We start from the raw sequence: 54,349 nt of genomic DNA, 5'->3' as shown, positions 1-54,349 counted from the left end.
CCCGAGCAGCAGCAGCGCTGGCTCGGACCGCTGCTGGACGGGCGGATCCGCTCGGCGTTCTGCATGACCGAGCCGGACGTCGCGTCGTCCGACGCCACGAACATCCGCACCCGCATCCGGCGCGACGGCGACGACGTGGTGGTGTCGGGGCGCAAGTGGTGGTCGACCGGCGCGATGGACCCGGCGGCCGAGCTCCTCGTCGTGATGGGGCAGAGCGCCGACCCCGACGACGAGCACGTCGACCGGCACCGCCGGCAGTCGATGGTGCTGGTGCCGCGCGACACCCCCGGCGTCACGATCGTCCGGGGTCTGACGGCGTTCGGCTACGACGACGCGCACCACGGTGGCCACGCCGAGGTGACCTTCGACGACGTGCGGGTGCCGGCCTCGAACCTGCTGGTCGGCGAGGGCGAGGGGTTCGCGATCGCGCAGGCCCGGCTCGGCCCCGGCCGGGTGCACCACTGCATGCGGCTCATCGGCATCGCCGAGCGCGCGCTCGAGCTGATGTGCCGCCGGGCGTCGCAGCGCGTCGCGTTCGGCAAGCCGCTCGCGGCGCAGGGCGTCGTGCAGGCGCAGGTCGCGTCCGCCCGCATCGCGATCGAGCAGGCGCGGCTGCTGGTGCTGAAGGCCGCGTGGCTGATGGACACCGCCGGCAACCGCGCGGCGCACACCGAGATCCAGGCGATCAAGGTGCTGGTGCCCTCGGTCGTGCAGCAGATCGTGGACGACGCCATCCAGGTGCACGGCGGCGCCGGCGTCTCGGCCGACACCCCGCTCGCCGAGCTGTGGGTGGCCGCGCGCACGCTGCGGCTGGCCGACGGCCCCGACGAGGTGCACCGCGCCTCGCTGGCGCGCCGCGAGCTGCGCCGCTGGGCCGACGCGTGAGCGACTTCTCGCACCCCGACCCTGCCCAGCGGCCCGCACAGCCGCCGAACCCCTACGGCACACCGCCCGCGGGCCCGCCCGGCCCGGTGCACGGCGCACCGCAGCCCCCGCCGTACGCCTACCAACCGTCCTTCCAGCCGGCCCCCGACGCGCGACGCGGCCCGGGCGGCGTCGCCGTCGCCGGGCTGGTCGTCGGCGGGCTCGCCCTGCTCGGCGTCGTCGTGCTCGGGCTGGTGCTGCTCGCGTGGTGGGGCGGCGGATTCGACGAGGGCGACGACCTCGTCGGCACCGCACCGCAGGTCACGCAGCTGGCGTACCCCGGCTACCAGCTCGCCGCCGAGGTCACGCGGATGCTCGAGTTCGAGGGGTACGAGGTCTCCGGCACAACCTGCCCGGTGACGCCCGCCGTCCGCGACGGCGAGCTCACCGAGTGCACCGCCACCGTCGACGGCGACGAGTACGAGGCCGACGTCGTGTGGTCGGACGACCGCGGCCACTTCGAGCTGTACGGCTCCTGGACCGACTGAGCCCCCCACTCCTCGCACGCCGAGCTGCCACTTCCGGGGGTCGCAGGCGGCCCCGACGTGCCCCGGAAGCGGCATCTCGGCGGCATCTGGAGGGGTGCCGAGATGCGAGTAGAGGTTCACCGAGCGCAGCGATGATGAACCGCTACTCGCATCTCGGCAAGAGCGGTCAGGCGAGCGACGGGTAGAGCTGCCGGAGGTCGCCGGAGAGCAGCGACTTCACGCCGCGGCTGGTGTCGTCGGCCAGCACCTCGGGCTCACCGGCCTCGACGCCGTCGAGCGTCGCCCGGGCCACCAGCGCCGGGTCGGCCTTGGGCACGTCGAGCCCGGCGGTCATGTCGGTGTCCATGTACCCGACGTGCAGCGCGGTGAGCGACGTGCCCTGCTCGGCGAGCTCCTGGCGCAGCGCGTTGCCCATGGCCCACTCGGCCGCCTTCGCGGCGCCGTAGGCACCGGCGCCCGGCAGGTGCAGCCACGACAGCGCGGACAGCACGTCGACCACCGCTCCCCCACCGTTGCGCTCGAGCACCGGTGCGAAGGCCCGCACCACCTGCAGCACCCCGAGCACGTGCGTGTCGAGCTCGAGCCGGACGTCGGACAGCTCTCCGTGCAGCAGCGAGGCGCCGGTCGCGATGCCGGCGTTGTTCACCAGCAGGGTCACGTCGTGCGCGGTCTCGGCGGCGGCGACGATGCTGTCGGGGTCGAGCAGGTCGAGCCGCACCGGCACCACGCGCGGGTCGGTGACGTCGACCGAGCGTGGGTCGCGGGCGGCGGCGTAGACCGTGCGCGCGCCGCGGGCGAGCAGCTCGTCGACGAAGCGGCGGCCGAGGCCGCGGTTGGCGCCGGTGACGAGGGCGACGGAGTCGTGGATCGTGAAGGAGGTCATGCCCCAGCAAACCTCGGAGGCTGAGTAGGTATTTCCTACTGAGCCAGCGGGTAGGCAGCCGTCGGCACGAAGCGCGCCTCGCTCGGCGGCACCTCCCGGCCCTGCCGGTCGACGAACCCCACGTGCAGGGCGCGGGTGCCGCCCACGACGCGCCGCACCATCGTCGGCCCCTCGGCGACCGGGTCGTGCAGGTCGCCCCACTGCTGCAGCGCCCCGAGCACCACCTTGAGGTCCTCCCCGGCCGGCGTGAGCCGGTACTCGAACCGCGTGCGCGACCCGGGCTCGCGGTACGGCACCCGCTCGAGCACCCCGTGCTCGACGAGCCGGCCCAGCCGGTCGGTCAGCACGTCGGGCGCGATCTGCAGCCGGTCGCGCAGCTCGGCGAACCGGGTCACGCCCAGCGTCGCCTCCCGCAGCACCAGGAACCCCCACCGATCGGCGAGCACGTCGAGCGTGCGCGCGATCGCGCAGAGCCGGCCACCGGGTATCCCGTCCCTCGCCATCCACCGAGCCTACGTCGTCCGCACCAACCCAGCCGCTCCCCTGCTGCCGAGTTGCCACTTCCTGGGGTCGCGGAGGCCCCGAGGTGCCCCGGAAGTGGCAACTCGCGGGGTCGGCAGCGGTCAGCGGGGTGCGGAGAGCCGCTGCTGCAAGCGGTTCATGCCGTCGAGCCACCCGTCGACGTCGGCCGCCTTGGCCCGCACGTAGTCGGCCACCTCGGGGTGCGGCAGCACGAGGAACTCGCCCGTTCCCAATGCGTGCAGCACCGCGTCGCCGACCACCTCGACGTCGACCGCGTCGGGGCCGAGCAGCGCCTCGCCGAGGGCACCGGCGGAGGTCAGCATCGGCGTCCGCACGCCCTGCGGGCACAGGGCCTGCACGACGATCCCCTTGTGCGAGTAGCTGAGTCGCAACCACTCGGCGAAGGCGACGGCAGCGTGCTTGCTGACGGCGTAGGGCGCGCTGCCGAGCATGGTGAGCAGCCCGGCGGCCGACGCGGTGACGAGCAGGTGCCCGCGACCGCGCTCGAGCCAGCGCGGCAGCAGCGCCTCGGCGGCCCGCACGTGGGCCAGCACGTTCACCTCGAGCGCCTGCGACCAGGCGGCGGGCGTCGCGGCGGAGCGGCCGGTGACCCCACCCTGAGGGGCGACGCCGGCGTTGGCGCAGAACAGGTCGATCTCGCCGAGGTGGTCGCGCGCGGCCTCGACGAGCGCCCGCACGCCCGCCTCGGACGCCGCGTCGCCAGGCACCGCGAGCGCGCCCACCTCGTCGGCCACCGCCCGCGCGGAGTCGGCGTCGACGTCGTTCACCACGACCCGCGCTCCCTCGGCAGCGAACCGGCGCGCCAGGTGGGCGCCGATGCCCGACCCGCCCCCGGTCACCACGACGCCGGCTCCCTGCAGCTGCAGCGACTCAGCCACGCTCGACCACCACCCGTCCCGTCGTCCGGCCGCCTGCGAGGTCGGCGAGCGCGCCGGGCACGTCGTCGAAGCCGACCCGCCTCGACACCAGCGGCTGCGCCAGGCCGGCCGCGACGAGCTCGTCGATCTCGTGCTGCGCCTGCCGCACCAGCTCGGGCGCACGCGTCTGGTACGGCCCCCAGTGCAGGCCGAGCACCGCGTAGTTCTTCAGCAGCAGGTGGTTCGCCGGTGGCCGAGGCACCTCGCCGCTGGTGAAGCCGACGACCACGACCCGGCCCTCGAACGCGACCACCTTGGTCGACGCGGTGAACGCGTCACCACCGACCGGGTCGAAGACGACGTCGGCGCCGTCGGGGCAGGCCTCGCGCAGTGCCGCCACGAGCCCGTCGACGCCGTCGCACGCGAGCCGGTCGACCACCGCGTCGGCGCCCAGCTCGTGCGCGACGTCCACCTTCTCGGGACCACCGACCACCGCCACGACCCGCGCCCCGCCTGCCAGGCCGAGCTGCACCGCGGCGCTGCCCACGCCCCCGGCCGCCGCGTGCACCAGCAGCGTCTCGCCCGGCTGCAGCGCCGCCCGGCGGTGCAGGCCGAACCACCCGGTCTGGTAGGCGACGAAGAGCGCGGCGGCCTCCGCGTCGTCGAGCTCGGACGGCGCGGCGAACGCCTGACCCGCCGGGAGCACCGCGACGTCGGCCAGCCCACCGTGCGGCAGCTCGGGCATCCCCAGCACCCGGTCGCCGACGGCGAACCCCTCGACGCCGTCGCCCAGCGCCGTGACCGTGCCGCACACCTCGATGCCGGGCGTGAACGGCAGCTCCGGACGCACCTGGTACCGCCCGGAGGCGAGCAGGACGTCGGGGAAGTTCAGCGCGCACGCCGACACCTCGACCTGCACCTGCCCCGGCCCGGCCCGCGGCACGGGGACGTCGGTCGCCAGCTCGAGCGCGGACGCCGGGTCGCCGAGCCGCACCACCTGCCAGGCCCGCATCGTGCCGGTCACCCGAGGCCGCCCGAGCGCGTGATGCCGCCGTCGAGCACGAGCGTCTGCCCGGTGATCCAGCTCGCGTCGTCCGACAGCAGGAACGCGATGGCCGCGCCCACGTCGTCCGGCCGGCCGAGGCGCCGCAGCGGGTAGCGGCTGGCGACACCCTCCTCGTCGTGCGCGTAGAGCGCCTGCGCGAACTGGGTCTTCACCACCGCCGGGGCCACCGCGTTGACCCGCACGGCCGGGGCGAGCTCGATCGCCAGCGACTCGGTGAGCTGGATGAGCGCGGCCTTGGTGACGCCGTAGAAGGCGATGCCCGGCGCCGGTTGCAGGCCGGCGATCGACGACACGTTCACCACGGCGCCGCCGTCCGCGAGCCCCGCGCGCAGCGACGCCTGCGTCCAGGCGAGCGTCGACACGACGTTCGTCTCGGTGATCTTGCGCGCGACGTCGAGGTCGAGGTCGGCGAGCGGGCCGTAGGCGGGGTTGATGCCGGTGTTGTTCACCAGCAGGTCGAGCGGGCCGAAGGCCTCGGTGACCCGCGCCAGCACCTCGTCGCGGTGCGCGGCGTCGTCGGCCCGGCCGGCCACGCCGATCGCGACGTCCGGCCCGCCGAGCGCCTCGACGGCGGCGGCCAGCGGCTCGGCCTTGCGCGCGGTGATCGCGACCCGGGCACCCTCGGCGACCAGCCGCTCGGCGGCGGCGAAGCCGATGCCCCGCGACGCGCCGGTGACCAGCGCGACCTTGCCCTGCAGGCCCCTCACAGCCCGAGGTCCCGGCCGATGAGCTCCTTCATGATCTCGTTCGAGCCGGCCCAGATCTTCGTGACCCGGGCGTCGCGCCAGGCCCGTGCCACCCGGTACTCGTTCATGTAGCCGTAGCCGCCGTAGAGCTGCACGCACTCGTCGAGGACGTCGTTCTGCACCTGCGCGCTCCACCACTTCGCCTTCGCGGCGTCCGGCGCCGACAGCTCGCCGCGGGCGTGCGCGAGCACGCACTGGTCGACGAACGCCTGCGTGACGTCGATCGTCGTCTGCAGCTCGGCGACCTTGAACTTGTTGTGCTGGAACGACCCCACGGCCTGGCCGAACGCCGTGCGCTGCTTCACGTACTCGATGGTCTCGTCGAGGATCTGCGCCGCGTGCGCCGTGTTCGAGACGGCGGCGCCGACCCGCTCCTGCACCAGCCGCTCCATCATGTGGATGAAGCCCATGCCCTCCTCGCCGATGCGCAGCGCGTCGGGCACCCGCACGTCGGTGAAGAACAGCTCGGCGGTGTCGGACTCGGTCTGGCCGACCTTGTCGAGCTTGCGACCGCGGGTGAACCCCGGCATCCCGGTCTCGACGCCGAACAGCGTGATGCCCTTGGCGCCCCTCGAGGCGTCGGTGCGCGCCGCGACGATCACCAGGTCGGCGCCGTACCCGTTGGTGATGAACGTCTTCGAGCCGTTCAGCACCCAGTCGTCGCCGTCGCGCACGGCGGTGGTCTTCAGGGCAGCCAGGTCGGAGCCACCGCTCGGCTCGGTCATCGCGATGGCGGTCACCAGCTCGCCCGACACGAACCCGGGCAGCCAGCGCGCCTTCTGCTCGTCGGTGGTCAGCTCGACGAGGTACGGCGCGCAGACGCTGGCGTGGATGCCGATGCACGAGCTGATCGACGCCGAGACGCGGGCGATCTCCTCGGCCGCGACGGTGCCGAACAGGTAGTCCTCGCTGCCCCCGCCGCCCCACTCGTCCGGCACGTGCAGCCCGAGCAGCCCGGCCTTGCCCGCCTCGAGCCAGAACTCGCGCGGCAGCGCCCGCGCCTCGACGAACTCGTCCATCCGCGGCACCACGTGCCGCTGCAGGAACTCGCGGGTCGTGGCGCGCAGCGCCTCGTGCTCCTCGCTGTACAACGTGCGGCGCACCGTCGGGCCTCCCTCGACTGCTGGGTCGCGGCTCAGCGGTGACTGAGCGCTCGCTCACCTGCTAACTTCGCGGCTGCGTGCCCGTGCTGTCAACCACCGGAGGTCACGTCGTGCCCGCCGCCCCGCACCCCCGCCGCGCCGCCCGCGGGGTGCCGCGCGACACCGCCTCGCGCGGCCACCGGGCCGACGTCGCAGAGGCGTTCGCCGACCTGCCCGACGTCCCCGAGACGCAGCGCCGGGTGCTCGTGGCAGCGATCGAGGCGTTCGCGGCGCGCGGGTACCACGCGACCACCACGCGCGACCTCGCCGTCGGCGCGGGCCTGTCACCTGCCGGCCTCTACGTGCACTTCGCCAGCAAGCAGGCGGTGCTGGCGCGGGCCAGCCTGCTCGGGCACGAGGCCGCGGTGCGGCTGGTCGAGCAGACGCTGGCCGGCGCCGGTCCGGGCCCCGCCGCACGCGTCGGTGACCTGGTGCGCACCTTCACCGCCTGGCACGCCCGGCACGTGCTGGTCGCCCGCGTCGTGCAGTACGAGCTGGCCGCGCTGGCCCCGGCCGAGCTCGAGCAGGTGGTCGCGCTGCGCCGCCACATCGAGCAGCTGGTCGAGGCGGAGGTGCGGCGCGGCGTGGCCGACGGGTCGCTGCGCACCGAGAGCCCGCACGACGCGACCCGCGCGCTGCTGTCGCTCTGCATCGACGTCGCGCGCTGGTACGACCCGGCCGGCGAGCAGTCGCCGGACGACGTCGGCGAGCGCTACGGCAGGCTGGTGCTGCGCATGCTGGGTGCGCACGACGCGTGACGGAGGAGTCAGTGACCGACGCAGGCACGGTGGACGACGCGCAGCCGGACGACGCGCAGCACGGTGAGCAGCTGCTGCGGCAGCTGCTGACGGTGCTCGACCTGCGCCCGCAGGGGGTCGACGCGCACGGGCAGGACGTGTTCGAGGGCGAGAGCCAGTGGCAGCCGCACGGACGGGTCTTCGGCGGTCAGGTGCTGGGTCAGACGCTCGTCGCGGCCGGGCGCACCGTGCCCGCCGGGCGCACAGTGCACTCGATGCACGGGTACTTCATCCGGCCCGGCGACGCGCGCGACCCGATCCGCTTCGCCGTCGAGCGGCTGCGCGACGGCCGCTCGTTCAGCACCCGCCGGGTGCACGCGATCCAGCACGAGCAGCCGATCCTGTCGATGATCGCCTCGTTCCAGACCGCGCAGGACGGCATGGAGCACCAGGACGAGATGCCCGACGTGCCGCCGCCGGAGGACCTGCCCACCACGCGCGACCTGCTGGGCCACGTCGACCACCCGGTGGCGCAGTACTGGGCGAACGAGCGGCCGATGGACCTGCGGCACGTGCAGCAGCCGATCTACTGGGAGGCCGACCCGCACCGCGTCGCGCACCAGGCGCTGTGGATGCGCACGCCCGCGCCGATGCCGGACGACGAGCTGCTGCACCGCGCGGTGCTCGGCTACGCGAGCGACTACACGCTGCTCGAGTCGGTGCTGCGCCGGCACGGGCTCACCTGGGCGACGCCGCAGATGAAGTCCGCGAGCCTGGACCACGCGATGTGGTGGCACCGCCCGGTGCGGGTCGACGAGTGGCTGCTGTACGTGCAGGCCAGCCCCTCGGCGACCGGTGGGCGCGGGCTCGGTGTCGGGCGGGTCTTCAGCCGCGACGGGCGGCTCGTGGCCTCCGTCGCGCAGGAGGGGATGACCCGCGCGCCGGCCGGTTGGCCGGAGTGACCTTCGTCTCTCTCCACGCAGGAGTGACTTCAGGACCTCCTGGGTAGCACCGAGACTCTCTGGGAAGCCCCCGTCACGAACGGCGGGGCACCCGGTGCGCGCCGAGCCTCGCCACGGCACCGGGATCGTCGAACACGACGCGTTGGTGGCGAGGACGGAGCGCCCAGGCAGTCCGCACGACCGGCAGCACGCCGCGTCGAGCTTGGGGGTAAGGACGTCGACGACCCGCACGGGTCGGACGACGGACCGGGTGTACAGGTGCCCGACCCCGACAGGTCCCGCTTCGCAGGTGCGACCTGGAGACCCCTATGTCCGCGACCCGTCGCGTGCTCCACCATGCCCGGCTGCCCCTCCTCGCGATCCTCGTCGCCGTGGGCGTGCTCCTCCCCCAGTCCGTCTCGACCGCCCCGAAGGCCCACGCCGCCGTGAGCGCCAAGGTCGGCGCGAAGGCCCTCACGCTCGTCGCCACCCGCAAGGGCGCGAAGTACAAGATGGGCGCCGTCGGCCCCCGCGCCTTCGACTGCTCCGGTCTGACCAAGTGGACCTACGCCCGCCTCGGCAAGACCCTGCCGCACAACGCGCAGGCGCAGTGGAAGGCCACCAAGCACCTCAAGAAGTCCGACCGCCGGGTCGGCGACCTGGTCTTCTTCTTCAGCGGCAAGCACGCCTACCACGTGGCCGTGTACGCGGGGCACGGCAGGATCTGGCACGCCCCCAAGCCGGGCAGCCGCGTCAAGCTCGCCAAGCTGTGGACGTCGAAGGTCAAGTACGCCCGGGTGCGCTGAGCACCAGCAGCCCCTCCGCACCCGCGGACGACGACGGCCGCCCCACCCCCTCGGGGGTCGGGCGGCCGTCGTCGTCTGGTCCGGCTGGGCGGCTCAGTCGCGGGTGAGCTTGCGGTGCGTCAGGCGGTGCGGGCGGGCGGCGTCGACCCCCAGCCGGTCGACCTTGTTCTCCTCGTAGGAGGCGAAGTTGCCCTCGAACCAGTACCAGCGCGACGGGTTCTCCTCGGTGCCCTCGTAGGCGAGGATGTGCGTCGCCACCCGGTCGAGGAACCACCGGTCGTGGCTGATGACCACGGCGCAGCCGGGGAACTCCAGCAGCGCGTTCTCGAGCGACCCGAGCGTCTCGACGTCGAGGTCGTTCGTCGGCTCGTCGAGCAGCAGCAGGTTGCCGCCCTGCTTCAGGGTGAGCGCGAGGTTCAGCCGGTTGCGCTCACCGCCGGACAGCACCCCCGCCGCCTTCTGCTGGTCGGGGCCCTTGAAGCCGAACGTCGACACGTAGGCGCGCGACGGGATCTCGGAGTTGCCCACCTTCATGTGGTCGAGGCCGTCGCTCACGACCTCCCACACGTTCTTCTTCGGGTCGATGCCCGAGCGGTTCTGGTCGACGTACGCGATCTTGACCGTCTCGCCGACCTTCACCGAGCCGTCGTCCGGCTCCTCGAACCCGACGATCGTCTTGAACAGCGTCGTCTTGCCCACGCCGTTCGGGCCGATGACGCCGACGATGCCGTTGCGCGGCAGCGTGAACGAGAGGTCGTCGATGAGGACCCGGTCGCCGAAGCCCTTCTTCAGGTCGTGGGTCTCGATGACGATCGAACCCAGCCGCGGGCCCACCGGGATCTGGATCTCCTCGAAGTCCAGCTTCCTCGTGCGCTCGGCCTCCGACGCCATCTCCTCGTACCGCGCGAGGCGGGCCTTCGACTTGGTCTGGCGGCCCTTCGCGTTCGAGCGCACCCACTCCAGCTCGTCCTTGAGCCGCTTGGCGAGCTTGACGTCCTTCTTGCCCTGGACCGTCAGGCGCTCCTGCTTCTTCTCCAGGTACGTGGAGTAGTTGCCCTGGTACGGGTAGAGCCGGCCGCGGTCGACCTCGGCGATCCACTCGGCCACGTTGTCCAGGAAGTACCGGTCGTGGGTCACGGCCAGCACGGCACCCTCGTAGGCGGACAGGTGCTGCTCGAGCCACTGCACGCTCTCGGCGTCGAGGTGGTTGGTGGGCTCGTCGAGCAGCAGCAGGTCGGGCTTGCTGAGCAGCAGCTTGCACAGCGCCACCCGGCGGCGCTCACCACCCGACAGCACCGTCACGTCGGCGTCCGGGGGCGGGCACTGCAGGGCGTCCATCGCCTGCTCGAGCTGGCTGTCGAGGTCCCACGCGTCGGCGGCGTCGATGACCTCCTGCAGCTTGCCCATCTCCTCCATCAGCTCGTCGGAGTAGTTCTCGGCCATCTCCGCGGCGATGTCGTTGTAGCGCTGGAGGGCGGCCATGGTCTCGCCGGCGCCCTCCTGCACGTTGCCGAGCACCGTCTTCTCCTCGTTCAGCGCCGGCTCCTGCTCGAGGATGCCCACGGTGAACCCGGGGCTCAGCCGCGCCTCGCCGTTGGAGGGCTGGTCGAGCCCGGCCATGATCTTGAGGATCGTCGACTTGCCGGCGCCGTTGGGGCCGACGACGCCGATCTTGGCGCCCGGCAGGAACGACATGGTGACGTCGTCGAGGATGACCTTGTCGCCGTGCGCCTTGCGCGCCTTGGTCATGGTGTAGATGAACTCGGCCATGCCCCCGAGGCTAACGGGCGCCGGGTCGCGGCGACGAACCCGCTCCGCCGTCGCGACGCTCACGCCGCCGCCTCGGCGCCGGCGGCGGCCCCGTCCGCGAGCTCACCGGGCGCTGGGTCGCTGCCGTCGGCGGCCCCCTCCCCGGCCCGCTCGCCGGCCGACTGCCCGGCCGCGGACTGCCCGCCGCCGCTGCCGCGCGACACCTTGGCGAACTGCGACGAGCCCCGGCGCAGGTCGTGGCCGACGCTGACCGCCTCGACCTCGAGGTCGACGCCGGACTGGCCGTCGTGGTCCCAGTCGCGACGGGTGAGCGTGCCGTGCACGACCACGGGCTGCCCCTTCGTCACCGACTGCGCGACGTTCAGCGCCAGCCCGCGCCAGCAGACGACGGTGAGCCAGGTGGTGCTGGTGTCGACCCACCCCTGCAGCTCGCGGTCGAAGCGGACGGCGGTCGAGGCGACGCGGAAGCTGGTGCGGGCGACCCCCGCCGGGGTGATGGCGTGCCGGGGCTCGGTGGCGACGTTGCCGAACACGGTGGTGGTGATCTCGTTCACGGTTGCTCCTCGTCAGGGGTCGGGCGGACGAGAGGCAGCCTGCGCCGACGCGGCGACCGGGCGCAGCCGTCGGCCGACCCCTGTGGAGAACTCAGTCCCGTCGTCCACCTGTGGACGAGCGGCGAAGGGGGCTAGCGCGGTGCGCTAGCGAGCACCGCGAGCGCCTGCCGGGTCTCGCGGTGGTCGCGCAGCACGCCGGCGACCGGCTCGAGCACGCGGGCTCCTGCGACGCCGGCCACCGCGTCGTCGAGCCGTCGGCGCACTCGGGCGCCGCGGCGCCGCGCCGAGACCCGGGCCAGGGCACCGACCAGCAGGCCCAGCAGGAAGCCGAGCAACAACCCACCGACCAGCAGCAGCGTGGGCAGCGGCACGACGCCGACCTCCGGGGTCGGCAGGTCGGGCAGCCCGAGCGCACCGACGACGGCCAGCGCCACCAGCCACACCAGCCCGACGGCGGCCGCGAGCGCCAGCAGCAGCTGCCCGGCGCCGAGCACCCGCCAGCCGCCGCGGCGCGAGCGCCCGAGGTCGGGGCCCACCACGGCCTGGTCGACGGCGTCGACGAGGTCGCCGCCGCTCGGCATGGCGGCGGCCCGCACGGCCTCCTGCCAGGGGCGCGGCAGACCGTCGGCGGCGTGCGTCGCGACCTGGCGGGTGGCGAGGTCGAGGCGGGCGAGCTGGGTGGGGCCGGGCGGCGGCAGCGACGAGCGGCGCACGCTGGTGGCCAGCGCCTCGCGCGAGCTGGAGCCCGCACCGGCGTCGTCGCTGGTGCCGTGGTCGAGCCGCAGCCGGCGCAGCGGGTCGGGTCGCAGCCGGCGCACCCAGCTGGTGACCGGCCAGCCCGCCGTGCCCACCGCGGCGCGCACGGCGTCGGCCTGCACGGCCTGCACCACCGCGGGCACCCCGGCCACGTCGCCCAGCACCCGCACCAGGTCGGTGCCGGCCAGCAGGCCGGCAGCGTCGTCCGGGTCGCGCTCGCGGTCGCCGACGCCTGGGCGCAGGTCGCCGGCGGCGTGCCGCAGGTCGGCCACGAGCCGCTCGGTGCGGGCCACCCGGCGTCCGACGGCGTCGCCGAGCAGCTCGCGCAGGTGCGGCAGCCCGTCGCCCCGGACGGCGGAGGTCGGCAGCACCTCGGCGTCCCGCAGCCCGTCGGCACGCACCAGGCGCGTCAGGTCGCGCAGGCAGGCCTCGCGCGAGGCGTCGTCGAGCCGGTCGGCCTGGTTCAGCAGCACGACGGTGACGGCGTCGTGGCCGGACAGCCGCGACAGGTACCGGCGGTGCACCGCGGCGTCCGCGTACTTCTGCGGGTCGGTCACCCAGACCAGCACGTCGACCAACCCGACCAGGCGGTCGACCTCGAGCCGGTGCGCGACCTCGGTGGAGTCGTGGTCGGGCAGGTCGAGCAGCACCAGGCCGCGCAGGTCGTCGGCCTCGTCGCTCAGCTGGCTCTCGTGGCTGAGCCGGTGCCGGCTGGGCACACCGAGCCAGTCGAGCAGCTCGTCGGCGCCCTCGGCACCCCACACGCAGGCGGTCGCGGACGACGTGGTGGGACGCCGCGCGCCGGCCTCGACGAGCTCGAGCCCGGCGATCGCGTTGAACAGGCTCGACTTGCCGCTGCCGGTGGCCCCGGCGAGTGCGACGACGGTGTGCTCGCCGGAGAGCCGCATGCGCTCGCCGACCTTGCCCACGAGGGTGCGCGCGCGCCGGGCGGCGGCCTGGTCGAGCCGGTGGCCGCCGGCGTCGAGGGCGCGCTCGAGCGCCTGGACGCCGTCGCCGAGCTCGAGGCCCTCGACGGTGCGGCGGCGCCTCACGCGGGCACCCGACGGGCCCGCTCGACGTCGGACGCCGCGCGCTCGAGGGCCGCGACGTCGACCACCGCCGCGGCCTCGTCGAGCACCTCGACGTAGCGCGCGTGGTCGAGGTCGAGCAGCTCGCCGCTGCGCTGCACCAGGTCGGTGCGGGCCCGGGCGGCGAGGGTGCGCACGGCCTGGTCGCCGAACACCGCCTCGAGCACGCGCTGGGCGAGCAGCGCGGTGCCGCCGGCGATGCCGACCTCGGCCCCCGACAGCCCGGCGGTCTGGCTGAACACCACGAGCATGAGCAGCACGCCGAGGCCGTTCACGCCGTACGACAGCGCCCGGGCGGTGGCCCGCTTGTCGCCGCCCTCGTCGCGCACCAGCTCGAGCACCGCGCCCTGCCAGTCGCGCACCATGCGGCCGATGCGCTCGGGGGTCTCGGCGTCCGGCCGCTCGAGCGCGGGGTGCGCGTCGAGCAGCGCGGCGCCCCCCGGCGTCCCGCGCCAGCGTCGTGCGGCGTCCTCGTCGGCGGCCTCGGCCTGCGCGCGCACCAGCTGCTCGACGCCCGACTGCAGCGCCTGGCCGAGGTCGGGCTGGGTGTGCGGGCGGCCGCGCAGCGCGGAGGAGATGCGGTCGCGCCAGCCACCCACCCGCTCCTGCAGCGAGCGCAGCAGCTCGCCGGTGCCGACGACCTCCTGCCAGCGGGCGAGGATCTCGCCGCGCAGCAGCGAGCCGTCCGACAGCGAGCGGTCGACGTCGCGCCGGGCCCGTGAGTAGGCCTCCGCGGCCTCGACGCGCAGCCGCTCGTGCGCCAGCCGCTGCAGGCCGAGCGCGGTGACCAGCCCGTCGGTGCGGGTGCTCATGGTGTCGAGCCAGCCGTCGAGCGTGCGCCGGACGACGGCCTGCCGCGCCGAGTCGTCGCGGGCCAGCGCCGACAGCCAGCCGAGCACCGGCGCCACGACGGGCACCGGCAGCAGCCCCGCGTCGTCGACCTGGCTCTCGGGCACGACGAACAGCGGGGACGACGTCAGCCCCCGCTCGCGCAGCATCTCCGACAGGTGCGAGCGCACCTCGACGACGGCCGCCTGCGGCACGCGGTCGAGCACCACCGCGACGGCCGCGCCACGGCTGGCGGCTCCGTGCAGCAGCGTCCACGGCACGGCGTCGGCGTAGCGGGCCGCGCTGGTGACGAACAGCCAGAGGTCGGCGGCGGCCAGCAGCTGCTGCGCGAGCTCGCGGTTCGCGGCGACCACGCTGTCGATGTCGGGGGCGTCGAGCAGCGCCAGGCCCGGCGGCAGCGCGTCGCTCGGCACCAGGTGCACGGTGGTGATGCGCGCGTCGTCGTCGAGCACCCGCTTCGCGAGCGCCGGCGCCCCGGTGGTGCGGGCCAGCGACGGCAGCACCCGTGCGTCGTCGAACCAGTGCGCGTCGTCCGGGTGGTGCACGAGCACGGGCGCGCGCGTCGTCGGCCGCAGCACCCCGCCCTGGCTGACGGTGCGCCGCAGCAGCGAGTTGACCAGGGTCGACTTGCCCGCACCGGTCGAACCCCCGACCACCGCGAGCAGCGGCGCGTCGAGCGCCCGCAGCCGCGGCAGCACGTAGTCGTCGAGCTGGTCGACCAGCGCCTCGCGCTCGCGCCGGGCCGCCGTCACGCCCTCGACGCCCAGCGGCAGCGCCGTCTCACCGGCACGCTGGCGCAGCCGCTCGACGGCGTCGAGCAGGGCGTCGCGGCCCGGGGCGGTGGTCATGGCGCGCTCAGCATCGCGGGTGCGGGTTGCCCGATCAACTCGGACCGGGCCCCGATGACGCGGCACTGACCTGCGACGACGCCCCGCGAGCCCCCGCCGAGGCCCCCGCCGCCGCACCCCGCACGCCCTAGACTCGGAGCGGCCCGGCCCCGCCGAGCCCGGCGCCCGTAGCTCAACGGATAGAGCAGCGGCCTTCTAATCCGCCGGTTGCAGGTTCGAGTCCTGCCGGGCGCGCCGCCCCGTGCTCGACCAGCCCGCACCACCCCGCCACCAGGGCCGACACGACCGCGGCAAGGCACCCGAACGGCACATCGATGCCCATGCAGCCGTCTCCGGACCGTCCAGGTCGCCCAGCGGCCGAGCGGCGTCCAGACCTCTCACCCGTCGCCCCCACGGAGACGTCCCGCGTCAGCGTCCGACGCCGGCGGCCGGCTGCTGCGGATGCCGCCGAACCTCTGAGCTCGGACCGGGCGGTCAGCGCCGCACGGGCGGATCGGTCGGCGGGCCGGTGCCGGTGTGCTCGTACAGGGTCCAGAAGCGGCCCGACCACCACCGCCAGGTGCCGGACCCGGCCGACTGCTCGCACCAGCCCGCGCCGGGCAGGGTCGCGCTCCTCGGCGGGCGCTTGGACCACTGCCAGCAGAAGTACGCGGCGCCCAGCAGGACGCCCAGCCCGACCAGCCCGACGAGGCCGTTGACGAGGTAGAAGAAGACAGCCGGCGGCATGTCGCTCTCGGCCCACTCGCGCTCGGGGGCGGCACGCAGGTCGCGCGCCACGAGCCGGGCGGTCTCCGCCCCGACCACGAGCGCGAGCACCAGGAAGACCGCGGCCGCGGCCCGCCAGGCGAGGGCGCGACGGCTGGGCACGGCACGCCCCGTACCGACCCACGGCACCGCTGATGGCGGGTTCGCACCCGGCCGCGCGGCTCAGCCAGCGTGCCCGATGGCGAACGCGGTGAGGAAGCCGAGGGCGGTGATGAGGCCGGTGGCGGCGTGGGCGCGCTCGAAGGCCTCGGGGATCATCGTGTCGGCGAGCATCGCGAGGATGGCGCCGGCGGCGACGGCGGTGATGACGGCGACCGTGGTGGGCGAGGCGCCGGCGAGCAGGGCGTTGCCGAGCAGGGCGGCGAGGCCGCTGGCGACGGCGATGCCGACCCAGACGCCGAAGACGTATCGGGCGGGGCGGCCGGCGCGGCGCATGCCGGCGGCGCTCGAGAGGCCCTCGGGCACGTTGGAGATGAACACGGCGGCCAGCACGCCGACGCCGACGCCGCCCCCGCCGAGCAGCGACAGGCCCAGCACGATCGATTCGGGGACGCCGTCGAGCAGGGCGCCGATCGCGATGGCGGCGCCGCTGCCGGCGCTGTCGCCCTCGGACGGCTGCTGGTCGCCGGACCGCTTGCGGTGCCGGGCGCCGCGCCGGGCGAGCAGGGTGTTCGCCACGACGTAGACGACGGAGCCGGCGAGGAACCCGGCGACCGTCGGCGCGAGACCGCCGGCTCGCTGGGCCTCGTCGACCAGGTCGAACGCCAGCGCCGAGATGAGCACGCCCGCACCGAACGCCATGACGGTGGCCACCACGGCCTGCGGCACCCGCGCGAACCAGGCGACGAGGGCGCCCAGCACGAGCGCCCCGCCACCGACCAGCCCCCACAGACCGGCCTCGAGCCAGATCGGCACCGTCGTCCTCCCGTCCGCCGGTCGCCACTGCGGCCACCGCGCCACCCGAGTCTGGGGGCCGCGCGACGTCGCGCAACCGGACGCGCGCAGGCGGGGTGAGGGCTACGGCACCAGCAGCAGCGGCTGGCGCGACGTGCGGGCGGGCAGCACGGCGGGTGGCAGGTCGAGCACCTGCGCGGACGCCGCGTCCGACCGGTCCTCCGCCACCAGGCCCACGCCGGTGGCCCGGCCGGCGAACGCGAGCGGGAACGCGGTGAGCTGCCACAGCTCGCCGCCGGGCAGGTCGACCTGCCGCTCGAACCCCTCGTGGCGGCCGGCCGCGACGGCGGTGAGCGAGCGCAGGTGCTGGCGCCCGAGCGCCGGCAGCAGCTCGTCGACCGGGGCGCCGATCACGTCCTGCTCGCGCGCGGCGCCGACGAGGTCGAGCCAGCGCGGGTTGGCACAGGTGCACCGCAGGTCTCGGTCGAAGCCGGCCAGGGCGACGGGGAGGTACTGGACGAGGACGCCGAGCGCGTCGGCGGAGGGATGGCGCATGGCGCACTCCGAGGAGAACGAGCCGCTCGTGCCGCTGGGGTCTCACCGTCGAAGGGGCTCGTGAGGAAGATATCGGACCAATTGCGTATGCGCCAGACTCTTTGCGCGGCGGGGTTCCTGACGTCCGCCGCGCGCCGCCAGTGGCCTCAGCGCCCGACGAAACCGTACCGGTGCGCGGCCACCTGGCGCAGCAGCTCGCGCTCCACGGCCCGGCCCTCGTCCTGCACGGTGCCGCGCACCAGCCGGTCGCGGTGGAAGGCGAGGTCGGTCGAGACGTCCTGGAAGCCGCGCATGGCCCGGGCGGCGACGGGGCCGCCGGTGCGCCGCGCCCACGAGCGGGCCTGCCGCCGTCCGGCCGTGGAGCCGAGCATCTCGACCTCCGCCGGCACGAACCACCCGCTGGCCGCGTAGACGCCGAGGTGGTCGGCGACCAGTCGCACCTCGCGCCGCCGCGCCCACAGCGCGAACGACACCGCGGCCAGGAAGATCGGCACCTGCACCAGCACGTAGAGCGACAGGAACCCGCGCAGGCCGGCGACCGCGCTGAGGTTCCACAACCCGTGCAGCGTCACCGCGACGAGGTACCCCACGACGGGCGCGACCACCCTCGTGACGCGGTGCCGGCTGCGCACCGCCAGGCCGATGCCCACGCCCGTCGCCATCGTGAAGAGCGGGTGGGCGAACGGCCCGAGCACGGCGCGCAGCACGAACGTCACGGCCAGCCCCTGCGTGCCGCTCTCGGCGAGCGCCCGCCCCAGGTAGAGCACGTTCTCGGTGAACGCGAAGCCGATGCCGGCCAGGCCCGCGTAGACGATGCCGTCGACCACGCCGTCGAAGTCGCGTCGGCGCCACAGCACCACCAGCACCACGGCGGCGCCCTTGCAGGCCTCCTCGACGAAGGGGGCGACCAGCACGGACGAGGCCTGGACGTCGCCGCCGGAGTCGCGCAGCAGCACGAGCGAGTAGGTGTTCAGCACCAGGGCGATCGCCGTGGCGACCACCGCGCCCCAGGCGAACGCGAAGAGCACCAGGGACGTCGGCTCGGCCTCGAACCGGTCGAGCCACAGCAGCGCGGGCACCACGACCGACACCGGCACCAGCGCCAGCACGAAGCCCGCGACCAGGCCGGTCAGACCGGTCTCGGTGCTGATGGCGACCAGCGTGGTGAGCCCGCAGGCGAGGAACACCAGCACCACGAACGCGACGAGCAGCGCGCGCACCACCGTGGAGCGCGCGGTCCGCCGCGCCGGGGTGGACGCCGGCACCTTCGCGGCCGCGCGCGGGACGGTGGACCAACCCGGCGTCGACATGCGCCGCAGGGTATCGGCGGCCGAGCACGGACGCCGCCGGTGCGGCGGCGGGCTGTGGACGACGTCGGCGCGTAGCGTCTGCGCGATGGGGCGGCACTCGCACCGCGGGCCGGGGCGTCCGGTGCCGTGGGACCTGATCGGCTGGACGGCGTTCGCGTGCGTCGCGGGCGCGCTGGCCGTGCTGTGGGTGAGCCGCTCGTGGACGGTGGCGGTGCTGGTGGTGCTGGCCGGGGCGCTCGGGCTCGGGGTCGTCACCCTGTCCACCCTGTCCACCCGGTCCACCCGCGCCGGCCGGACCGGCGGCGCGGACCGCCGGCGCGGCTAGGCGCGCCGCGGGCACCGGCTGTCACCACGACGTCATAGGGTGACCGGGTGGAACAGTCTGCCGACCGCATCGTCTGGATCGACTGCGAGATGACCGGCCTCGACCTGCAGCGCGACGCGCTGGTCGAGGTGGCGGTGCTCGTCACCGACTCCGAGCTGAACGTGCTCGGCGAGGGCCTCGACGTCGTCATCGCCCCACCGCCCGAGACGCTCGAGACGATGCCGGACGTCGTCCGCCAGATGCACACCACGAGCGGGCTGCTCGACGAGCTCGCCGACGGCATGACGCTGGCCGAGGCGACGACCGCGGTGCTCGACTACGTGAAGGGCTACGTGCCCGACGCCCGCAAGGCGCCGCTGGCCGGCAACAGCATCGGCACCGACCGCGGGTTCCTGGCCCGCGACATGCCCGAGCTCGACGACCACCTGCACTACCGGGTGATCGACGTGTCGTCGGTCAAGGAGCTGGCCCGCCGCTGGTTCCCGCGGGCCTACTTCCACGCGCCGAAGAAGGCCGGCGGCCACCGGGCGCTCGCCGACATCCAGGAGAGCATCGACGAGCTGCGTTACTACCGCGCTGCCGTCTTCGTGCCGCAGCCCGGCCCCGACTCTGCCGCCGCCAAGCAGGCCGCGGCCTCGGTGCGCTCCCCCGGCACCCCCGGCTAGCGCGGCCCGTCCACCTGGGCGGGAACCGGGTCGGAGCACCCCGGCCGACCCGCTAGCATGGTCCGCGCACGCCGCGAGAGCGGTGCGCGATGGTGGGTGTAGCTCAGTTGGTAGAGCACCTGGTTGTGGTCCAGGTGGCCGCGGGTTCGAGTCCCGTCACTCACCCCATCGTGCCTGAGGGAGACAGCGTCAAGCGCGTCGCCGTGCGCCTGCACGCGCGACTCAGCGGGCTGCGCGTCGTCCGCAGCTCGTTCCGTCACCCGAAGGCCGCCACGGTCGACCTCGCCGGCACGACGATCCTCGAGACGGTCAGCCGCGGCAAGCACCTGCTCACCCGCTTCGACGACGGCCGCACCCTGCACACCCACCTGCGCATGGACGGCGAGTGGACGGTGCTCGGCCCCGGCAAGCACCTGCCGCGCCGCCTCGACCCGGACGTGCGCGTGCTGCTCGACACCGGTCCGGACGGCCCGACGGGCATCGGCCTGCGGCTGCCGGTGGTCGAGGTGCTACCGACCCGCGACGAGGCAGACGTCGTGGGCCACCTCGGCCCGGACCTGCTCGGTGACGACTGGGACGCCGCCGAGGCCGAGCGGCGGCTGCTGCTGCGGCCCGACCGCCCGATCAAGGCCGCGCTGCTCGACCAGCGCAACCTCGCCGGCATCGGCAACATGTGGGCCGACGAGCTGTGCTTCCTGCGCGGGCTGCACCCCGACCGGCCGGTCGGCACCGTCGACCTGCCGCGTGCGCTCGCGCTGGCTCACCGGATGCTCCGGTTCTCCGTGTCGCCCGGCGGCGCCGCCCAGGTGACCACCGGCGACACCCGCCGCGGCGAGCAGCACTGGGTGACCGGCCGCGCCAACCGGCCGTGCCGCCGCTGCGGCACGACGGTGCTGGTGGTGCCCGAGGTGCCGGGCGACCCCGAGCGACGCCGGACCTGGTGGTGCCCCAGCTGCCAGCCGGAGCTGCCCGGCCAGCCGCCCGGTCACCTCAGCGGCAGTGCCTGAGACCCGTCGCGCGTCGGCGTCACCTCGGTGTGCGGGCGCTGCTGCCACAGCGCCCACTCGGCGCTGACCTCGCCGGCCGTGCGCAGCAGCCGCGGCAGGTGCTCGTGCAGCAGGGTGTCGGTCGAGGTCTCGGCGGCGTGCACGGTGACGTTCATCGCCGCGCGCACCGTGCCGTCGCCGTCGCGCACCGGCACGGCCACCGACCGGATGCCGACCGCCAGCTCCTCGTCGGCGAGCGCCCAGCCGCGGGCGCGCACCAGGGTCAGCTCGTCGCGCAGGCGGGACGGCGTGGGGCCGAGCCGCTCGGGCAGCCCCGACCGGCTGGGCTCGGCGAGCACGGCGCGCAGCTCGTCGGCGGGCAGCGCGGCGAGCAGCACCTTGCCCTGCGAGGTGCGCACGGCGGGGAACCGGGTGCCGACGTCGACCCGCAGCGTGATGAGCTTCGGCACCGAGACCCGCGCCACGTAGACGATGTCGGACCCGTCGAGCTGCGACATCGACGACGACTCGCCGGTCTGCGCGACCAGCTGCTCGAGGTGCGGCCGGGCGACGTCCCAGAGACCGAGGGCGCTGACGTACGCCGCACCCAGGCCGAGCACGCGGGCGGTCGGCTCGAACCCGCCGTCCACCTGCCGCACGTACCCCAGCTCCTGCAGCGTCATGAGCAGCCGCCGCGCGGTGGGTCGCGCCAGCCCGGCCGAGGTCGCCACCTCGCTGAGCGACAGCCGGCGGTGGGCGGCGTCGAAGCAGGTCAGGACGTCGAGCCCGCGCGCCAGCGCCTCGACGAAGTCCGGACCCGTGCCGCGTCCCGCCATCTGCGCCTACCTCGCCTCGTGGGTGGAGCCCGTCTTGAACTCGGTGTACTGGTAGGGATTGTCCAGCACCTCCGTGCCCGGCAGGTCGGGGTTCATGCCCGCCGTCCAGGCCTCCTCCCCCAGCGTGCCGCGCAGGTGCTCGACGCTCGCGTCGACCTGCCGGCGAAGCGCCCCGAGGTCGGCGCCGACCAGGCGGCCCTCGTGCTTCACGACCCGGCCGGCGACGAGGACGGTGTGCACGTCGCCGCGCTGCGCCTGGAACGCCACGTGGCCGTAGGGGTTCAGCAGCGGGAACGACACCGGCGAGGCGTCGTTCCTCAGCAGCACGACGTCGGCCTGCTTGCCGGGCTCGAGGCTGCCGAGGTCGTCGCGGCCGAGCGCCGCCGCGCCGCCGCGGGTGGCCCACTCGACGACCTGCTCGGCGCGCAGGTGCACGTGGGTGACCGTGTCGCCGACGGCGTGCGCCTCGTGGTGCTCGCGCGAGCGGTCGGCGCCGAGCGTCGTCCGCATCGCCGAGAACAGGTCGCCGCTCCACCAGACGCTGGTGTCCATCGACAGCGACACCGGGATGCCGAACCGGCGCAGCGCCCAGGTGGGCGGGTAGCCCTGGCCGGCGCTCTGCTCCGACTCGGTCGACACCGAGACGCTGCCACCGGTGGCCGCGATGCGGTGGTAGCTGTCGTCGCTCAGGGTCGCGGCGTGCACGTAGACGGTCTCGGGCGTCATGAACCCGTTGTCGTGCATCAGCCGGATGCCGTCGTCGTTCGTGGCACCCCAGACGCCGGCGTGCGTGCTGACCGGCAGGCCGAGGTCGCGCGCCGCCTCGAACGCCGCGCGCTCGGGGAACGCGGGGTCCCCGGTGACGTCGAAGGCGAGCTGCACGCGGAACAGGTCGTCGGCGGCGTCGCGGCGGCGCTGCAGGAACGCGCGGACGTCGGGGTCGGCCGTCCACTCCCACGGGCCGGCCTGGATGTTGCCGTAGGCCAGCACGAACCGGCCGGGCACCGACTGCAGCGCGTCGGCGGCGGCCTCTGCGTGGTCGACCGACTGCAACCCGTGCGACCAGTCGACCGTCGTGGTGACCCCGGCCTCGAGCGACTCCCACGCCGACAGCAGGTTGCCTGCGTGCACGTCCTCGGGGCGGAACGCCTTGCCGTGCTCGAGGTAGTACCAGACGAAGTACTGGGTGAGCGTCCAGTCGGCGCCGTAGCCGCGCATGACCGTCTGCCACATGTGCCGGTGGGTGTCGATCATGCCGGGCATCACCACGCCGCCCGTCGCGTTGACCTCGAACGTCCCCTCGGGGACGTCGAGCCGCTGCCCGACCGCGGCGACCCGGCCGTCGACCACCAGCACGTCGGCCTGCGGCAGCACGGTGTGCGCGGCGTCCATCGTGAGCACGGTGCCGCCCCGCAGCACCACGGGCCGACCCTCTTCGAGCACGTCGTCGTGCACGGTTCCTCCAGCGCATCAGCGCGCGGACATCCGTCCGCATCGCGGCCACCTCGATCGTGCGCTCACGATCGACCTCGCTCGGAGCCGGTGTCAAGAGCCTGCACACCCGACCCTTGACAGGGTTCGAGGCCCGTCGCAGACTCCTCGGCACGGCGCGGACGCCTGTCCGCGCACCGGATGCTGGAGGCCTCGTGCCCGACGTCGCACCACCGACCGGTCCGCTGGCCGGCCTGCTGGTCGCCGACTTCTCCCGCATCCTCGCCGGGCCCTACGCGACGATGCTGCTGGCCGACCTCGGCGCCGACGTCGTCAAGGTCGAGGGCCCGCGCGGCGACGACACGCGCACCTGGTCGCCGCCCATCCGCGAGATCGACGGCGAGCCGGTGTCGACGTACTACCTGGGCGTGAACCGCGGGAAGCGCTCGATCGCCCTCGACCTGCGCGACGAGGCGGACGCCGCCGTCGCCCGCGAGCTGGCTCGGCGGGCCGACGTCGTGATCGAGAACTTCAAGCCGGGCGGGCTGGCGAAGTTCGGGCTCGACCACGAGAGCGTCGCCGCCACCAACCCCGGCTGCGTGTACGCCTCGATCAGCGGCTTCGGCTCCGGAGCGGGCAAGGACGTGCCCGGGTACGACCTGATGGTGCAGGCGATGAGCGGCCTGATGAGCCTCACCGGCGACGCCGACGGCCCGCCGTACCGCGCCGGCATCTCCGTGTTCGACGTGATGGCGGGCAACCACGCGGCGATCGGCGTGCTCGCCGCCCTGCACCACCGCGACCGCACGGGCGAGGGGCAGCACGTCGAGGTGAACCTGCTGTCGTCGGCGCTCACCGGCCTGGTGAACCACAGCTCGGCGTACGTCGCCGGCGGTGTGGTGCCGACCCGCATGGGCAACGCGCACCCGAGCCTGTTCCCGTACGAGCCGCTGCCCACCGCCGACCACGACCTCATCGTGACCGCGGGCAACGACGGGCAGTTCCGGAAGCTGTGCGAGGTGCTCGGCATCCCGGACGTCGCCGACGACGAGCGCTTCGCCCGCAACGAGCAGCGCACCGCGAACCGCGAGCAGCTGCGGCCGCTGCTCACCGAGCGGCTGCGCACCCGCGGCGCGCTGGAGTGGTTCGACCTGCTCACCGAGGCCGGCGTGCCGAGCGGCCCGATCAACACCATCGACGGCGGCTTCGCGATGGCCGAGCGGTTCGACCTCGACCCGGTCGTCGTGGTCGGCGAGGGCGCGCACGCCGTGCCCACCACCCGGCACCCGATCCGGCTGTCGCGCACACCGGCCGGCTACCGGCTGCCCCCGCCCGGCCTCGACGAGCACGGCGCCGAGCTGCGGGCCTGGCTCAGCGAGCCGGTCGACCGGGAGGCAGACGGTGAGTGAGCAGCACTCCTACCCGACGGCGCTGGGCGCCTCGACCCGCGACACCATCACGCTGCTCGGGCACGACCTCGCGCGCGACGTCATGGGCACGGTCGGGTTCGGCGAGCTGGCGTTCTGGCTGGCCACCCAGCGGCGTCCGACGTCGGGCGAGACGCGGGTGTTCGAGGCGGTGCTCGCCGCGCTGGCCGACCACGGGTTCACGCCCACCGCCATCGTCACCCGGCTCACCTACCTCTCGGCGCCCGACTCGGTGCAGGGCGCGCTCGCGGCCGGGCTGCTCGGGGGCGGGTCGCGCTTCCTCGGCGTCACCGAGGACACCGGGCGGTTCCTGCACGCGGTGCTCGACGGGCTCGACGAGCTGCCGACCGACGACGCCGGCTGGGACGAGGTGGCCCTGAGAACCGTTGCGGCCCAACGTGAGCAGCACCGGTTCGTGCCGGGCCTGGGGCACCACGTGCACAAGGACGGCGACCCGCGCACCCCGCGGCTGCTGCAGATCGCCCGCGAGGAGGGCGTGTTCGGCCCGCACCTCGCGCTGTTCGAGGCGATCGGCCGCGTGCACGAGCAGGTGCTGGGCCGACGGCTGCCGCTGAACGGCGCCGGGGTCTGCGGCGCCGCGCTGGCCGACCTCGGCCTGCCGCTCGAGCTGCTGCGCGGGTTCGCGCTGCTCGCCCGCACCGCCGGACTCATCGGGCAGCTGGCAGAGGAGCTGCGCCGTCCGGTCGCCAACGAGGTGTTCCTCTCGGTCGACCTGCACAACCGATCCGTCCCCCCAGAGCCCTACGAGCCCTGAGCCGCAACGGTTCTGTCTCATCACCTGCCGACGAGGAGGTCGCATGGCCGAGCTGGCCGCCGTGATCGCATCGACCCACCACCCCTTCTACTACAAGGCGTCGACGGCCACCGGCGAGGACCGGCCCGACTTCGCCGACGAGTGGGTGCGCAAGGTCGAGGCGTTCCGCGAGACGCTGACCCGCGCGCAGCCGGACGTGCTGCTCATGGTGGGGTCCGACCACTTCCACCAGCTGTGGCTCGACAACATGCCGCAGTTCCTCGTCGGGCACGCCGAGCACTACGACGCCAACTGGTACAACGAGGAGCGCGAGTTCTGCCTGCCACGCATGCGGATGCGGGGCGAGCGCGACCTCAGCGGGCACGTGCTGCGGCAGGGCCTCGACGCCGGGTTCGACCTGGCGTTCAGCAACGAGCTGCGCATCGACCACAGCGTGACCTGCCCGATCATCACGCTGCGCCCGCAGAACGACCTGCCGATCGTGCCGGTCTACACGAACATCTTCGCGCCGCCGCTGCCGCAGCCGAAGCGGTTCGTGCAGCTGGGGCAGACGATCCGCGAGCTCGTCGAGTCGTGGCCGAGCGACCAGAGGGTCGCGGTCATCGGCACCGGGCACCTGTCGCTCGAGCTCGGCGGACCGCGGCAGTTCGGCCCGCACGGCCCCGACCCGGAGTTCGACGCCCGCGCCGTCGAGTGGATCTCGCAGGGCGACATCGAGGGCAGCCTGTCCGAGGTGACGCTCGACAGCCTGCACGCGCCGGGCAACGCCACCCACGGCTTCATGGACTTCATGCTCATGATGGGCGTCGCCGGCGAGGGGCAGAAGGCCGACTACGTCGACACGTACGACCTGTTCCACACCATGGAGGCGTACTTCACCTGGTACCCGAACGGGACGCCGGACGGGACGCCGTCGTGAGCCGCTACCTGGTGAACAAGTTCCTCTTCACGATCGACCGCGATCCAGAGCTCGTCGAGCGCTACCGCGAGGACCCGCGCGGCACGGTCACCTGGTGGGAGTCCGAGCAGGCCGGGCGGCTGCTGAGCTGCACCGCCCCGGAGGCGACCACCTGGCTGGCGTTCACCGACGTCGAGCGCGAGGCGCTGGCGACGCACGACCACGTGACGCTCTTCGAGCTGGGCGCGCACCCGTTCCTCACGCTCACGTTGTTCATCGCGATGTTCGAGCGCGACCACCCCGAGCCGCTCGGCTACCAGCTCGCCTACGCCCGGGCGCTGTCCCACTTCACGCTGCCGTACACCGACATCAGCACGTGACCTCCGGCTCGATCACGACCTCGGTGGTGAGCGAGCTCGCCACGTAGCACTCCTCGTGCGCCTCGTGCAGCAGCCTCGTGACCAGCGCCCGGTCCGTACCGTCGCCGACGCGCACCCTGGGCCGCAGCACGATGCGGGTGATGCGCATCCGCTCGCGGCCCACCGGCATCTCCGCCTCGGCGTCGTCGGCGTACTCCAGCACGTCGACGTGCGCGCGAGCGGCGAGCGCGAGGAACGACAGCAGCTGGCACGAGGCCGCCGCGGCCAGCAGCAGCTGCTCGGGGTTCGGGTACGCCGGGTCGCCGCCGAAGGGCGCGTCGGCGGTCACCCGCAGCCGGGTGCCGGGTGGCAGCTCGACGTCGTGCTCGCGGGCGTACGAGCGGTAGCCGCCCGCCGTCGAGCCCGACCACGACAGGGTGGTGCGGTAGCGGTGCACGGTGGCCATGGCCCGACGCTACGGCGTCGACCCGTCGGCGGCCGCCGCACCGTCGCCCCACGCCTGCACGACGGCACGGGTCCGCTCCTCGTCGCCCGGCTCGACGACGAGCACCAGCCGGTGGTCGTGGTCGCTGTACTGCGCCTCCAGCTGCACCCCGGCGTCGGCGAGCGTCCGGCAGAGCGACCCCAGCTGCCCCGGCACGCCCTGCCGCAGGCGGGCGGTCACCACCTCGCGCACCCCCCGGACGTCGAACCCGGCCGACCGCAGGGCCGCAGCCGCCCGCGAGCCGCCGGCGCCGTCGTCCACCAGGAAGTGCGCGGTGCCGTGGCCGCTGGCGAGGAACGCCCCGCCACCCTCGAGGCTGACGCCCGCCGCCCCCAGCACCTCGCCGAACCGGGCCAGCTCCCCCGGCCGGTGGTCCAGTCGCACCTCGACGTCCCGCTCGCTGCTCGTCATGCGGTGAGGGTGCCGCCGCGACGTCTCGGTGACGGCCGAAGCGTGCCCGTCGTAGCGTGATCGCGTGACGCGGACGGCCGGGCAGCCGGTGGACCTCTCGGGCCTGGCTCGCGCCCTCGGGGCGCCGGCCCGGCTGCAGGTGCTCGGCCTGCTGATGGACGGCTCGGCGCGCCCGGCGGGCGAGCTGGCGGCGGCCATCGGGGTCGGCCCGTCGACGGCGAGCGAGCACCTCGCGGTGCTCGTCGAGGCCGGGCTGCTCCTCGTGCGACCCAGCGGTCGGCAGCGGCGGTACGCCCTGGCCGGCCGCGACGTGGCGCAGGCGCTGGAGGCGCTCGGCCGACTTGCGCCGGACGACGCGCAGCGGGAGGTCCGTTCGCTGCGGCAGTCGCGCGAGCAGCGCGAGCTCGCGGGCGCGCGGCTCTGCTACGACCACCTGGCCGGGCGGCTCGGCGTGGCGCTCACCGACGCGCTCGTGGCCGACCGCTGGCTGACCGGCGGCGACCTGCGGCTGACCCGGCTCGGACGCTCGGGCTTCGGCGACCTCGGTGTCGACGTCCCCGCGCTCGAGGCCGCACGCCGTCCGCTGACCCGCTCGTGCGACGACTGGACCGAGCGCCGTCCGCACCTGGCGGGCGCGCTCGGCGCCGCGCTGGCGACCACCGCCCTCGACCGCGGCTGGGTGCGTCGCCGCGCCACCGGGCGCGGCCTCGACGTCACCCCGGCCGGGCACCGGGCGCTGGTCCGGACCTGGAGCGTCGCGCTCGACTAGAAGGCGTACCGCACCCAGCAGTACGGCAGCTCGCGCTCCATGAGCTCGAGCAGCCGCGCCGTCCAGGTGGCCTTCCAGCCGGCGCGGTAGCGCACGTTCGTCTGCCCGCTGTGGCTCTGCTTGGTCTCCTGCAGGTCGGGGCGCCACAGCAGCTCCTCGCCCTTCGGGTGCCAGCCGAGGTTCACCTCGTGCAGCCCCTCGTTGTGCGTCAGGAAGATGACCTCGCAGGCCAGCTGGGCCTTCGCCGCGGGGCTGAGCACGGCGTCGACCTCGCGAAACAGCTCGGCGTACCCCTCGAGCCAGCCCTCCTGCACCACCACGGGGCTGAAGTTGAGGTGCACCTCGTAGCCGGCCCCGACGAAGTCGTTCACCGCGGCGATGCGCTCGCTGATCGGCGAGGTGCGCAGGTCGAGCTGCTTGGCGACGTCGTGCGGCATCAGGGAGAAGCGCACGCGGGTGCCGCCGCGCGGGTCGTACCCAAGCAGCTCGGGGTTCACGAACTTGGTGGCGAAGCTCGCCTTGGCGCCCGGCAGCTCGGCGAAGGTGTCGACGAGGTCGCGCACGTTGTCGCTGACCAGCGCGTCGACCGAGCAGTCGCCGTTCTCGCCGAGGTCGTAGACCCAGTCGGTCGGGTCGCACTGGTTCGGCGCCGGCTTCGGGCCCTGGCGGGCGACGTGCCGGCGCAGGTAGCCGGTGATCTTCTCGGTGTTCACGAACACGGTGATGGGGTTGGCGTACCCCTTGCGCCGGGGCACGTAGCAGTAGGCGCAGGCCATCGCGCAGCCGTTCGAGGTGGACGGCGCGATGAAGTCGGCCGACCGGCCGTTGGGTCGCGCCGCGAGGCTCTTCTTCTCGCCGAGCACGAGCGTCGTCTGCTTGGTGCGCACCCAGTCCTCGACCAGGCCGGCGTTGCCGTGCAGCCCGGGGATCGCCTGGTGCGACAGCACCTCGACCAGCTCGGCGCCGGCGAACCGGTCGAGCACCTCGCGGCCGCGTGCCCAGTCGCGGACGCCGGGCTCGTGGAAGATCGTGCGCACGTCGAGCATGCGGTCGGCGAGGGTCTTCGGCACCCCACCACGGTAGGTGGGCCCACCGACAGTCGCGGGAAGCATCCGGCTGCCACAATCGTTGACGGTTCAACTGGAGACACCAGGGCAGCAGAAGGAGCGGACATGCAGTTCGGCATCTTCACCGTCGGCGACGTGACGCCCGACCCCACCACGGGCCGGACGCCGTCCGAGGCCGAGCGGATCCAGGCGATGGTCGCCATCGCGAAGAAGGCCGAGGAGGTCGGGCTCGACGTCTTCGCGACCGGCGAGCACCACAACCCGCCCTTCGTGCCCTCCTCGCCCACCACGATGCTCGGCTTCATCGCCGCGCAGACCGAGCGGCTGCTGCTGTCGACCTCGACCACGCTGATCACCACGAACGACCCGGTGAAGATCGCCGAGGACTTCGCGATGCTGCAGCACCTGGCCGGCGGCCGCGTCGACGTCATGATGGGCCGCGGCAACACCGGCCCGGTCTACCCGTGGTTCGGCCAGGACGTCCGCGACGGCATCCCGCTGGCCATCGAGCACTACGCGCTGCTGCACCGGCTGTGGCGCGAGGACGTCGTCGACTGGCAGGGCCGCTTCCGCAGCGCGCTGCAGGGCTTCACCTCGACCCCGCGCCCGCTCGACGACGTCCCGCCGTTCGTCTGGCACGGCTCGATCCGCTCGCCCGAGATCGCCGAGCAGGCCGCGTACTACGGCGACGGGTTCTTCGCGAACCACATCTTCTGGCCCAAGGAGCACACCCAGCAGATGGTCGGGCTGTACCGCAAGCGGTTCGCGCACTACGGGCACGGCGCTCCGGAGCAGGCGATCGTCGGTCTGGGCGGTCAGGTGTTCGTGCGGCGCAGCAGCCAGGACGCCGTCCGCGAGTTCCGGCCGTACTTCGACAACGCGCCGGTCTACGGCCACGGCCCGTCGATGGAGGACTTCACCTCGCAGACGCCGCTCACCGTCGGCAGCCCGCAGCAGGTCATCGAGAAGACGCTGTCGTTCCGCGACTACGTCGGCGACTACCAGCGGCAGCTGTTCCTGGTCGACCACGCCGGGCTGCCGCTGAAGACGGTGCTCGAGCAGCTCGACCTGCTCGGCGAGGAGGTCGTGCCGGTGCTGCGCAAGGAGTTCGACGCCCTGCGCGCCCCCGGCGTGCCCGACGCGCCGACCCACGCGTCGATGCTGGCGGCCCGTGAGAGCGCGCTCACCGAGGGCGTGCCCGCGTGACCGAGCCCCGTCGCCTGGTCGTGCTGAGCGCCGGGCTGAGCCAGCCGTCGTCCACGCGGCTGCTGGCCGACCGCCTGTCGGCCGCCGTCGTCGAGCACCTCGACGGCGCGGCCGACGTGCGGGTGGTCGAGCTGCGCGACCTGGCGCACGACGTCACGAACGCGATGCTCACCGGCTTCGCCGCGCCCGCCCTGCAGGAGGTGCTCGACGCGGTGGCCGGCGCCGACGGCCTGATCGCCGTGACGCCGACGTTCAACGCCAGCTACAGCGGCCTGTTCAAGTCGTTCGCCGACCTGCTCGACGGCGAGGCGCTCGACGGCACACCGGTGCTGCTCGGCGCGACCGGGGGCACCGAGCGGCACTCGCTGGTGCTCGACCACGCGATGCGCCCGCTCTTCAGCTACCTGCACGCCGACGTCGTGGCGCGCGGCGTCTACGCGGCGTCGTCCGACTGGGGCAGCTCGGACGCCGCGCAGGCGCTGGCCGGTCGCGTCGACCGCGCCGCCGGCCAGCTGGCGCAGGCCGTGGCCGCCCGCCCGGCGCGTTCCCGACCGGACGACGACGACGGCTTCGTGCCGTTCGAGCAGCTGCTCGGCGGCTGACCGCGTCTATCCTCCGACGGTGCAGATCCGACGGGCCGTCGAAGGCGACGCCGAGGCGCTGGCCGAGGTGCACCACCGCTCGCGCGAGAGCGCCGGAGGCCTGATCCCGCCGGCGGTGCACCCGGTCGAGGCGCTGCACCGCTTCACCCGCGACGTCGTCGTGCCGCACCGCGAGGCGTACCTGGCCGAGGACCACGACGGCACCGCGCTCGGCACGCTGGTGCTCGACGGCGACGACGTCGACTGGCTGTACGTCGCACCCGAGGCACAGGGCCGCGGCGTCGGCCGTGCCCTGCTCGAGCACGCGAAGTCGTTGCGCCCGAACGGGTTGGCGCTGTGGGCGTTCGCCTCGAACCACCCGGCGCGCACGTTCTACGAGCGGCACGGGTTCGTCGCGGTGCGGGAGACGGACGGCGACAACGAGGAGGGCGCGCCCGACGTCCGGTACGTCTGGGGCGGGCACCCGGAGGCCACCGACCCCGCGACAGGCGCATCAGGACACCGGTAGGGCCCTCTGGTACGGCATGAGCTTCCTGACCAGAGCCTTCGTGACCGCCACGGTCGAGCGTGCGGTCAAGACCTTCGCGCAGTCCCTCGCCGCGCTCCTCGCGGCCTCCGGCGCCGGCCTGCTGGCGGTGCCGTGGCTCACCACCCTCTCGGTCGCCGGCACCGCCGCCGTCGTCTCGGTGCTGAGCTCGGTGGCGTCGTCCGGCGTCGGCCACCCCGGCCCGTCGCTGGCGTCCGAGGGCGTCGAGGCCGCACCCGCTGCGGTGCCCGCGGTCGCCCGCGCCGCGTGATCACAGGACCAGCCGGTGGAACCGCCACAGGTCGTTGGCGATCGGCAGCACCTCGACCGCCTCGAACCCCGCCTCGACCGCGTAGCGCTGCAGGGTCTCGAGCCGCATGACCGTGCCGGTCGCCGCAGACGGCCGGTGCGACATGCCGTCGGGCAGGCACACCATGAGCGAGAAGCCGTACATCAGCCGCTCGACGAGCAGCTCGTCGTCGCTGCCCTCGCCCGGCCGCTCCGGCACCCGCTCGTCCATCACGAGCACGAACCCGTCGGGCCGCACCAGCCGGCGCACCGCGGCCAGGAACCGCACCGGGTCGGCCAGGTCGTGCACGCACTCGAAGGCCCTCACCACGTCGTACGACCCGGCGGGCAGCGTGGCGACGTCGCGCTCGGCGAAGGTCAGCCGGTCGCTCAGCCCCTCGTCCCGCGCGTGCGCCGACGCCGCCGCCACCGAGGGCGCGTCGAGGTCGAAGCCGTCGACGACCGACTCCGGGTAGGCGCGGGCGATCCCGATGCTCGACCACCCCTCGCCGCACCCGACGTCGGCGACCCGTGCCCCGGCCCGCAGCGCCGCGTCGAGCTCGGGCAGGGCCGGCAGCCACTCGGTGCCCAGCGGACCGAGGTACCAGGGCCGGTTCAGGTCCGCCTGGCCGGTGCGCATCCCCTCGCCGTACGCCGACCACGGCACCCCGCCCCCGGTGCGGTAGGCCGTCAGCAGCGCCGGCAGCTGCACGCCCGCCGCGGCGAGCAGCCGGCTGAGCGGCGCGAGGTAGCTCGGGTCGTCCGGGTCGTCGAGCACCGGCACGTGCTCCGGCGGCAGGGCGAACGCCGCGCCGTCGCGCTCGAGGAAGCCGGCCGCCACCTGCTGCTCGAGCCACTCCCGCGCGTACCGGGCGTCGATCGGCGCCCGCCCGGCCAGCTGCTCCGGGGTGAGCGGGCCGTGCACGTGCAGCGCCCGGTACAGCCCGAGCGCGTCGCCGATCGCCGTGCTCCACACGTCGAGCGCGCCCAGCGCCGACCCGACCATCCGCTCGACCAGCTGCTCGGTGCGCATCACCTCACCGTGGCACCGCGCCGCCCGCACCGGAAGGTTCCGACGCCGCACCCGAGCACGTCGGTACGTCCTCGTAGAGTGACCGGGTGACCTCGACGGCCCTCGGCTCCGGCAGCGGCCGGCTGCTGCGTGCCGGGGCGGGGTCGCTGTGCGCCGTCGGGCTGTCGCTCGTCGCGCACCTCGCGGGCGGCGGCTCGGCGCCGGGCTGGCTGCCGCTGCTGGCGCTCGTCGCGCTGGTGACCACCGCGGCCACCCTGCTGGCCGGTCGGCGTCGCGGTCTCGTCGCCATCGCCGCGGCGCTCGGCGGGGCGCAGGTCGCCCTGCACACCGCGTTCACCCGGCTCGCCGCGACCGGCGGCTGTCCCCCGGTCGAGACCACGCACCTGCACGCCGGGGCCCTCGACGGGTGCGCGCCCGCGATGGAGTCCATGCACGGCGGCCGGGCGATGCTGCTGGCGCACGCGCTGGCCACGCTCGTCATCGCGCTCGTGCTGGCAGTCGGCGAGCGCGCACTGTGGCTGCTCGCCGCCTGGACCGTGCCGGCGCTGCCCGGCGCCCCGCGGCTGCCCGCCACCGGCGGTGCGGCCCGACGTCGCGACACCGCGGTGCTGCTCCCCCGCCGTCCGGTCGTGCACGGGGGCGCGAGCCGGCGCGGACCACCGGTGCCGCTGCCGGCGTAGCCGCCCGCCCCGAGGGGGTGGTGACGCCGGGTCCCCGACGTCACCCAGTCCCCCCAGCCGAGAGGCAGCTCAGTGCACCGTCTTGCCGTCCGTCCCGTCCTGGCCGCGTCGCTCGCGGCCGCCCTCGCCGGCGTCCCGCTCGCCGCGCAGGCGCACGTCCGCGTCAGCCCCGACAGCACCACCACGGGCTCCTACAGCGAGCTCACCTTCAGGGTGCCCACCGAGTCGGCCACCGCGTCGACCACGAAGGTCTCGGTCACCCTCCCCCAGGACCACCCGTTCCTGTCCGTCAGCGTCCGCCCGCTCGACGGCTGGACGTCGACGATCACCGAGGCGAAGCTGCCGACGCCCGTGCAGCAGGACGGCACGACCATCACGAAGGCCGCGCGCACCGTCACCTGGACCGCGCAGCCCGGGCACGCCGTCCGACCCGGGCAGTACGAGAAGCTCTCGATCGTCGCCGGGCCGCTGCCCGCCCCCGGTGAGGTGTCGCTGCCCGCGACCCAGACGTACAGCGACGGCGAGGTCGTGCGCTGGGACGAGCCGATGGAGGCCGGCAGCGCGGAGCCCGAGCACCCGGCACCAGAGTTCACCGTCACCGCGGCGGACGCGCCGGCCACGGCGTCCGCCTCGACGGCGTCGTCGGCACCAGCCGGGTCGTCGGGCACGCCGGTCACCCGTGCCGCCTCCACCAGCGACCCGGCGAGCCGCTGGCTGGGCGGCGGAGCGCTCGTCGCGGCGCTGGCCGCGCTGGTGCTCGCCGGCGGGGCCTTCGCCCGGTCGCGGCGGCGCGCGTGACCGGCCGGGGCGGGCTGCGGCGGCTGACGCTCGCGGCGATCGGGGCGCTGGCCGCGGTGCTGGTCGCCGCCGGACCGGCCGCGGCGCACGACGAGCTCGAGTCGACGAACCCCGCCGACGGCGCCACCGTCGCGGCGGTGCCGGACGCGATCGTGCTGACCTTCGGCGAGCCCGCGCTCGCCGTCGGCACCCGGCTCGTGGTGACCGGGCCGTCCGGCCAGGTGCAGCAGGGAGCGCCGCGCGTCGTCGACGAGGAGGTGCGTCAGCCGCTCGCCGCCGGCGCCCCGGCCGGCCGGTACGACGTGCAGTGGCGGGTGACGTCGGCCGACGGGCACCCGGTGTCCGGGGAGTTCCGGTTCACCGCGAAGGGCGCCGCCGCCAGCACGACCCCGAGCAGCCCCGCAGCGGCGACCGCGAGCACGACGGCGACGGCGGGCACCGCGACCGCCGCGAGCACCGCGACCACCGCGACGGGGTCGGCGGCCGAGGACCCGGCCGAGCAGACGTCGTCCACCGGGCGCGTGCTGCTGGTCGGGCTCGGGGTGCTGGTGCTGCTGGGCGCCGTCGTGCTCGTGGCCCGGCGACGGCGGCCCGGCGCGCACTGACCCGGCGAGGCTGCCGCACGCGATGGCCTAGGGTCGGCGCGTGCGGCAGCTGCTGGTCATCGGCATCGGAGCGGGCGACCCCGACCACCTGACCCTGCAGGCGATCAAGGCGATGCGCCGGGTCGACGTGTTCCTGGTGCTCGACAAGGGCGAGCAGAAGGCCGAGCTGGTCGCGCTGCGCGAGCAGATGCTGTCCGAGCACGTGCCGGACGGCGGCTACCGGGTGGTGCACCTGCCCGACCCGCCGCGCGACCGGCGTCCGCCCACCGGCGAGGCGTACGTCGCGACCGTCGAGGACTGGCACGACCGGCGGGCCGCCCTGCTGGGCGAGGCGCTGCGCGACGAGGTGCCGGACGGCGGCACCGCGGGCCTGCTGGTGTGGGGCGACCCGTCGCTCTACGACAGCACGCTGCGGGTGGTCGAGCGGATCGCGGCGTCGGTCGAGCTGGCCGTGGAGGTGGTGCCGGGCGTGACCGCGCTGCAGGCCCTGACCGCCGCCCACCGGGTACCGCTGAACCGGCTCGGCGCGCCGGTGCTGGTGACGACCGGGCGCCGGCTCGCCGACGGGCTGCCCGCGGGCGTGGACGACGCGGTGGTGGTGCTCGACCAGGGCACCGCGTTCGCCGACCTGCCGGACGCCGCCGAGCTCGAGGTGTGGTGGGGCGCCTACCTGGGCACCCCCGACGAGGTGCTGCGCAGCGGGCCGGTGCCCGAGGTGGCGGGCGAGATCGGCGAGCTGCGGCAGCGGCTGCGCGCGGAGAAGGGCTGGATCATGGACACGTACCTGCTGCGGCGCAAGGAGTCTGGCTCGTGACCCGCTACGGCGCGCAGTTCGGGCCCGACGTCACGTTCCTCGGCGTGCCCGCCTGCGACCTCGACGACGAGGCGTCGTACGCCGGCGCCGACGTCGTGGTGCTGGGTGCGCCGTTCGACGGCGGGACGTCGCACCGCCCGGGCACCCGCTTCGGGCCGCAGGCGATCCGCACCACCGACTACCTGCCGCACGACGGCAGCCGACCCTCGCTGGCGCTGCGCACCGACGCGCTGCGCGACCTGCGCGTGGTCGACGCGGGCGACGTCGAGATGTACTCCGGCGACATCGAGACCGCGCTCCCCCGGCTGGAGGCGGCCGTCGAGCGGGTCGCCCGCTCGGGCGCGATCCCCGTGGTGCTGGGCGGCGACCACTCCATCGCGTTCCCGGACGCCAAGGGCGTGGCGAACGTGCTCGGCCACGGCCGGGTGTCGATGATCCACTTCGACGCGCACGCCGACACCGGCGACGTCGAGTTCGGCTCGCTGTGGGGGCACGGGCAGCCGATGCGCCGGCTCATCGAGTCGGGTGCGCTGCGCGGCGACCGCTTCCTGCAGGTCGGGTTGCGCGGGTACTGGCCGGGACCCGAGACGCTGTCGTGGATGGCCGAGCAGCAGATGCGGTCGTACGAGATGACCGAGATCGTCGGCCGCGGCCTCGACGAGTGCCTGACCGAGGCCTTCGGCATCGCCACCGACGAGTGCGACGGGGTGTTCCTGTCGGTCGACATCGACGTGTGCGACCCGGGGCACGCGCCGGGCACGGGGACGCCGGAGCCGGGCGGCCTCTCGGCCCGCCAGCTGCTCGACGCCGTGCGCCGCATCTGCCTCGAGCTGCCGGTGGTCGGCGTCGACGTCGTCGAGGTCAGCCCGCCGTACGACCACGCCGACATCACGGCGATGCTCGCCAACCGCGTGGTGCTGGAGGCCCTGAGCGCGCTGGCCCGCCGCCGCCTCGACGCCGCGACCGGCGTGCCCTGGAACCCGTTGCAGCCGCTGCTCGACGGACGCTGATCTCCTCTCCGGACCCGGCGGCACCCTGCAGACCCGGGCGCCCTGGGGACCCGGGCGCCCTGGGGACCCGGGCGCCCCGCGGACCGGCGCGTGCAGGCGCGCGACGGCGTCACGCCGCTCGCGACAACCGGGTCGCGAGGTGCGTGATGGCCTGCCGGGCGACGGCTTCGGCGCGTGATCGGCTCGGTGGCCCCGACCCGCCGGTCGCGTGCACCCAGCGGTGGTGCCGGCCGCAGAGCAGGGTGCCGTTGCTCAGGTCGGTGCGCCCGCCGCGGCTGAACGGCGTCACGTGGTGGGCGTCGCACCACGCCGCGGGTGCGGTGCAGGTGCCGTAGGTGCAGTGCCCGTGCTCGAGGGCGAGGGCCGCGCGCTGCCGCGGGGTGAACGGGTACTGCGTGTCGCCGACGTCGATCGGCAGGTCGCGGCGGTCGAGCGCGACCGGCACGACCTCGGCGTGGCACAGCAGCTGCTGCAGCCGACGGTCGGGCACCGGCTGACCGGTCGGCAGCAGCGCGGGGCCGGCGGGCTCGCCGAGCAGCCGCCCGACGGGGACCGTGACGACCACCCGGTACGCCGTGCCGTGCGTCGAGGGCAGCACGCCGTCGGCTGCGAGCACCGTCTCGCAGAGGCGCTGCAGGGCGTCGTGGCGACGCTGCGCGGGCTCGCGGGTGTCGCGCTCGCCGTCGGCGTCCGGCCGGGGCGCCGACCACGCGTCGATCGCCGCGAGCAGCGCGGCCCCGGCGACCGGGGTGAGCAGGCCGTCGACGGCGACCAGACCGCCGCCGGTCACCGACACGTCGAGCCGGCGATCCCGGGCCTGCCGCTCCTGCCGCCGCAGCTCGTCGTCGTCGGCGGCGGGGTCGACGGTCTGCACCAGCACGGTGGCCGCGACCCGCAGCGCCTGCGGGTCGAGCGGCACGACGACGGCACCGGTCTCGCGATCGACACCCCGAGCCGCGTCGAGCAGCACCGCCTCGGCGCCGGCGACGACCGCGTCGACCCGCTCGATCGCCGTCCCCGACCCCGCGGCGCGCAGCCGCTCGACGGTGGTCGCGACGACGTCCGCCTGCTCCGGACGCACCTGTCCGGCCTCGAGCGCCTCGCGGGTGGCGACCAGGTCGTTCGCGATCACCTGGGTGTGCAGCCGGGACGCGCGCCGGGCGGTGCGCGCCGCCTCGGCCGCCGCCATGCCCGGCACCTGCTGCCGCAGCCAGGTGGTGAGGTTCGCCTGCCCCTCGCGCCCGACCTGCCCGCTGCGCTCGACCCACGCCAGCAGCCGCAGCCGCTCGGCCTGCAGCGCCAGCAGCTGCTGCTCGAGGTCGGCGAGCGCGGCGCGGCGCCCGTCGTCCGACAGCTGCCACACCTGCACCTCACCGCCGCTCGTCATACGACAAGCCTACCACTTGTCGGGCGCAAAGGCGTTCTGCGGCAACGCCTGTGGATGAGCGGCTACTCGGTGGCCGACCGCCAGCGCACGGCCACCCGGTCGTCGCTCACGGTCATCCGCACGACGGCGAGCGGCTCGACGTCGAGCCGCCAGAACGGCTCGGGCCCGACCCCGAGGGCGTGCACGAGCAGCGCCCGCACCACCGGCAGCGGCGCGACCGCGACGACCGCACGACGCCCTAGGGTGGGCACCCTGGCCAGCCACGCGCCCGCGCGGTCGATCAGCTGCAGCAGCGACTCTCCCCCGTGCACTGCGGACGACGGGTCGGCGCGCCAGGCGGCGACGTCCGCACCCTCCTGCTGCGCGACGTCCGTCATGCTGCGGCCCACCCACCGGCCGAGGTCCCAGTCGCGCAGGCCCTCGTCGTCGACCGGCTGCAGCCCCAGCAGCCCGGCCGTCTCGCGGCACTGCGTCGACGGCGCCACCCACGACGGCACCCCCGTCGGCAGCACCCGCCGCTCGGCCACGGCGAGCGCCGCCGCGCGCCCGTGCTCGTCGAGCGGTTCGTCGGCCCCCACGAGCCCCTCGCGCGCCCCGGCGGTCAGGCCGGGCGGCACCAGCGCGAGGCGGACGGTCACCCGCACATCATCACCGCTGCGCCCGCGCTGCGACAGCACCCGTGCGAGCGGTGCCGGCGCCGCTCCGTCACCGGCGGCGACCACCCCTTCGGCCCAGACAGCCCGGGCCCTCCGCGCCCGATGTCAACGGGGTCAAGGTTCCGCGCGGACAGGGAGGACGCATGGACACGCAGGGGAACGCCGCACTCGTCGGCGATCAGATCGAGGACGCCCAGGCCGAGCAGGTCATGGACATGCTCGAGGAGCACGTGCCGCTGTCGCTGCTCATGGACCTCACCGCACCGACCGGTCCCGACTCGCGGGCCATCCTCGAGGCAGAGGGTGTCCCCGAGCAGCACTGGTGGGAGCAGGGCTGACCAGCCCGCACCCGCCCGCCCCGGCCGATTTCTCGGCCGGGCGGGTGGGCTGCTAACCTCGTGCCTCGTTGCGCCATTAGCTCAATTGGCAGAGCAGCTGACTCTTAATCAGCGGGTTCGGGGTTCGAGTCCCTGATGGCGCACCACACCACGAGGGCCCGGTCCACACGGACCGGGCCTTCGCGCGTCACCGCTTCGCTCAGTCGTCGCTCCTGCCGCGCAGGCGGCGGGCACGCTCGCCGACGCCGCTTGACAGCCGACCTGCCGCTGAGGCCGCACGACCACGGGTCTGATCGCCGAGCTGCTTGGCCGCCTCGTACCCGCCGGCGCCCGTCTCACGCACCCGGTCGCGCGCGTCGGCAGCCGCTTCCACCCACCGCCTGGCGTCGACGGACTGCCGGTCCCCGTCGATGCCCAGCGGCTCGTGGAAGGCGACCACCGCGCCCGCCACGTGGTTGCTGGCCGAGACGACGCTCCGCGACGCCGCGGGGTGCAGCAGCACCTTGGCGTTGGCCGCCCGGGCTGCCGCGTCCAGGCGGACCATCAGGCGCTCGGTGGTCCTCGTGATCAGGTCGAGCCGGTGGTGGCGGGCGGCCTGCAGCCCCGTGCGGTGCCGGTCCACCTCCTCCGGCGAACCGTCGAGCACGCGGTCGATCTCCAGCACCGCGAGGGCGTCCTGCAGCTGGAAGCAGCGGGCCAGGACCGCCAACCACTCCTGGACGCTGACCTGGGCCTGAGCCGTGGTCTTCGCCAGGTCGCCGACGGCGGTGTGGCGCTCCAGGTCGTCGGCGAGCGCGTCCAGCTGCCGCAGGGCGTACGCCTGCGTCCGGGCGATCGTCGACGCCGTCGCCTGGACCTTGGACCAGGTCACCTCGGACACCCGACCGACGCGCTCGCGGACGATCATCGCCTCCTCGATCACCAGGTCGACGCCGACCATGTCGGCGAGCACCGCTTCGCTGTGCGCGCGCAGCACGTCGTCGAGCTTTGCGTCGATCGACTCGAGGTAGTCCGTGATCTCGTCCATCGTCTGCTGCATGGCGAGCTGCGCCATGATCCCGGCTGCGCCGGCCAGAAGAGCCGGGTTCGTCAGCATCGACCCCGGCGTCCTGACGATCTCCAGGAACTGCTTGGCCTTGCCCTTGTCAGTCAGCACGGCTCGGCTGACCCCCGGCGCTGATCCTTTCATGAGCTCCAGGTGCTTCATGGCCTCAGCGGACTGCTTCGTCAGCTTGACCCAGCGCCCGGACTCGGCCATCGCCGTCGACGCCGTCTGAGCGACACCGGCCGCGGTGGCGAGTGCCGGACGCAGCCGGTCGAGCGGGAGCTCGCGGGAGGCGAGCCCTCGCGACGCGAGGAACGACTCGACCGCCGAGGCCTCGCCGATCACAGCCATGCCGCCCTCGTCCTGCAGAACATGGACCTCGTTGCTGATCACGTCGCCTCCGGTCGTGCCCATCACGACCGTTGTCGACCGCGCGAGTGCACGATGGCACAGACTCGGCGCCGCGAGGCCGAGCTCCGGACACCTCGCGCCCGTTGCACCCGGCGCGCCCCGACTGATCCTGGGCCGAGGTGCGGCCGGTCCGTGCGGCCGAGAGACTTCGGGCAACCCACTCGGAGGAGCACCATGCAGAAGATCGTCATGAGCCTGACCGTCGTCGTCGCCGCGGCGGCGGCGCTGTCGGGCTGCGGGGGCGACGACAGCACGACGGCCGCGCCGGCGGCGAGCAGCTCGAGCTCGACGTCGTCACCGGCCACCAGCAGCGCACCGGCCAGCCCGACGACCAGCCCGTCGTCGCCGGCGGCCGGGGCGCAGGACCCGAACGACCCGGACGTGCAGGCGAAGGCGCTGGACACGACCTGGGACGCGCTGAACGCCGACGGTCGCAAGCAGCTGTGCCAGCAGGTCGGCAAGCTCGGCAAGCAGAAGGCGGCCGACCAGGTCGTGGCGGCGCAGGCGAAAGTGACGTCGGTGAAGTTCAAGACGCAGGTCGTCGTGGACTTCTTCGACCGGCACTGCTGACCGGCACCGGCCGGCGGGACGGACGAGAGGCGCCCACCGCACGGTGGGCGCCTCTCGTGCTGCCAGCGGGCTCTCAGACCGCGAGGAACTCGATCAGCACCCGGTTCCTCTCGTCGGCGTGGCTCACGTTGACGCCGTGCGGACCGCCGGCGACGACGTGGGTGCGCGCGCCGGTGATCGAGGCGGCGGTGCGGGCTCCGGAGCCCTCGAAGGGGACGACGGCGTCACCGTCACCGTGCAGCACCAGCGTGGGCACGCGGACGGCGGGCAGGTCGTCGCGGAAGTCGGTCGTGGCGAACGCCTCCATGCAGGCGAGCGCGGCGTGCTGGTCGGACTGCTGCGCCAGGGCGACGGCCTGGCGGCGCTGCTCCTCGGTGACGGCGAGCGTGCCGTCGACGGAGAAGAAGTCGGTCGTGAACTGCTCGAAGAAGGCGTCGCGGTCGGCGGTCAGGCCGGACTCCATGCCGGCGGCGGTCGCGTCGTCCAGCGGACCGTCGGGGTTGTCGTCGCTCGTCGCCAGGAACGGGGGGACGGCGGAGGCGAAGACGACGCTGCGCACCCGCTCGTGCTCGTGCCGGGTGGCGTGGCGCGCGACCTCGCCGCCGCCCATCGAGAAGCCGACGAGCGTGACGTCGTGCAGGTCGAGCTCGGTGAGGACGGCCTGCAGGTCGTCGCTCAGGGTGTCGTAGTCGTAGCCGCCGCGGGGCGTGTCGCTGCGGCCGAAGCCGCGGCGGTCGTAGGTGACGACGCGGTACCCGGCCGCTTGCAGCGCCGGCACGTTGTCGGCGAACGCCTCGCCCGACAGCGGCCAGCCGTGGATCAGCACGACCGGGCGACCGGTGCCGCCGGTGTCGTCGACGTGCAGGGTCGTGTCGCGCAGCAGCCCGTGGTGGGCGGTGATCTCGGCCATGCCCGCGCTTCGGAGCGACCGGCCGCCCGGATGGGGTCAGCGGATGCCGGACCGCGCGAACCCCGCGACGAAGTACCGCTGGAAGGCGAGGAACAGGATGATCACCGGGGCGAGCGTCAGCAGCGTCATCGCCATCAGCGCGCCGTAGTTGGTGCCGTACTGACCCTTGAGGTCGGTGACCAGTCCCAGCGGGAGCGTGAAGAGCTCGTTGCTGCTGAAGAACACCACCAGCGGCCAGGCGAAGTCGTTCCACTCGGCCGAGAACGTCAGCAGCACCAGCACGGCCACCAGCGGCTTCGACAGCGGCAGCACCACCTGCAGGAACGTGCGCAGCTGCGACGCGCCGTCGACCCGCGCGGCCTCGAGCAGCTCGTCCGGGATCGACAGGAAGAACTGGCGGGCCAGGAAGATGCCGAACACCGCGGCGGACGTCGGGAGCACGACCGCCCAGATGGTGCCGTAGAGGCCGAGGTCGATGACCAGGTCGAACTGCGGGACCATGATCGCCTGGATCGGGATCATCATCGTCGACAGCAGCAGCAGGAACAGCACGTTGCGTCCGCGGAACGGCAGCTTGGCGAAGGCGTACCCCGCCAGCAGGTTCACCACCGCGGTGATCGCGGTGACCAGCACGGCGATCACCACCGAGTTGCGGAACCAGTGCCACACCGGGAACGCCCTGATCGGCGTCACGAAGTTGTCGAACGTGAACTGCGAGGGCCACAGGTGCAGGCCCGGCGCGTAGAGGCTCTGCCGGGTCGAGAACGCGGTCACGACCATCCAGTAGAGCGGGAAGAACATCACCAGGGTCACGGCGATCGCCGCCACCAGCCGGGCGACGCGCTGGCCACGGCCGCGACGACGGGCTCGCGGGGTCTGCGACGGGGCGGTCACGGCGCTCACGACGTCAGGTCCCGGGTGCGCGAGGCCCGCCACTGCACGGCCGTGATGGCGAGCGTGACCAGGTAGATGACGACGCCGACGGCGGCCGCGTAGCCGAGCTGGCCGGGACCGCGCTCGTCGAAGCCGGTGCGGTAGGCGTAGGTGACGAGCATCGTGGTGCTGTTGGCCGGCCCGCCGCCGGTCATCGCGTAGACGGTGTCGAACACCTGGAACGAGTAGAGCAGGTTCATCACCAGCAGGAAGAACGTCGACGGCCCGAGCAGCGGGACGACGATGCGCCGCAGCCGCTGCCACCAGCCGGCGCCGTCGACGCGGGCCGCCTCGAGCAGCTGCCGGTCGATGCCCTGCAGCCCGGCGAGGTAGATGAGCATGTCGAAGCCCAGCCGCACCCACACCGTCATGACGATCACCGAGACCATCGCCCAGGTGCCGTTCGACTGCCAGCTCGGCCCGCCGAGCCCCACCGCGCGCAGCAGGTCGTTCACGAACCCGTCGTACTGGTCGAACAGCCACGAGCCGAGCACGCCCGTCGCGACGCCGCTGATCACCAGCGGCAGGAACACGATCGAGCGGTACAGCGCGCGCCCGGGCAGCGCGCCGTCGAGCAGCAGCGCCACGCCGAGCCCGAGCGCCATGCCGACCGGCACCGTGCCCAGCGTGAAGAGCAGCGTGTTCAGCACCGCGCGCCAGAACACGCCGTCGCGCAGCAGCTCGGCGTAGTTCGACAGGCCCACGCCGTACGGCTGACCCAGCGACTCCTGGTGCCGGGTGCTCACCACGAACGCCATGACCAGCGGGAAGAACAGGAACACCGCGCACAGCACCAGGTTCGGCAGCACGAACGGCACGGCCAGCAGGCCGGTGCGGCGCGACCCGCGACGGCGGGGGGCGGGCCGAGGCCGCCGGACGACGGCCGCCGCGGCCTCCCCCGTCGCCGCCGTCGTCATCGCTGCAGCGCCTGGTTCACGCCGTCGCCGATGCGCTGCAGCGTCTGCGCGGTCTCCTGGCCGGTGAAGGCCGCCTCGAGCTGCTCCTGCAGCAGCGTGTTGATCGAGCTGAACGCCGGCACCGTCGACTCCTTGACGACGGTCTCGCCGAGCGTCGTCGCCTGCTCCGCCCACAGCGCCACCAGGTCGGGGCGGATGGCGTAGTCGAGCTTCGCGGTGGCCAGCGAGCTGCGCGTCGGCAGCTCGATCGCCTGCTCGCAGAAGTACTTCATCTCGTCCTCGGACGCCGCGAACCGCACGAACGCCGCCGCCAGGTCGGCGTTCTTCGTCTCTCCGTTCACCACCAGCGCGTTGCCGCCGAGGTCGGACGCCGCACCGACGTCCTGCGGCATGTACGTCGCGGCCCACTCGCCCTTGTAGCCCTGCTTCGGGTCGGCGAGCGTCGGCACCAGGAAGTCGCCGACGAACGCCATCGGCACGATCTGCGACACGAAGAACTCGTCGGAGTACCTGGCGCCCTTGATCGTGTTCGACGCCGGTACCCACTTCTCGGTGAAGAAGCGCTTGGTGAAGTCGAGCGCCTTGGTCGCCGGGTCGCTCGGCACCGCCGCCTTGGCCAGCGTCGGGTCGAGCAGCGTGCCGCCGGCCTGGTAGAGCCAGCTCAGCCAGCGGAAGGCGCCGGCCCGCGTCCAGTCGTAGGCGAAGGGGAACTTCTGCTCGGGCAGCTTGCCGCGCAGGGTGGTCGCGACCTGCGCGAACTCCTCCCACGTCCAGGCGTCCGCCAGCTTGTCGGGCACGGTCGTGATGCCGGCATCGCGCAGCACCGCGGTGTCGTAGACGATCGCGCTGGTGTCGGTCTGGTGCGGCACGCCGTAGGGGCGGCCCTGGTACTGCACGGCCTGCCACAGCGGCGGCAGGAACTCGGCGACGTCGTCGGCGGAGAAGTACGGGCTCAGGTCGAGCAGCGTGCCCTTCGAGCTGTACTTGCCGATCGTCGTGTAGTCGACGCGGAAGACGTCGGGGGCGTTGCCGGCCTGCAGGCCGCGGTCGATGCCGGCGAAGAAGCCGTCGTACGGCACCACCTTGAGCTGGACCTCGGCACCGGGGTTGGCCGCCTCGAACTTCTCCTTGAGGTGCTGGAAGCCCTTGGTCTCGCCGTCGCTGCCGCCCCAGAAGCTGAACGTCAGCTTGCCCTTCTGCGGCGGCAGGCTGGCCTTCGCGCCGGCCGCGCCGGTGGCCGTCGCACCGGCGCGCGGGCCGGGACCGCCCCCGCTGCAGGCGGCCAGCGCCGCGGCCGCGGCACCCAGCCCTGCGGCGGAGAGGAACGAACGACGGGACGGCTGCTGCATGCGTGCTCCAGGGAGTGGTGCGGCGCCACGAGCCGGACGCCGTCCGGGAACCTCCCCGGCGTCCGCGAGCATGTCCGACCCCACCACGGGGTGCCACCTGGCCGCAACGGTTCAGCGCACACGCTGCACCCGGGTCGCGCTGACCAGGTACCGGAACCCGGCGTCGCGCATCGACTGGAACGCGGGGTCGGCGGGGTCGTCGAGCCGTCCCTCGAACCACGCCATGACCGCCGGGGCCGCCGTGCCGATCGCCGTCAGCCGCTCGAACGGCTCGACGAGCTCGCGCTGCACGGCCTCGGGGTCGCGGGTGTGCTCGGGCACGGCGTGGCCCGCGGTGTGCCCACCCAGCACGTGGTGCCGCCCGATCTCGGCGAGCTCGTCCCACGTGAGGCCGATGCGCCCGTCGTCCGGCAGCTCGTCGGGCAGGTCGACGTGGTGCTGCTCGCACCAGGCCACCTGCTCGGCGGGCGGCACGTCGAGCAGCCCGGTGACCGGCAGGAACCACGCCGCGATGCCCAGCGACTCGCAGACCGGCGCCGCGACCGCGGCCTGCTCGCGGTAGCTGTCGTAGAAGACGGGCGCGAACCCGGGGCGGCGCAGCGGCCAGCGACCGGTGTCGACGAAGTGGTCGAGGTGCTCCGGGGTCACCGGGTCGAAGCGACGCAGGTACGCCGCGAGGTCGGCCTCCAGCTGGTCGGCCGCGGACGCCGGCGTCCAGTGGTAGTTGACGACGTGCAGGTACGACCCCGCCCGCAGCGCCGCCGCGTGCCCGCTGAAGCTCATGTCCCGCCCCCGACCGGTCCGTGCGCGTTCGCCAGCACCACCACCACGTCGTGCACCGCCAGCTCGTCGTCGTCGGCCGCGTCGGGTCGCAGCGCCGCGCGGTAGGTCTCGAGCCGGTCGGCCAGCACCTCGCCCAGCGCGTCGCGGGACGTCGGCGCGGCCGCCCCGGGCCGCAGGTCCTCGACCGCGAGCACCATCGGGATGCCCTCGGCGTGCAGCGCGCGGGCGTTCGCGCGCTCCTCGACCGCCCGCGGGTCCGGTAGCTCGGCCAGCGGCAGGTCCGGCAGCTCGGGCAGCGGGTCGCTCACGGCCGCCACCCCGCGGCGATCGCGGCCTGCGCCGCGTGCTGGCCGGGCTCGCGGTACAGCGGCAGCAGGTCGCCGGCGACGGCGTCGAGCGCGGCCCGGTCGAGCCACGCCGCGCCGCCCAGCCGCGCCTCGGCCTGCTCGTTCAGCACCACGCGCGCCCAGCCGTCGCCGTCCGGCCGGGCGCCGACGCGCACCAGGTCGTCGCGACCGCCGTCCAGCAGCCGCCGCACGTTGCGCTCGCCGATGCGGCCGTAGGCCACGGTCTCGACCTCCAGCCCGGGCACCACCACCTTCACCGCGTGGACGCCGTCGGCCCCGTCGGCCAGGTCGACCACGACCGGCTCGAAGCCCTCCGCGGCCAGCCGGTCGACCACCAGGTCGAGCACCTGCCGCGTCGTGAGGTCGTCGGTGGGCGTCGTCGGCACCTGCGCCCACGGCACGTGCTGCTCGACGCGGAACACGCTGTGGCGCAACAGGTCCGGCCAGTCGGGCGGCGGGTCGGTGAGCCACCGGACCGTGGCCGCCAGCACCCGGGGCTCCTCCTGCTCCCACGACCCGTCGGGCTCGCGAAGGGGGCCGTCGGCGGGCGCGTGGTGCGACCAGCGCTTGCGGATGCGGGCGGCCGCGAACTCGCACACCGCCTTGCGGACGGCGACGTCGCGATCGGGGTGCACCGCCTCGCCGCACGCCGTCGCCACCACGAGGTCGTCGCCCGGCGCGCTGCCGACCACCACGACGTCGGGCAGGCCGAAGTCGGTCGCGGCCAGCTTGACCTGCACCTCGACGCCCCGCGCCCGAAGCGCCGCCAGCACCTGCGCGGTCGCCGGGTCGAGCCGCGCGTCGTCGACGTCGACCACCCGGCCGGCGTCGAGCGCGCGGAAGCGCAGGCCGTTGCCGTCGCGCTGCAGCACCTCGAGCAGCGCGTGCAGCACGGCCTGGTCGCGGTCACCGCCGGCACCCAGGCCGTTCGAGACGGGGGTGACGAGCGGGTCGGTGACGCCCAGCCGAGCCGCCTCGCCGGGCGTGCTCACCACGTGCTCGACGGGCACCCACACCTCGACGTCGTCGCGCAGCCGCCGCGCGGGCAGCCAGGGGCGGGGCGCGTCGTCGACCACGTGCCCGGCGTCGACGCCCAGCTCGCGCGGGTCGAGCGCCCGCGCCCCGGCCGCCCGCACCTCGCCGCGCGTCGCCACACGGGGCCGCGCCGAGAGCGTGGACCGCCAGGACGCCGCGCGCTCGACGGTCTCGCCGAGCGCCCCGACGCGAGCCTGCGCCGCGGTGGTGCCGTAGCCGATGCCGGCGAACGGGGGCGCGCCGCCCGCACCCGCCCAGCGCGTCAGGTGCACGGCGACCCCGACGTCCTCCAGACCGGTCAGGTCGAGCTCGTCGAGCCCGTCCCGCGCGAGGTCGGCCGCGTAGCGGTCGGCCGCGGTCTCCAGCTGCGTCGCCGTCACCATGCGCAGACTGTGTCGCGCCCGGCGGGTCGGCACCATCCGGAGCGGGCGGCCGGGTTGTTCAGCCGCGCCCGCAGCGCGGTGTTCACGACGGCACCGTCGGGCGTTCACCGGCGGGCCCTGTCGCCGGTCGCGCCCCGGCAGCAGGATCCGTCCGTGCCCTCCAACGCCCTGTCCCGTCGCTCCGTCCTGCGCACCGCGGCGGTCGGTGCCGCGACCGCCGTCGCCGCCACGCTGCGTCCCTTCGACGAGGCAGTGGCGGCCGCCCCGGCGTCGGACGGCGTCTTCGGCTACGGGGTGGCCAGCGGCGACCCGACCGCCGACGCCGTGGTGATCTGGACCCGCGCCACCCCGCCGCACCGGCCCGGCGAGCCGGTCGCGACGCCGGGCAGCGGGCTCGGTCGGCCGCTGACGGTGCGCTGGGAGGTCGCGCGCGACCCGGGCTTCCGCCACGTCGTCCGGCACGGGGTGCGGCGCACCAGCGCGGCGTCCGACCACACGGTGAAGGTCGACGTGACCGGGCTCGAGACCTACACCCGCTACTGGTACCGCTTCAGCAGCCTCGGGCGGGTCAGCCCCGTCGGCCGCACCCGCACCGCGCCGGACGACCCGCACCGCACGCACGCGCTGCGCCTCGCACTGGTGTCGTGCAGCAACTACACCGGCGGGTACTTCACCGCGTACCGGGCGATCGCCGAGCGCACCGACCTCGACATGGTGCTGCACGTCGGCGACTACGTCTACGAGTACGGCAACGGCGACGACCGCTACGGCCCCGACAGCCTGATCGGCGTGCGCGACGCCCAGCCGGCGACCGAGACGATCGACCTGCGCGGCTACCGGCTGCGGCACGCGCTGCACAAGGCCGACCCCGACCTGCAGGCGGCGCACCGCAACCACCCGTGGATCACCATCTTCGACGACCACGAGGTGGCGAACAACGCCTGGGCCGCCGGCGCCGAGAACCACACCCCGGGCGTCGAGGGCAGCTTCGAGCGGCGCCGGCGCGAGGCCTACGAGGCCTACCTGGAGTGGATGCCGTTCCGGCTGCCCGAGCAGCACACCGTGCCGCACCAGGGCACCCGGTTCTTCAAGCGGTTCCGGTACGGCGCGCTGGCCGACCTCTCGGTGCTCGAGACCCGCCAGCACCGCAGCAAGCAGGTGGACGTCGCGCCGTTCACCACCACCGGCGGCGGGTTCATCCCGACCGGGGTGCCGGCCGTGGACGCCCAGCTCGCCGACCCCGACCGGCACCTGCCCGAGCCCGAGCAGCTCGACTGGCTGAAGCGCGGCCTCGCCGGGCACCGCCGCTGGCACCTCGTGGGCAACCAGGTGATCGTGACACCGGTCCGCTTCCCCGGTGCGGCACTCGGGATCCCGTCCGTGCCCTCGGTGATCAACTCCGACCAGTGGGACGGGTACCAGGCCGACCAGGCCGACCTGCTCGGTCACCTCGACGGCCTCCCCCGGCGCTCGGGCGACACCGTGGTGCTGACCGGCGACATCCACTCGTCCTGGGCGATGGACCTGCCGGCGGGCCGCGGGCCCGCGGGCACCTACCGCCCGGCCGGCGTGGAGTTCGTCTGCCCGTCGGTGACCAGCGACGGCTTCTACGAGGGCTTCGCGGCGGCGGCCGCGCAGTCCCCCGAGGCGGCGGTGGTCGCCGTCGGGGCCGCAGCCGCAGCAGTCCGGGCCACGAACCCCTGGATCAGGTACCTGGACGGCGTGGGGCACGGCTTCGTGGTCGTCGACGTGACGCCCGAGCGGGTGCAGGCCGACTTCCACCTGACGCCGCTGCCGACGTCCGCCCGCCCGGACCCGCGGGTCGACCCGACCGCGCTCCCCGCGTACGCCACGAGCTGGGTCACCCGCGCGGGCAGCCGCCGGGTGGTCGAGGGCCGCGGACCGGTCGGCGCGCGCAGCGACGAGCCGCGCGGCCCCCGACGCAGCTGAGGCGTGCCCGCGGCCGGTGGGCCGCGGACACGCCTCGAGGTGCTGGCGACCGGTGCAACCGGTCAGCCGATGGTGCGGGAAGTGCTGTGCTGCAACGGGTCAGCGGTCGACACCGTGCACGTGGTTGCTGCCGTCGCGGCCGTCGACGACCTTCTTGCCGAGCACGACGCCCAGGGCGATCATGCCGATGGCGAGCACGAGGTGCAGCCAGTTGTCGGCGTTGTTCAGCGGCACGAAGTTGGCGCTGGTGTCGCCGTGGGCGAACAGGCCGTAGAGCCACAGCACGAAGTAGACGACCCCGCCGCCGACGAGGTAGTTGCGCGCGCTGGGGGCGGTGCGGGCCATCGCGAGGCCGGCGACGCCGAACAGGACGTGCACCAGGTTGTGCAGCACCGACACCTGGAACAGGCCGAGCAGCTTCGCCTCGGACTGGTGACCGGCGAAGGCCATGTCGCCGAAGTTCGAGGTGATGCCGGGCACGAAGCCGAGGATGCCGACGAGCAGGAACACCACGCCGACGAGCTGGGCGACGGTCTGCACCGGGTGCTTGGCGGTGCGGCCACCGTGGGTCGCGGACTGGCTGGACATTGAGCTGCTCCTTCGTCGAGGGCTCGATGACTCGAGTCGCAGGCAGTCGGTCGCCCGCGCGTCCATCGTGTGCGCGACCTGTCCAGCACGCCCGCTGGACGGGGGTCGATCTTCGTGGCCCGGCCCGGGGTGGTAGGCAGCGGGCATGCACCAGCTCCTCGACCTGTCCGGCCGCGTCGCGCTCGTCACCGGCGCCGGCTCCCCCGACGGCATCGGCCACGCGACCGCGCGGCTGCTCGGTGCGATGGGCGCCGCGGTGGCGGTGGCGGCCACCAGCGACCGGGTGCACGAGCGCGCGGCCGAGCTGGCGGGGGACGGCGTCCGGGCGCTCGGCGTCGTCGCGGACCTGACCGACCCGGACCAGGTCGACCGCGCGGTGCGCGAGGTGACGGGCGCGCTCGGGGCGCCGACGGTGCTGGTGAACAACGCCGGCATGACGAGCGTCAGCGCACCGGCGCTCGACCCGGCGCTGCCCGGCGGCAGCGAGTCGGGCACGGTCGGATCGCTGTCGCTGGAGGCCTGGCGGGCCAGCACGTCGCGCAACCTCGACACCGCGTTCCTCGTCACCCGAGCGGTGCTGCCGGCGATGCTCGCCGCCGGGTGGGGGCGGGTGGTGATGGTGGCGTCGGTGACCGGTCCGGTGATGGCGATGCGCGGCGAGGCCGCCTACGCGGCGGCCAAGGCGGGGATGGTGGGCCTGGCCCGCGCCGTCGCCGTCGACCACGCGGCCGCGGGCGTCACCGCGAACGCGGTCGCGCCGGGCTGGATCCGCACCGCCAGCCAGACCGCCGACGAGGCCGAGCAGGCCGCCGGCACCCCGGCCCGCCGCAGCGCCCACCCCGACGAGGTGGCCGCCGCCGTCGCGTTCCTCTGCTCCCCCGGCGCGTCGTACGTCACCGGTCAGTGCCTCGTGGTCGACGGCGGCAACTCGGTCGCCGAGGAGCGGGGTGTCGGTGGGGGCGCCTAGGTTCGACGTCGTGCAGCCAGAGGCGGTCACCACCCACGGCCGAGTGCGGGGCGAGCGGCGCGACGGCGTCGCCCGCTTCCTCGGCGTCCCCTACGCGGCGCCGCCTGTGGGCGCGCGCCGGTTCGCGGCGCCCGAGCCGCCGCAGCCGTGGGACGGCGTGCGCGACGCGACAGCGTTCGGTCCGACGCCGCCGGCCGCCGGGTACCAGGCGCCGTTCGACACGATCCTCACCTCGACGCAGGTGCCGGGCGACGACTGGCTCACCGTCAACGTGTGGACGCCGGACCCAGGCGCGGCCGGCCTGCCGGTGATGGTGTGGATCCACGGCGGCGCCTTCGTGAACGGCAGCTCGGCGGTCGCGACGTACGGCGGGCAGGCCTTCGCCCGCGACGGCGTCGTGCTGGTGACGCTGAACTACCGGCTCGGGGTCGAGGGCTTCGCGGCGCTGCCCGACGCCCCGGCCAACCGCGGCCTGCTCGACCAGCTCGCCGCCCTGGAGTGGGTGCGCGACAACGCGGCCGCGTTCGGCGGCCACCCGGCGCGGGTCACGGTGTTCGGCGAGTCGGCCGGCGCCATGAGCATCACGACGCTGCTCGGGCTGCCGCAGGCGACCGGGCTGTTCGCGCAGGCGATCACGCAGAGCGGTGCCGCCCAGGCCGCCGCCGACCCCGCCGACGCCGCGCTGGTGACCCGCGAGCTCGGCACCGCCCTCGGCCTCGACGACGTGCGCGCCACGACGCTCGCCGACGTCGACCCGGCGCGGCTGCTGGCCGCCCAGCGGCGGGTGTCGCAGGCGCTGACCACCGGCCCCGACCCGGTCCGCTTCGGGGCGTCCGTGGTCGCGGGGCTGATGGCGTTCGTGCCGGTGGTCGACGGCGACGTCGTGCCGGTGCACCCGCAGGCCGCGCTCGCCGCGGGCGCCTCGGCCGACGTGCCGCTGCTCACCGGCACCACGACCGAGGAGTTCCGGTTCTTCCTGGCCCCGCCGGGCATCACGGCGTCGCTGCCCGCGGCGGCGCTGCCGATGGTGCTCGCGGCGCAGGGCGTGCCGGCGTCCGTCGTCGACGTCTACCGCGCGCACCGCCCCGACGCGTCGCCGGGCGACCTGCTGGCGGCGATCGTCACCGACCGGTACTTCCGGGCACCGTCGATCGCCGTGGTCGAGGCCCGGCCGCGCGACCGCTCGTGGGTCTACGAGCTGGCCTGGCGCAGCCCGCGCCTCGGCCTCGGCGCCGCGCACGCCGTCGACGTGCCGTTCGTCTTCGACGCCCTCGCCGCCGAGGGCACGGCGGGGCTGCTGGGCGACGACCCGCCGCAGGCGCTGGCCGACCGGGTGCACTGCGCCTGGGTCGCCTTCGCCACCGACGGCGACCCGGGCTGGGCGCCGTACGGCGACGACCGGGCGGTGCACGTGTTCGACGAGCCGGCCGACCGGCTGGTGCACGCCCCGCGCGACGACGAGCGGGCGCTCTGGGCGGGCTGACCGCCGCGGCACGTCGCAGCCCGAGCGCCTAGCCGACCACCACGCCCTGGTGCAGCCGCACCACCCGGTCGGCGACGTCGAGCAGCCGCTCGTCGTGGGTGGCCACGAGCAGGGCGCTGCCGTGCTCGCGGGCCAGCCGCAGCGCAGCGACCACCAGCTCGACGTGCTCGTCGTCCTGGTGCCCGGTCGGCTCGTCGAGCACCGCCAGGCGCGGCACCAGCGCGAGGGCGCGCGCGATCGCGGTGCGCTGCTGCTCGCCGAGCGAGGTCTGCGTCACCAGCCGGCCACCGAGCCGGCCGAGGTCGAGCGAGTCGAGCAGGTCGCCGGACCAGCCGTCGGGCACCACCGCGTCGGCGTGCAGCCGCTGCGGCAGGGTCGCGTTCTCGGCGACGCTCAGCTCCTCGACCAGCGCCAGCCGCTGCGGCAGCAGCGACACCAGCGCCCAGTCGCGCACCTCGTCCGCCGGGCGCCCGGCCACCCGCACGCTGCCCTCGGTGGGGCGGCCCACGCCGGCGACCAGGTGGCACAGCGTCGACTTGCCCGAACCCGAGCGACCGGCGAGCGCCACGAGGGTGCCGGGCTCGGCGGTCAGCGAGACGTCGTGCAGCACGGGCGGGGCGTGGGCGGCAGGGCGGTGGGTGACGTGCTCGACGTCGAGCAGCGGCTCAGGCACTGGTCGCTCCCCCGGGCGGGTCGGGCGGCACGAGCCGGACGCCGTCGGCCTCGACGACGAGCCGGGCCCGGCCGTCGGGGAAGAGGGTGAGCGCCTGCGGCGGCAGCTGCAGCCGCCCGGTGGAGTCGATGGTGGCCGTGGCGGCCTCGCCCGCGACGGCCTCGCTCGACAGCACGCCGTGGCGCAGGTGCAGCTCGCGGTCGGCGGCCCCGACGGCCCGGTGGTCGTGGCTGGACATCACCACGGCGGCGCCGCGGTCGGTGAGCCGCCGCAGCTCGCCGAGCACCAGCGACGACGACTCGTCGTCGAGCTCGGCCGTGGGCTCGTCGGCGACGACCAGCACCGGGTCGCCCACCACGGCGCAGGCCACCGCGAGGCGCTGCTGCTCGCCACCGGACAGCTCGCGCACCAGGGCGCCGCGGCGGTCGGTGAGCCACAGCCGCTCGAGCATCTCGTCGGCGGCGTGGGCACCGGCGCCGTCGAGCCCGCGCAGCGCGGCCGCCTGCACGACCTGCTCGCGGGCCGGCAGGTGCGCGAACAGCACGTGCGTCGGCCGCTGCGCGACCCAGGCCACGGTGCGCCGGCGCAGCTGCCGCAGGGCCCGGCCGCCGACGCCCGCCGTGGCCCGACCGTCGACCCACAGCTCGCCGCCGCTCTGCCGCTCGCGCAGGGCCAGCACCGACAGCAGGCTCGACTTGCCGCTGCCGGACGGCCCGGTGACGGCCGTCATCGTGCGGCGCTCGAAGACCGCGTCGACCCCGCGCAGCGCGTGCGTCTCGCCGGTCATCGAGGGGTAGATGCGCACCAGCCGGGCGCACCGGGCCGCGGGGTCGCTAGCCGCCATCGCGCAGCACCTCCGCACCCGACCGGGCCGCCGCGCCGGCGCTGGCCACGGCGACCGCCACCGCGAGCGCCAGCACGCCGGCCAGCCCGACCGCGCCGAGGGCGGCGAGCGGCAGCCGCAGCACGAAGGCTGGTGCGGCCTCGGTGCCGGGGTCGAGCAGCCGGGCGCCGAGCGGGGCGACCAGCGCCACGACGAGCAGCCCGAGCAGCAGGCCGGTCAGCACCAGCGCCGCCAGCTCGATG

The 54,349-nt window shown here is 74.6% G+C and carries 61 protein-coding genes and 3 tRNA genes (1 of these 64 cut by a window edge); 30 read left to right on the top strand and 34 right to left on the bottom strand.

The window, feature by feature from the left end:
* Positions 1–885 carry the 3' portion of an acyl-CoA dehydrogenase family protein gene (locus tag ACYVI6_RS06055; RefSeq protein ID WP_460445502.1) on the top strand. The gene continues 366 nt to the left of window position 1, outside the view, so 885 of the gene's 1,251 nt are visible here — the last part of the coding sequence; its start codon lies off the left edge, out of view; it ends in the stop codon at positions 883–885.
* Entirely contained in the window at positions 882–1,412 is a 531-nt protein-coding gene (locus tag ACYVI6_RS06050) for a DUF4333 domain-containing protein (RefSeq protein ID WP_460445501.1), read from the top strand. The genes ACYVI6_RS06055 and ACYVI6_RS06050 overlap by 4 nt, the downstream gene beginning before the upstream one ends.
* A 166-nt stretch (positions 1,413–1,578) precedes the next feature.
* Here the strand turns inward: ACYVI6_RS06050 and ACYVI6_RS06045 are convergent, their stop codons facing one another.
* The 6 genes from ACYVI6_RS06045 to ACYVI6_RS06020 all read right to left on the bottom strand — a co-directional run bounded on the left by ACYVI6_RS06045 (position 1,579) and on the right by ACYVI6_RS06020 (position 6,610).
* Positions 1,579–2,295: an SDR family oxidoreductase gene (locus ACYVI6_RS06045; RefSeq protein WP_460445500.1), complete on the bottom strand. Its 717-nt coding sequence runs from the start codon at positions 2,293–2,295 to the stop codon at positions 1,579–1,581.
* A gap of 35 nt (positions 2,296–2,330) precedes the next feature.
* The gene (locus ACYVI6_RS06040; protein ID WP_460445499.1) at positions 2,331–2,798 is read right to left on the bottom strand and encodes a winged helix-turn-helix transcriptional regulator; all 468 of its coding nucleotides are present in this window, start codon (positions 2,796–2,798) and stop codon (positions 2,331–2,333) included.
* 120 nt (positions 2,799–2,918) lie between these two features.
* Positions 2,919–3,716 carry an SDR family oxidoreductase gene (locus ACYVI6_RS06035; protein WP_460445498.1) on the bottom strand — a complete coding sequence of 266 codons (798 nt, stop codon included), beginning with the start codon at positions 3,714–3,716 and terminating at the stop codon, positions 2,919–2,921.
* Positions 3,709–4,707 (bottom strand): NADPH:quinone oxidoreductase family protein, encoded by a 999-nt coding sequence (locus tag ACYVI6_RS06030; protein WP_460445509.1) that lies wholly within the window; start codon positions 4,705–4,707, stop codon positions 3,709–3,711. Before ACYVI6_RS06030 ends, ACYVI6_RS06035 begins: the two co-directional genes overlap by 8 nt.
* Before the next feature lie 8 nt (positions 4,708–4,715).
* Complete coding sequence (locus ACYVI6_RS06025; RefSeq protein WP_460445497.1) at positions 4,716–5,468, bottom strand: SDR family oxidoreductase; 753 nt, start codon at positions 5,466–5,468, stop codon at positions 4,716–4,718.
* The gene (locus tag ACYVI6_RS06020) at positions 5,465–6,610 is read right to left on the bottom strand and encodes an acyl-CoA dehydrogenase family protein (RefSeq protein WP_460445496.1); all 1,146 of its coding nucleotides are present in this window, start codon (positions 6,608–6,610) and stop codon (positions 5,465–5,467) included. Before ACYVI6_RS06020 ends, ACYVI6_RS06025 begins: the two co-directional genes overlap by 4 nt.
* Before the next feature lie 110 nt (positions 6,611–6,720).
* On the opposite strand from ACYVI6_RS06020, the gene ACYVI6_RS06015 reads away from it, so the two are divergent.
* The 3 genes from ACYVI6_RS06015 (at position 6,721) to ACYVI6_RS06005 (ending at position 9,133) form a co-directional block, all read left to right on the top strand.
* Positions 6,721–7,407 carry a TetR/AcrR family transcriptional regulator gene (locus ACYVI6_RS06015; protein ID WP_460445495.1) on the top strand — a complete coding sequence of 229 codons (687 nt, stop codon included), beginning with the start codon at positions 6,721–6,723 and terminating at the stop codon, positions 7,405–7,407.
* A gap of 74 nt (positions 7,408–7,481) precedes the next feature.
* Positions 7,482–8,348, top strand: a complete 867-nt coding sequence (locus tag ACYVI6_RS06010) for an acyl-CoA thioesterase (RefSeq protein WP_460445508.1) — start codon at positions 7,482–7,484, stop codon at positions 8,346–8,348.
* Between the two features lie 371 nt (positions 8,349–8,719).
* On the top strand, positions 8,720–9,133 hold the full coding sequence (locus ACYVI6_RS06005; RefSeq protein WP_460445494.1) for a C40 family peptidase: 414 nt from the start codon (positions 8,720–8,722) through the stop codon (positions 9,131–9,133).
* A 93-nt stretch (positions 9,134–9,226) separates the two neighbouring features.
* Here ACYVI6_RS06005 and ettA read toward each other — a convergent pair whose 3' ends face one another.
* From ettA to ACYVI6_RS05985, 4 genes are all read right to left on the bottom strand, one after another.
* Complete coding sequence (gene ettA, locus ACYVI6_RS06000) at positions 9,227–10,903, bottom strand: energy-dependent translational throttle protein EttA (RefSeq protein WP_460445493.1); 1,677 nt, start codon at positions 10,901–10,903, stop codon at positions 9,227–9,229.
* A gap of 59 nt (positions 10,904–10,962) precedes the next feature.
* Positions 10,963–11,457: a single-stranded DNA-binding protein gene (locus ACYVI6_RS05995; protein WP_460445492.1), complete on the bottom strand. Its 495-nt coding sequence runs from the start codon at positions 11,455–11,457 to the stop codon at positions 10,963–10,965.
* Positions 11,458–11,588: 131 nt separating this feature from the next.
* Entirely contained in the window at positions 11,589–13,265 is a 1,677-nt protein-coding gene (locus ACYVI6_RS05990) for a GTPase (protein ID WP_460445491.1), read from the bottom strand.
* Entirely contained in the window at positions 13,262–14,998 is a 1,737-nt protein-coding gene (locus ACYVI6_RS05985) for a dynamin family protein (RefSeq protein WP_460445490.1), read from the bottom strand. The genes ACYVI6_RS05990 and ACYVI6_RS05985 overlap by 4 nt, the downstream gene beginning before the upstream one ends.
* Before the next feature lie 161 nt (positions 14,999–15,159).
* Here ACYVI6_RS05985 and ACYVI6_RS05980 point away from each other — a divergent pair.
* Positions 15,160–15,232: transfer RNA gene (locus tag ACYVI6_RS05980), tRNA-Arg, on the top strand.
* A gap of 240 nt (positions 15,233–15,472) precedes the next feature.
* Here ACYVI6_RS05980 and ACYVI6_RS05975 read toward each other — a convergent pair.
* From ACYVI6_RS05975 to ACYVI6_RS05960, 4 genes are all read right to left on the bottom strand, one after another.
* Positions 15,473–15,865, bottom strand: coding sequence for a hypothetical protein (locus tag ACYVI6_RS05975; RefSeq protein WP_284287787.1), 393 nt, complete (start codon positions 15,863–15,865; stop codon positions 15,473–15,475).
* Positions 15,866–15,925: 60 nt separating this feature from the next.
* Positions 15,926–16,678 (bottom strand): ZIP family metal transporter, encoded by a 753-nt coding sequence (locus tag ACYVI6_RS05970; protein ID WP_284287789.1) that lies wholly within the window; start codon positions 16,676–16,678, stop codon positions 15,926–15,928.
* A 102-nt stretch (positions 16,679–16,780) separates the two neighbouring features.
* Positions 16,781–17,212, bottom strand: a complete 432-nt coding sequence (locus ACYVI6_RS05965) for a PAS domain-containing protein (protein WP_460445489.1) — start codon at positions 17,210–17,212, stop codon at positions 16,781–16,783.
* Positions 17,213–17,358: 146 nt separating this feature from the next.
* Complete coding sequence (locus tag ACYVI6_RS05960) at positions 17,359–18,522, bottom strand: PrsW family intramembrane metalloprotease (RefSeq protein ID WP_460445488.1); 1,164 nt, start codon at positions 18,520–18,522, stop codon at positions 17,359–17,361.
* Positions 18,523–18,607: 85 nt separating this feature from the next.
* Here ACYVI6_RS05960 and ACYVI6_RS05955 point away from each other — a divergent pair, with 85 nt between their 5' ends.
* From ACYVI6_RS05955 to ACYVI6_RS05940, 4 genes are all read left to right on the top strand, one after another.
* Positions 18,608–18,847 carry a hypothetical protein gene (locus tag ACYVI6_RS05955; RefSeq protein ID WP_460445487.1) on the top strand — a complete coding sequence of 80 codons (240 nt, stop codon included), beginning with the start codon at positions 18,608–18,610 and terminating at the stop codon, positions 18,845–18,847.
* A gap of 47 nt (positions 18,848–18,894) precedes the next feature.
* Positions 18,895–19,512 (top strand): oligoribonuclease, encoded by a 618-nt coding sequence (gene orn / locus ACYVI6_RS05950; RefSeq protein ID WP_460445486.1) that lies wholly within the window; start codon positions 18,895–18,897, stop codon positions 19,510–19,512.
* Positions 19,513–19,604: 92 nt separating this feature from the next.
* Positions 19,605–19,680, top strand: a tRNA-His gene (locus ACYVI6_RS05945).
* A 2-nt stretch (positions 19,681–19,682) separates the two neighbouring features.
* Positions 19,683–20,519, top strand: a complete 837-nt coding sequence (locus ACYVI6_RS05940) for a DNA-formamidopyrimidine glycosylase family protein (RefSeq protein WP_460445485.1) — start codon at positions 19,683–19,685, stop codon at positions 20,517–20,519.
* Here ACYVI6_RS05940 and ACYVI6_RS05935 read toward each other — a convergent pair.
* Together ACYVI6_RS05935 and ACYVI6_RS05930 are read right to left on the bottom strand one after the other, a co-directional pair.
* Positions 20,498–21,334 (bottom strand): IclR family transcriptional regulator domain-containing protein, encoded by an 837-nt coding sequence (locus tag ACYVI6_RS05935; RefSeq protein ID WP_460445484.1) that lies wholly within the window; start codon positions 21,332–21,334, stop codon positions 20,498–20,500. The two genes, ACYVI6_RS05940 and ACYVI6_RS05935, sit on opposite strands and share 22 nt — an antisense overlap.
* A 6-nt stretch (positions 21,335–21,340) precedes the next feature.
* Positions 21,341–22,726, bottom strand: a complete 1,386-nt coding sequence (locus ACYVI6_RS05930) for an amidohydrolase family protein (protein WP_460445507.1) — start codon at positions 22,724–22,726, stop codon at positions 21,341–21,343.
* 254 nt (positions 22,727–22,980) lie between these two features.
* Here ACYVI6_RS05930 and ACYVI6_RS05925 point away from each other — a divergent pair, with 254 nt between their 5' ends.
* The 4 genes from ACYVI6_RS05925 to ACYVI6_RS05910 are packed head-to-tail and all read left to right on the top strand — an operon-like array spanning position 22,981 to position 26,245.
* Positions 22,981–24,174, top strand: coding sequence for a CaiB/BaiF CoA transferase family protein (locus ACYVI6_RS05925; protein WP_460445483.1), 1,194 nt, complete (start codon positions 22,981–22,983; stop codon positions 24,172–24,174).
* Positions 24,167–24,967 carry a citryl-CoA lyase gene (locus ACYVI6_RS05920; protein WP_460445482.1) on the top strand — a complete coding sequence of 267 codons (801 nt, stop codon included), beginning with the start codon at positions 24,167–24,169 and terminating at the stop codon, positions 24,965–24,967. Before ACYVI6_RS05925 ends, ACYVI6_RS05920 begins: the two co-directional genes overlap by 8 nt.
* A 43-nt stretch (positions 24,968–25,010) precedes the next feature.
* Complete coding sequence (locus ACYVI6_RS05915; RefSeq protein ID WP_460445481.1) at positions 25,011–25,886, top strand: DODA-type extradiol aromatic ring-opening family dioxygenase; 876 nt, start codon at positions 25,011–25,013, stop codon at positions 25,884–25,886.
* Positions 25,883–26,245, top strand: coding sequence for a hypothetical protein (locus ACYVI6_RS05910; protein ID WP_460445480.1), 363 nt, complete (start codon positions 25,883–25,885; stop codon positions 26,243–26,245). The genes ACYVI6_RS05915 and ACYVI6_RS05910 overlap by 4 nt, the downstream gene beginning before the upstream one ends.
* On the opposite strand, the gene ACYVI6_RS05905 is transcribed toward ACYVI6_RS05910, so the two are convergent.
* Both ACYVI6_RS05905 and ACYVI6_RS05900 read right to left on the bottom strand, forming a co-directional pair.
* The gene (locus tag ACYVI6_RS05905; protein WP_460445479.1) at positions 26,235–26,690 is read right to left on the bottom strand and encodes an OsmC family protein; all 456 of its coding nucleotides are present in this window, start codon (positions 26,688–26,690) and stop codon (positions 26,235–26,237) included. The genes ACYVI6_RS05910 and ACYVI6_RS05905 overlap by 11 nt on opposite strands.
* 9 nt (positions 26,691–26,699) lie before the next feature.
* Complete coding sequence (locus ACYVI6_RS05900; RefSeq protein ID WP_460445478.1) at positions 26,700–27,140, bottom strand: amino acid-binding ACT domain-containing protein; 441 nt, start codon at positions 27,138–27,140, stop codon at positions 26,700–26,702.
* Between the two features lie 64 nt (positions 27,141–27,204).
* On the opposite strand from ACYVI6_RS05900, the gene ACYVI6_RS05895 reads away from it, so the two are divergent.
* The gene (locus tag ACYVI6_RS05895) at positions 27,205–27,909 is read left to right on the top strand and encodes an ArsR/SmtB family transcription factor (RefSeq protein ID WP_460445477.1); all 705 of its coding nucleotides are present in this window, start codon (positions 27,205–27,207) and stop codon (positions 27,907–27,909) included.
* Here ACYVI6_RS05895 and ACYVI6_RS05890 read toward each other — a convergent pair.
* Positions 27,906–28,955: a spore photoproduct lyase family protein gene (locus tag ACYVI6_RS05890; protein ID WP_460445506.1), complete on the bottom strand. Its 1,050-nt coding sequence runs from the start codon at positions 28,953–28,955 to the stop codon at positions 27,906–27,908. The two genes, ACYVI6_RS05895 and ACYVI6_RS05890, sit on opposite strands and share 4 nt — an antisense overlap.
* Before the next feature lie 126 nt (positions 28,956–29,081).
* Here ACYVI6_RS05890 and ACYVI6_RS05885 point away from each other — a divergent pair, with 126 nt between their 5' ends.
* The 4 genes from ACYVI6_RS05885 to ACYVI6_RS05870 are packed head-to-tail and all read left to right on the top strand — an operon-like array spanning position 29,082 to position 31,581.
* Complete coding sequence (locus ACYVI6_RS05885) at positions 29,082–30,182, top strand: LLM class flavin-dependent oxidoreductase (RefSeq protein WP_460445476.1); 1,101 nt, start codon at positions 29,082–29,084, stop codon at positions 30,180–30,182.
* Positions 30,179–30,784 (top strand): FMN reductase, encoded by a 606-nt coding sequence (locus tag ACYVI6_RS05880; RefSeq protein ID WP_460445475.1) that lies wholly within the window; start codon positions 30,179–30,181, stop codon positions 30,782–30,784. Before ACYVI6_RS05885 ends, ACYVI6_RS05880 begins: the two co-directional genes overlap by 4 nt.
* 19 nt (positions 30,785–30,803) lie before the next feature.
* Positions 30,804–31,292 (top strand): GNAT family N-acetyltransferase, encoded by a 489-nt coding sequence (locus ACYVI6_RS05875; RefSeq protein WP_460445474.1) that lies wholly within the window; start codon positions 30,804–30,806, stop codon positions 31,290–31,292.
* 16 nt (positions 31,293–31,308) lie between these two features.
* On the top strand, positions 31,309–31,581 hold the full coding sequence (locus ACYVI6_RS05870; protein WP_460445473.1) for a holin: 273 nt from the start codon (positions 31,309–31,311) through the stop codon (positions 31,579–31,581).
* On the opposite strand, the gene ACYVI6_RS05865 is transcribed toward ACYVI6_RS05870, so the two are convergent.
* On the bottom strand, positions 31,582–32,631 hold the full coding sequence (locus ACYVI6_RS05865; protein WP_460445472.1) for a class I SAM-dependent methyltransferase: 1,050 nt from the start codon (positions 32,629–32,631) through the stop codon (positions 31,582–31,584).
* An 86-nt stretch (positions 32,632–32,717) separates the two neighbouring features.
* Here ACYVI6_RS05865 and ACYVI6_RS05860 point away from each other — a divergent pair, with 86 nt between their 5' ends.
* The 5 genes from ACYVI6_RS05860 (at position 32,718) to speB (ending at position 36,538) form a co-directional block, all read left to right on the top strand.
* Positions 32,718–33,311 (top strand): hypothetical protein, encoded by a 594-nt coding sequence (locus ACYVI6_RS05860; protein ID WP_460445471.1) that lies wholly within the window; start codon positions 32,718–32,720, stop codon positions 33,309–33,311.
* 72 nt (positions 33,312–33,383) lie between these two features.
* Entirely contained in the window at positions 33,384–34,109 is a 726-nt protein-coding gene (locus ACYVI6_RS05855) for a YcnI family copper-binding membrane protein (protein WP_460445470.1), read from the top strand.
* Positions 34,106–34,714 (top strand): copper resistance CopC family protein, encoded by a 609-nt coding sequence (locus ACYVI6_RS05850; RefSeq protein ID WP_284287823.1) that lies wholly within the window; start codon positions 34,106–34,108, stop codon positions 34,712–34,714. The genes ACYVI6_RS05855 and ACYVI6_RS05850 overlap by 4 nt, the downstream gene beginning before the upstream one ends.
* 40 nt (positions 34,715–34,754) lie before the next feature.
* On the top strand, positions 34,755–35,528 hold the full coding sequence (gene cobF, locus ACYVI6_RS05845; RefSeq protein WP_460445469.1) for a precorrin-6A synthase (deacetylating): 774 nt from the start codon (positions 34,755–34,757) through the stop codon (positions 35,526–35,528).
* On the top strand, positions 35,525–36,538 hold the full coding sequence (gene speB, locus ACYVI6_RS05840; RefSeq protein ID WP_460445468.1) for an agmatinase: 1,014 nt from the start codon (positions 35,525–35,527) through the stop codon (positions 36,536–36,538). Before cobF ends, speB begins: the two co-directional genes overlap by 4 nt.
* A 109-nt stretch (positions 36,539–36,647) precedes the next feature.
* Here the strand turns inward: speB and ACYVI6_RS05835 are convergent, their stop codons facing one another.
* Both ACYVI6_RS05835 and ACYVI6_RS05830 read right to left on the bottom strand, forming a co-directional pair.
* On the bottom strand, positions 36,648–37,925 hold the full coding sequence (locus ACYVI6_RS05835) for an HNH endonuclease signature motif containing protein (RefSeq protein ID WP_460445467.1): 1,278 nt from the start codon (positions 37,923–37,925) through the stop codon (positions 36,648–36,650).
* 62 nt (positions 37,926–37,987) lie between these two features.
* Positions 37,988–38,563, bottom strand: a complete 576-nt coding sequence (locus ACYVI6_RS05830; RefSeq protein WP_460445466.1) for a histidine phosphatase family protein — start codon at positions 38,561–38,563, stop codon at positions 37,988–37,990.
* 161 nt (positions 38,564–38,724) lie between these two features.
* Between ACYVI6_RS05830 and ACYVI6_RS05825 the strand changes: the two genes are divergently transcribed.
* Entirely contained in the window at positions 38,725–38,919 is a 195-nt protein-coding gene (locus ACYVI6_RS05825) for a hypothetical protein (RefSeq protein WP_284287827.1), read from the top strand.
* A gap of 70 nt (positions 38,920–38,989) precedes the next feature.
* A tRNA-Lys gene (locus ACYVI6_RS05820) sits at positions 38,990–39,065 on the top strand.
* Positions 39,066–39,118: 53 nt separating this feature from the next.
* Here the strand turns inward: ACYVI6_RS05820 and ACYVI6_RS05815 are convergent.
* Positions 39,119–40,378: a hypothetical protein gene (locus ACYVI6_RS05815; protein ID WP_460445465.1), complete on the bottom strand. Its 1,260-nt coding sequence runs from the start codon at positions 40,376–40,378 to the stop codon at positions 39,119–39,121.
* Between the two features lie 171 nt (positions 40,379–40,549).
* On the opposite strand from ACYVI6_RS05815, the gene ACYVI6_RS05810 reads away from it, so the two are divergent.
* Positions 40,550–40,945 (top strand): hypothetical protein, encoded by a 396-nt coding sequence (locus tag ACYVI6_RS05810; RefSeq protein ID WP_460445464.1) that lies wholly within the window; start codon positions 40,550–40,552, stop codon positions 40,943–40,945.
* 73 nt (positions 40,946–41,018) lie between these two features.
* Here ACYVI6_RS05810 and ACYVI6_RS05805 read toward each other — a convergent pair whose 3' ends face one another.
* The 7 genes from ACYVI6_RS05805 to ACYVI6_RS05775 all read right to left on the bottom strand — a co-directional run bounded on the left by ACYVI6_RS05805 (position 41,019) and on the right by ACYVI6_RS05775 (position 47,602).
* Positions 41,019–41,855 carry an alpha/beta fold hydrolase gene (locus tag ACYVI6_RS05805; protein ID WP_460445463.1) on the bottom strand — a complete coding sequence of 279 codons (837 nt, stop codon included), beginning with the start codon at positions 41,853–41,855 and terminating at the stop codon, positions 41,019–41,021.
* Positions 41,856–41,891: 36 nt separating this feature from the next.
* Positions 41,892–42,758, bottom strand: coding sequence for a carbohydrate ABC transporter permease (locus ACYVI6_RS05800; protein ID WP_460445462.1), 867 nt, complete (start codon positions 42,756–42,758; stop codon positions 41,892–41,894).
* A complete protein-coding gene (locus tag ACYVI6_RS05795) occupies positions 42,755–43,705 on the bottom strand; it encodes a carbohydrate ABC transporter permease (RefSeq protein WP_460445461.1) in 951 nt (316 codons plus the stop codon). Before ACYVI6_RS05795 ends, ACYVI6_RS05800 begins: the two co-directional genes overlap by 4 nt.
* A complete protein-coding gene (locus ACYVI6_RS05790; RefSeq protein WP_460445460.1) occupies positions 43,702–45,054 on the bottom strand; it encodes an ABC transporter substrate-binding protein in 1,353 nt (450 codons plus the stop codon). Before ACYVI6_RS05790 ends, ACYVI6_RS05795 begins: the two co-directional genes overlap by 4 nt.
* A 111-nt stretch (positions 45,055–45,165) precedes the next feature.
* Positions 45,166–45,837 (bottom strand): polysaccharide deacetylase family protein, encoded by a 672-nt coding sequence (locus tag ACYVI6_RS05785; RefSeq protein ID WP_460445459.1) that lies wholly within the window; start codon positions 45,835–45,837, stop codon positions 45,166–45,168.
* Positions 45,834–46,145: a hypothetical protein gene (locus ACYVI6_RS05780; protein WP_460445458.1), complete on the bottom strand. Its 312-nt coding sequence runs from the start codon at positions 46,143–46,145 to the stop codon at positions 45,834–45,836. Before ACYVI6_RS05780 ends, ACYVI6_RS05785 begins: the two co-directional genes overlap by 4 nt.
* Positions 46,142–47,602, bottom strand: coding sequence for a YcaO-like family protein (locus ACYVI6_RS05775; protein ID WP_460445457.1), 1,461 nt, complete (start codon positions 47,600–47,602; stop codon positions 46,142–46,144). Before ACYVI6_RS05775 ends, ACYVI6_RS05780 begins: the two co-directional genes overlap by 4 nt.
* Positions 47,603–47,755: 153 nt before the next feature.
* On the opposite strand from ACYVI6_RS05775, the gene ACYVI6_RS05770 reads away from it, so the two are divergent.
* Positions 47,756–49,552 (top strand): alkaline phosphatase D family protein, encoded by a 1,797-nt coding sequence (locus ACYVI6_RS05770; RefSeq protein WP_460445456.1) that lies wholly within the window; start codon positions 47,756–47,758, stop codon positions 49,550–49,552.
* Between the two features lie 99 nt (positions 49,553–49,651).
* Here ACYVI6_RS05770 and ACYVI6_RS05765 read toward each other — a convergent pair whose 3' ends face one another.
* A complete protein-coding gene (locus ACYVI6_RS05765) occupies positions 49,652–50,140 on the bottom strand; it encodes a DUF4383 domain-containing protein (RefSeq protein ID WP_460445455.1) in 489 nt (162 codons plus the stop codon).
* Between the two features lie 145 nt (positions 50,141–50,285).
* Here ACYVI6_RS05765 and ACYVI6_RS05760 point away from each other — a divergent pair, with 145 nt between their 5' ends.
* Together ACYVI6_RS05760 and ACYVI6_RS05755 are read left to right on the top strand one after the other, a co-directional pair.
* Positions 50,286–51,107: an SDR family NAD(P)-dependent oxidoreductase gene (locus ACYVI6_RS05760; protein ID WP_460445454.1), complete on the top strand. Its 822-nt coding sequence runs from the start codon at positions 50,286–50,288 to the stop codon at positions 51,105–51,107.
* Positions 51,108–51,117: 10 nt separating this feature from the next.
* Positions 51,118–52,590 (top strand): carboxylesterase/lipase family protein, encoded by a 1,473-nt coding sequence (locus ACYVI6_RS05755; protein ID WP_460445453.1) that lies wholly within the window; start codon positions 51,118–51,120, stop codon positions 52,588–52,590.
* Between the two features lie 28 nt (positions 52,591–52,618).
* Here the strand turns inward: ACYVI6_RS05755 and ACYVI6_RS05750 are convergent, their stop codons facing one another.
* The 3 genes from ACYVI6_RS05750 to ACYVI6_RS05740 all read right to left on the bottom strand — a co-directional run.
* On the bottom strand, positions 52,619–53,263 hold the full coding sequence (locus tag ACYVI6_RS05750) for an ABC transporter ATP-binding protein (RefSeq protein WP_460445452.1): 645 nt from the start codon (positions 53,261–53,263) through the stop codon (positions 52,619–52,621).
* The gene (locus tag ACYVI6_RS05745; protein WP_460445451.1) at positions 53,256–54,107 is read right to left on the bottom strand and encodes an ABC transporter ATP-binding protein; all 852 of its coding nucleotides are present in this window, start codon (positions 54,105–54,107) and stop codon (positions 53,256–53,258) included. Before ACYVI6_RS05745 ends, ACYVI6_RS05750 begins: the two co-directional genes overlap by 8 nt.
* Positions 54,097–54,349, bottom strand: a 253-nt coding sequence (locus ACYVI6_RS05740) for a hypothetical protein (protein ID WP_460445450.1), incomplete at its 5' end; no start/stop codon positions are given. The genes ACYVI6_RS05740 and ACYVI6_RS05745, both read right to left, overlap by 11 nt.

It is taken from the genome of Angustibacter aerolatus (genome assembly GCF_054776675.1).
Note: the sequence above shows the minus strand (reverse complement) of the source record. Positions and strands in the feature narration are given on the sequence as shown.

Coding starts and splice junctions, on each gene's coding strand:
- ACYVI6_RS06045 (WP_460445500.1), bottom strand. CDS start 2,295: ATGACCTCCTTCACGATCCACGACTCCGTCGCCCTCGTCACCGGCGCC.
- ACYVI6_RS06040 (WP_460445499.1), bottom strand. CDS start 2,798: ATGGCGAGGGACGGGATACCCGGTGGCCGGCTCTGCGCGATCGCGCGC.
- ACYVI6_RS06030 (WP_460445509.1), bottom strand. CDS start 4,707: ATGCGGGCCTGGCAGGTGGTGCGGCTCGGCGACCCGGCGTCCGCGCTC.
- ettA (WP_460445493.1), bottom strand. CDS start 10,903: ATGGCCGAGTTCATCTACACCATGACCAAGGCGCGCAAGGCGCACGGC.
- ACYVI6_RS05985 (WP_460445490.1), bottom strand. CDS start 14,998: ATGACCACCGCCCCGGGCCGCGACGCCCTGCTCGACGCCGTCGAGCGG.
- ACYVI6_RS05965 (WP_460445489.1), bottom strand. CDS start 17,212: ATGCGCCATCCCTCCGCCGACGCGCTCGGCGTCCTCGTCCAGTACCTC.
- ACYVI6_RS05960 (WP_460445488.1), bottom strand. CDS start 18,522: ATGTCGACGCCGGGTTGGTCCACCGTCCCGCGCGCGGCCGCGAAGGTG.
- ACYVI6_RS05955 (WP_460445487.1), top strand. CDS start 18,608: ATGGGGCGGCACTCGCACCGCGGGCCGGGGCGTCCGGTGCCGTGGGAC.
- ACYVI6_RS05935 (WP_460445484.1), bottom strand. CDS start 21,334: ATGGCGGGACGCGGCACGGGTCCGGACTTCGTCGAGGCGCTGGCGCGC.
- ACYVI6_RS05930 (WP_460445507.1), bottom strand. CDS start 22,726: ATGGACGCCGCGCACACCGTGCTGCCGCAGGCCGACGTGCTGGTGGTC.
- ACYVI6_RS05915 (WP_460445481.1), top strand. CDS start 25,011: ATGGCCGAGCTGGCCGCCGTGATCGCATCGACCCACCACCCCTTCTAC.
- ACYVI6_RS05905 (WP_460445479.1), bottom strand. CDS start 26,690: ATGGCCACCGTGCACCGCTACCGCACCACCCTGTCGTGGTCGGGCTCG.
- ACYVI6_RS05900 (WP_460445478.1), bottom strand. CDS start 27,140: ATGACGAGCAGCGAGCGGGACGTCGAGGTGCGACTGGACCACCGGCCG.
- ACYVI6_RS05890 (WP_460445506.1), bottom strand. CDS start 28,955: ATGCTCGACGTGCGCACGATCTTCCACGAGCCCGGCGTCCGCGACTGG.
- ACYVI6_RS05885 (WP_460445476.1), top strand. CDS start 29,082: ATGCAGTTCGGCATCTTCACCGTCGGCGACGTGACGCCCGACCCCACC.
- ACYVI6_RS05870 (WP_460445473.1), top strand. CDS start 31,309: ATGAGCTTCCTGACCAGAGCCTTCGTGACCGCCACGGTCGAGCGTGCG.
- ACYVI6_RS05865 (WP_460445472.1), bottom strand. CDS start 32,631: ATGCGCACCGAGCAGCTGGTCGAGCGGATGGTCGGGTCGGCGCTGGGC.
- ACYVI6_RS05835 (WP_460445467.1), bottom strand. CDS start 37,925: ATGACGAGCGGCGGTGAGGTGCAGGTGTGGCAGCTGTCGGACGACGGG.
- ACYVI6_RS05825 (WP_284287827.1), top strand. CDS start 38,725: ATGGACACGCAGGGGAACGCCGCACTCGTCGGCGATCAGATCGAGGAC.
- ACYVI6_RS05815 (WP_460445465.1), bottom strand. CDS start 40,378: ATGGGCACGACCGGAGGCGACGTGATCAGCAACGAGGTCCATGTTCTG.
- ACYVI6_RS05810 (WP_460445464.1), top strand. CDS start 40,550: ATGCAGAAGATCGTCATGAGCCTGACCGTCGTCGTCGCCGCGGCGGCG.
- ACYVI6_RS05805 (WP_460445463.1), bottom strand. CDS start 41,855: ATGGCCGAGATCACCGCCCACCACGGGCTGCTGCGCGACACGACCCTG.
- ACYVI6_RS05795 (WP_460445461.1), bottom strand. CDS start 43,705: ATGACGACGGCGGCGACGGGGGAGGCCGCGGCGGCCGTCGTCCGGCGG.
- ACYVI6_RS05790 (WP_460445460.1), bottom strand. CDS start 45,054: ATGCAGCAGCCGTCCCGTCGTTCGTTCCTCTCCGCCGCAGGGCTGGGT.
- ACYVI6_RS05785 (WP_460445459.1), bottom strand. CDS start 45,837: ATGAGCTTCAGCGGGCACGCGGCGGCGCTGCGGGCGGGGTCGTACCTG.
- ACYVI6_RS05775 (WP_460445457.1), bottom strand. CDS start 47,602: ATGGTGACGGCGACGCAGCTGGAGACCGCGGCCGACCGCTACGCGGCC.
- ACYVI6_RS05765 (WP_460445455.1), bottom strand. CDS start 50,140: ATGTCCAGCCAGTCCGCGACCCACGGTGGCCGCACCGCCAAGCACCCG.
- ACYVI6_RS05760 (WP_460445454.1), top strand. CDS start 50,286: ATGCACCAGCTCCTCGACCTGTCCGGCCGCGTCGCGCTCGTCACCGGC.
- ACYVI6_RS05745 (WP_460445451.1), bottom strand. CDS start 54,107: ATGGCGGCTAGCGACCCCGCGGCCCGGTGCGCCCGGCTGGTGCGCATC.